The organism is uncultured Lacinutrix sp. (genome assembly GCF_947500325.1).
Taxonomy (GTDB): domain Bacteria; phylum Bacteroidota; class Bacteroidia; order Flavobacteriales; family Flavobacteriaceae; genus Lacinutrix.
Window position 1 is genome coordinate 1 of sequence record NZ_CANMRQ010000003.1, and the last position, 57,671, is coordinate 57,671.

General features: G+C 29.4%; 59 protein-coding genes and 1 other RNA gene. 26 read left to right on the forward strand and 34 right to left on the reverse strand.

Annotated elements, in window-relative coordinates:
• The 3 genes from Q0997_RS05140 to Q0997_RS05150 all read left to right on the forward strand — a co-directional run.
• Nucleotides 1–3,216 (forward strand): gliding motility-associated C-terminal domain-containing protein (locus Q0997_RS05140; RefSeq protein ID WP_299885536.1); only part of this gene is annotated, 3,216 nt, incomplete at its 5' end.
• A 7-nt stretch (nucleotides 3,217–3,223) separates the two neighbouring features.
• The gene (locus Q0997_RS05145) at nucleotides 3,224–4,168 is read left to right on the forward strand and encodes a type IX secretion system membrane protein PorP/SprF (protein WP_299885538.1); all 945 of its coding nucleotides are present in this window, start codon (nucleotides 3,224–3,226) and stop codon (nucleotides 4,166–4,168) included.
• Nucleotides 4,168–6,108, forward strand: a complete 1,941-nt coding sequence (locus Q0997_RS05150; protein WP_299885540.1) for an OmpA family protein — start codon at nucleotides 4,168–4,170, stop codon at nucleotides 6,106–6,108. Before Q0997_RS05145 ends, Q0997_RS05150 begins: the two co-directional genes overlap by 1 nt.
• Before the next feature lie 57 nt (nucleotides 6,109–6,165).
• Here Q0997_RS05150 and Q0997_RS05155 read toward each other — a convergent pair whose 3' ends face one another.
• Together Q0997_RS05155 and pdxH are read right to left on the reverse strand one after the other, a co-directional pair.
• The gene (locus Q0997_RS05155) at nucleotides 6,166–6,657 is read right to left on the reverse strand and encodes a CAP domain-containing protein (protein ID WP_299885542.1); all 492 of its coding nucleotides are present in this window, start codon (nucleotides 6,655–6,657) and stop codon (nucleotides 6,166–6,168) included.
• 184 nt (nucleotides 6,658–6,841) lie between these two features.
• Entirely contained in the window at nucleotides 6,842–7,489 is a 648-nt protein-coding gene (gene pdxH, locus Q0997_RS05160) for a pyridoxamine 5'-phosphate oxidase (protein WP_299885543.1), read from the reverse strand.
• 75 nt (nucleotides 7,490–7,564) lie between these two features.
• Here pdxH and Q0997_RS05165 point away from each other — a divergent pair, with 75 nt between their 5' ends.
• Nucleotides 7,565–7,996: an SRPBCC family protein gene (locus tag Q0997_RS05165; protein WP_299885546.1), complete on the forward strand. Its 432-nt coding sequence runs from the start codon at nucleotides 7,565–7,567 to the stop codon at nucleotides 7,994–7,996.
• 53 nt (nucleotides 7,997–8,049) lie between these two features.
• Here Q0997_RS05165 and Q0997_RS05170 read toward each other — a convergent pair whose 3' ends face one another.
• The 10 genes from Q0997_RS05170 to rpsA form a co-directional block, all read right to left on the reverse strand.
• Complete coding sequence (locus Q0997_RS05170; RefSeq protein ID WP_299885549.1) at nucleotides 8,050–8,187, reverse strand: hypothetical protein; 138 nt, start codon at nucleotides 8,185–8,187, stop codon at nucleotides 8,050–8,052.
• A gap of 148 nt (nucleotides 8,188–8,335) precedes the next feature.
• Entirely contained in the window at nucleotides 8,336–8,497 is a 162-nt protein-coding gene (locus Q0997_RS05175) for a hypothetical protein (protein ID WP_299885552.1), read from the reverse strand.
• A gap of 295 nt (nucleotides 8,498–8,792) precedes the next feature.
• Nucleotides 8,793–8,945 carry a hypothetical protein gene (locus Q0997_RS05180; protein WP_299885555.1) on the reverse strand — a complete coding sequence of 51 codons (153 nt, stop codon included), beginning with the start codon at nucleotides 8,943–8,945 and terminating at the stop codon, nucleotides 8,793–8,795.
• A 143-nt stretch (nucleotides 8,946–9,088) separates the two neighbouring features.
• Complete coding sequence (locus Q0997_RS05185; protein ID WP_299885558.1) at nucleotides 9,089–9,262, reverse strand: class I lanthipeptide; 174 nt, start codon at nucleotides 9,260–9,262, stop codon at nucleotides 9,089–9,091.
• Nucleotides 9,263–9,400: 138 nt separating this feature from the next.
• Nucleotides 9,401–11,110, reverse strand: a complete 1,710-nt coding sequence (locus tag Q0997_RS05190) for a tetratricopeptide repeat protein (protein ID WP_299885561.1) — start codon at nucleotides 11,108–11,110, stop codon at nucleotides 9,401–9,403.
• 13 nt (nucleotides 11,111–11,123) lie between these two features.
• Nucleotides 11,124–12,029, reverse strand: a complete 906-nt coding sequence (locus tag Q0997_RS05195; protein WP_299885564.1) for a ribonuclease Z — start codon at nucleotides 12,027–12,029, stop codon at nucleotides 11,124–11,126.
• A gap of 6 nt (nucleotides 12,030–12,035) precedes the next feature.
• A complete protein-coding gene (locus tag Q0997_RS05200; RefSeq protein ID WP_299885567.1) occupies nucleotides 12,036–12,368 on the reverse strand; it encodes a ribonuclease Z in 333 nt (110 codons plus the stop codon).
• Nucleotides 12,369–12,372: 4 nt separating this feature from the next.
• Nucleotides 12,373–13,302 carry an aspartate carbamoyltransferase catalytic subunit gene (locus tag Q0997_RS05205; protein WP_299885570.1) on the reverse strand — a complete coding sequence of 310 codons (930 nt, stop codon included), beginning with the start codon at nucleotides 13,300–13,302 and terminating at the stop codon, nucleotides 12,373–12,375.
• Nucleotides 13,303–13,323: 21 nt separating this feature from the next.
• Entirely contained in the window at nucleotides 13,324–13,863 is a 540-nt protein-coding gene (gene pyrR, locus Q0997_RS05210; protein WP_299885573.1) for a bifunctional pyr operon transcriptional regulator/uracil phosphoribosyltransferase PyrR, read from the reverse strand.
• A gap of 122 nt (nucleotides 13,864–13,985) precedes the next feature.
• Nucleotides 13,986–15,821, reverse strand: a complete 1,836-nt coding sequence (rpsA, locus tag Q0997_RS05215) for a 30S ribosomal protein S1 (protein ID WP_299885576.1) — start codon at nucleotides 15,819–15,821, stop codon at nucleotides 13,986–13,988.
• A gap of 383 nt (nucleotides 15,822–16,204) precedes the next feature.
• On the opposite strand from rpsA, the gene Q0997_RS05220 reads away from it, so the two are divergent.
• The gene (locus tag Q0997_RS05220; protein WP_299885579.1) at nucleotides 16,205–16,582 is read left to right on the forward strand and encodes a LysM peptidoglycan-binding domain-containing protein; all 378 of its coding nucleotides are present in this window, start codon (nucleotides 16,205–16,207) and stop codon (nucleotides 16,580–16,582) included.
• 117 nt (nucleotides 16,583–16,699) lie between these two features.
• Here the strand turns inward: Q0997_RS05220 and cmk are convergent, their stop codons facing one another.
• From cmk to lon, 8 genes are all read right to left on the reverse strand, one after another.
• On the reverse strand, nucleotides 16,700–17,395 hold the full coding sequence (gene cmk / locus Q0997_RS05225; RefSeq protein WP_299885582.1) for a (d)CMP kinase: 696 nt from the start codon (nucleotides 17,393–17,395) through the stop codon (nucleotides 16,700–16,702).
• A 136-nt stretch (nucleotides 17,396–17,531) separates the two neighbouring features.
• Nucleotides 17,532–18,677 carry a hypothetical protein gene (locus Q0997_RS05230; protein ID WP_299885585.1) on the reverse strand — a complete coding sequence of 382 codons (1,146 nt, stop codon included), beginning with the start codon at nucleotides 18,675–18,677 and terminating at the stop codon, nucleotides 17,532–17,534.
• Nucleotides 18,678–18,747: 70 nt separating this feature from the next.
• The gene (locus Q0997_RS05235; RefSeq protein WP_299885588.1) at nucleotides 18,748–18,873 is read right to left on the reverse strand and encodes a hypothetical protein; all 126 of its coding nucleotides are present in this window, start codon (nucleotides 18,871–18,873) and stop codon (nucleotides 18,748–18,750) included.
• Nucleotides 18,874–19,168: 295 nt separating this feature from the next.
• A complete protein-coding gene (locus Q0997_RS05240; RefSeq protein ID WP_299885591.1) occupies nucleotides 19,169–19,888 on the reverse strand; it encodes a YARHG domain-containing protein in 720 nt (239 codons plus the stop codon).
• Between the two features lie 134 nt (nucleotides 19,889–20,022).
• The gene (gene porQ / locus Q0997_RS05245; RefSeq protein WP_299885594.1) at nucleotides 20,023–21,042 is read right to left on the reverse strand and encodes a type IX secretion system protein PorQ; all 1,020 of its coding nucleotides are present in this window, start codon (nucleotides 21,040–21,042) and stop codon (nucleotides 20,023–20,025) included.
• A gap of 79 nt (nucleotides 21,043–21,121) precedes the next feature.
• The gene (locus Q0997_RS05250) at nucleotides 21,122–21,628 is read right to left on the reverse strand and encodes a LysM peptidoglycan-binding domain-containing protein (protein WP_299885597.1); all 507 of its coding nucleotides are present in this window, start codon (nucleotides 21,626–21,628) and stop codon (nucleotides 21,122–21,124) included.
• Between the two features lie 28 nt (nucleotides 21,629–21,656).
• Complete coding sequence (locus Q0997_RS05255) at nucleotides 21,657–22,814, reverse strand: LysM peptidoglycan-binding domain-containing protein (RefSeq protein ID WP_299885600.1); 1,158 nt, start codon at nucleotides 22,812–22,814, stop codon at nucleotides 21,657–21,659.
• Nucleotides 22,815–22,816: 2 nt separating this feature from the next.
• Nucleotides 22,817–25,264 carry an endopeptidase La gene (gene lon, locus Q0997_RS05260; protein WP_299885603.1) on the reverse strand — a complete coding sequence of 816 codons (2,448 nt, stop codon included), beginning with the start codon at nucleotides 25,262–25,264 and terminating at the stop codon, nucleotides 22,817–22,819.
• Nucleotides 25,265–25,527: 263 nt separating this feature from the next.
• On the opposite strand from lon, the gene Q0997_RS05265 reads away from it, so the two are divergent.
• The 9 genes from Q0997_RS05265 (at nucleotide 25,528) to Q0997_RS05305 (ending at nucleotide 32,600) form a co-directional block, all read left to right on the forward strand.
• Entirely contained in the window at nucleotides 25,528–26,085 is a 558-nt protein-coding gene (locus Q0997_RS05265; protein WP_299885606.1) for an RNA polymerase sigma factor, read from the forward strand.
• Between the two features lie 21 nt (nucleotides 26,086–26,106).
• Entirely contained in the window at nucleotides 26,107–26,667 is a 561-nt protein-coding gene (locus tag Q0997_RS05270; protein ID WP_299885609.1) for a hypothetical protein, read from the forward strand.
• Nucleotides 26,645–27,739, forward strand: coding sequence for a hypothetical protein (locus Q0997_RS05275; RefSeq protein ID WP_299885612.1), 1,095 nt, complete (start codon nucleotides 26,645–26,647; stop codon nucleotides 27,737–27,739). The genes Q0997_RS05270 and Q0997_RS05275 overlap by 23 nt, the downstream gene beginning before the upstream one ends.
• A 56-nt stretch (nucleotides 27,740–27,795) precedes the next feature.
• Nucleotides 27,796–28,527 (forward strand): head GIN domain-containing protein, encoded by a 732-nt coding sequence (locus Q0997_RS05280; RefSeq protein WP_299885615.1) that lies wholly within the window; start codon nucleotides 27,796–27,798, stop codon nucleotides 28,525–28,527.
• A gap of 117 nt (nucleotides 28,528–28,644) precedes the next feature.
• Entirely contained in the window at nucleotides 28,645–29,013 is a 369-nt protein-coding gene (gene speD / locus Q0997_RS05285) for an adenosylmethionine decarboxylase (RefSeq protein ID WP_299885618.1), read from the forward strand.
• Between the two features lie 2 nt (nucleotides 29,014–29,015).
• Entirely contained in the window at nucleotides 29,016–29,813 is a 798-nt protein-coding gene (locus Q0997_RS05290) for an ion transporter (protein WP_299885621.1), read from the forward strand.
• Nucleotide 29,814: 1 nt separating this feature from the next.
• Nucleotides 29,815–30,297, forward strand: a complete 483-nt coding sequence (locus tag Q0997_RS05295) for a DUF4178 domain-containing protein (protein WP_299885624.1) — start codon at nucleotides 29,815–29,817, stop codon at nucleotides 30,295–30,297.
• 1 nt (nucleotide 30,298) lies between these two features.
• Nucleotides 30,299–31,057: a hypothetical protein gene (locus Q0997_RS05300; protein WP_299885627.1), complete on the forward strand. Its 759-nt coding sequence runs from the start codon at nucleotides 30,299–30,301 to the stop codon at nucleotides 31,055–31,057.
• Nucleotides 31,014–32,600, forward strand: coding sequence for a polyamine aminopropyltransferase (locus Q0997_RS05305; protein WP_299885629.1), 1,587 nt, complete (start codon nucleotides 31,014–31,016; stop codon nucleotides 32,598–32,600). Before Q0997_RS05300 ends, Q0997_RS05305 begins: the two co-directional genes overlap by 44 nt.
• An 85-nt stretch (nucleotides 32,601–32,685) precedes the next feature.
• Here Q0997_RS05305 and Q0997_RS05310 read toward each other — a convergent pair whose 3' ends face one another.
• The 4 genes from Q0997_RS05310 to Q0997_RS05325 form a co-directional block, all read right to left on the reverse strand.
• Nucleotides 32,686–34,149, reverse strand: coding sequence for a hypothetical protein (locus Q0997_RS05310; RefSeq protein WP_299885632.1), 1,464 nt, complete (start codon nucleotides 34,147–34,149; stop codon nucleotides 32,686–32,688).
• 121 nt (nucleotides 34,150–34,270) lie between these two features.
• Complete coding sequence (locus tag Q0997_RS05315; RefSeq protein WP_299885633.1) at nucleotides 34,271–35,428, reverse strand: hypothetical protein; 1,158 nt, start codon at nucleotides 35,426–35,428, stop codon at nucleotides 34,271–34,273.
• A gap of 36 nt (nucleotides 35,429–35,464) precedes the next feature.
• Nucleotides 35,465–36,769: an MFS transporter gene (locus Q0997_RS05320; RefSeq protein WP_299885636.1), complete on the reverse strand. Its 1,305-nt coding sequence runs from the start codon at nucleotides 36,767–36,769 to the stop codon at nucleotides 35,465–35,467.
• 63 nt (nucleotides 36,770–36,832) lie between these two features.
• Entirely contained in the window at nucleotides 36,833–37,660 is an 828-nt protein-coding gene (locus Q0997_RS05325) for a M48 family metallopeptidase (protein WP_299885639.1), read from the reverse strand.
• Nucleotides 37,661–37,926: 266 nt separating this feature from the next.
• On the opposite strand from Q0997_RS05325, the gene msrB (Q0997_RS05330) reads away from it, so the two are divergent.
• From msrB (Q0997_RS05330) to lpdA, 4 genes are all read left to right on the forward strand, one after another.
• Entirely contained in the window at nucleotides 37,927–38,409 is a 483-nt protein-coding gene (msrB, locus tag Q0997_RS05330; protein ID WP_299885642.1) for a peptide-methionine (R)-S-oxide reductase MsrB, read from the forward strand.
• Nucleotides 38,409–38,810, forward strand: coding sequence for a peptide-methionine (R)-S-oxide reductase MsrB (gene msrB, locus Q0997_RS05335; protein WP_299885645.1), 402 nt, complete (start codon nucleotides 38,409–38,411; stop codon nucleotides 38,808–38,810). Before msrB (Q0997_RS05330) ends, msrB (Q0997_RS05335) begins: the two co-directional genes overlap by 1 nt.
• On the forward strand, nucleotides 38,803–39,354 hold the full coding sequence (locus tag Q0997_RS05340) for a DUF1572 family protein (RefSeq protein ID WP_299885648.1): 552 nt from the start codon (nucleotides 38,803–38,805) through the stop codon (nucleotides 39,352–39,354). The genes msrB (Q0997_RS05335) and Q0997_RS05340 overlap by 8 nt, the downstream gene beginning before the upstream one ends.
• A gap of 172 nt (nucleotides 39,355–39,526) precedes the next feature.
• Complete coding sequence (gene lpdA / locus Q0997_RS05345; protein WP_299885650.1) at nucleotides 39,527–40,903, forward strand: dihydrolipoyl dehydrogenase; 1,377 nt, start codon at nucleotides 39,527–39,529, stop codon at nucleotides 40,901–40,903.
• Between the two features lie 55 nt (nucleotides 40,904–40,958).
• Here the strand turns inward: lpdA and Q0997_RS05350 are convergent, their stop codons facing one another.
• The 6 genes from Q0997_RS05350 to Q0997_RS05375 form a co-directional block, all read right to left on the reverse strand.
• Nucleotides 40,959–41,444 (reverse strand): hypothetical protein, encoded by a 486-nt coding sequence (locus Q0997_RS05350; RefSeq protein ID WP_299885685.1) that lies wholly within the window; start codon nucleotides 41,442–41,444, stop codon nucleotides 40,959–40,961.
• A 153-nt stretch (nucleotides 41,445–41,597) separates the two neighbouring features.
• Entirely contained in the window at nucleotides 41,598–42,245 is a 648-nt protein-coding gene (locus Q0997_RS05355) for a porin family protein (protein ID WP_299885688.1), read from the reverse strand.
• A 302-nt stretch (nucleotides 42,246–42,547) separates the two neighbouring features.
• A complete protein-coding gene (locus tag Q0997_RS05360) occupies nucleotides 42,548–43,099 on the reverse strand; it encodes a porin family protein (protein WP_299885691.1) in 552 nt (183 codons plus the stop codon).
• Nucleotides 43,100–43,219: 120 nt separating this feature from the next.
• Entirely contained in the window at nucleotides 43,220–43,636 is a 417-nt protein-coding gene (aroQ, locus tag Q0997_RS05365; protein WP_299885692.1) for a type II 3-dehydroquinate dehydratase, read from the reverse strand.
• Nucleotides 43,637–44,434: 798 nt separating this feature from the next.
• Complete coding sequence (locus tag Q0997_RS05370; RefSeq protein ID WP_299885694.1) at nucleotides 44,435–45,049, reverse strand: outer membrane beta-barrel protein; 615 nt, start codon at nucleotides 45,047–45,049, stop codon at nucleotides 44,435–44,437.
• Between the two features lie 182 nt (nucleotides 45,050–45,231).
• Complete coding sequence (locus Q0997_RS05375) at nucleotides 45,232–45,876, reverse strand: porin family protein (protein ID WP_299885697.1); 645 nt, start codon at nucleotides 45,874–45,876, stop codon at nucleotides 45,232–45,234.
• Between the two features lie 189 nt (nucleotides 45,877–46,065).
• Here Q0997_RS05375 and xerD point away from each other — a divergent pair, with 189 nt between their 5' ends.
• Both xerD and Q0997_RS05385 read left to right on the forward strand, forming a co-directional pair.
• Nucleotides 46,066–46,962 carry a site-specific tyrosine recombinase XerD gene (gene xerD, locus Q0997_RS05380; RefSeq protein WP_299885700.1) on the forward strand — a complete coding sequence of 299 codons (897 nt, stop codon included), beginning with the start codon at nucleotides 46,066–46,068 and terminating at the stop codon, nucleotides 46,960–46,962.
• Between the two features lie 112 nt (nucleotides 46,963–47,074).
• The gene (locus Q0997_RS05385; protein ID WP_299885703.1) at nucleotides 47,075–48,283 is read left to right on the forward strand and encodes a PAS domain-containing sensor histidine kinase; all 1,209 of its coding nucleotides are present in this window, start codon (nucleotides 47,075–47,077) and stop codon (nucleotides 48,281–48,283) included.
• Nucleotides 48,284–48,314: 31 nt separating this feature from the next.
• On the opposite strand, the gene rny is transcribed toward Q0997_RS05385, so the two are convergent.
• From rny to Q0997_RS05405, 4 genes are all read right to left on the reverse strand, one after another.
• Nucleotides 48,315–49,889, reverse strand: coding sequence for a ribonuclease Y (rny, locus tag Q0997_RS05390; RefSeq protein ID WP_299885705.1), 1,575 nt, complete (start codon nucleotides 49,887–49,889; stop codon nucleotides 48,315–48,317).
• 77 nt (nucleotides 49,890–49,966) lie between these two features.
• Nucleotides 49,967–50,074, reverse strand: a non-coding RNA gene (gene ssrS / locus Q0997_RS05395) — 6S RNA.
• 64 nt (nucleotides 50,075–50,138) lie between these two features.
• A complete protein-coding gene (locus Q0997_RS05400; RefSeq protein WP_299885708.1) occupies nucleotides 50,139–50,432 on the reverse strand; it encodes a cell division protein ZapA in 294 nt (97 codons plus the stop codon).
• A gap of 18 nt (nucleotides 50,433–50,450) precedes the next feature.
• Nucleotides 50,451–50,741, reverse strand: coding sequence for a hypothetical protein (locus Q0997_RS05405; protein ID WP_299885710.1), 291 nt, complete (start codon nucleotides 50,739–50,741; stop codon nucleotides 50,451–50,453).
• A gap of 353 nt (nucleotides 50,742–51,094) precedes the next feature.
• Here Q0997_RS05405 and Q0997_RS05410 point away from each other — a divergent pair, with 353 nt between their 5' ends.
• The 6 genes from Q0997_RS05410 to Q0997_RS05435 all read left to right on the forward strand — a co-directional run bounded on the left by Q0997_RS05410 (nucleotide 51,095) and on the right by Q0997_RS05435 (nucleotide 57,506).
• Nucleotides 51,095–52,780, forward strand: a complete 1,686-nt coding sequence (locus Q0997_RS05410; RefSeq protein WP_299885713.1) for a M23 family metallopeptidase — start codon at nucleotides 51,095–51,097, stop codon at nucleotides 52,778–52,780.
• Nucleotides 52,734–55,253 carry a carboxypeptidase-like regulatory domain-containing protein gene (locus Q0997_RS05415; protein ID WP_299885716.1) on the forward strand — a complete coding sequence of 840 codons (2,520 nt, stop codon included), beginning with the start codon at nucleotides 52,734–52,736 and terminating at the stop codon, nucleotides 55,251–55,253. Before Q0997_RS05410 ends, Q0997_RS05415 begins: the two co-directional genes overlap by 47 nt.
• A gap of 157 nt (nucleotides 55,254–55,410) precedes the next feature.
• Nucleotides 55,411–55,854 carry a hypothetical protein gene (locus Q0997_RS05420; protein ID WP_299885719.1) on the forward strand — a complete coding sequence of 148 codons (444 nt, stop codon included), beginning with the start codon at nucleotides 55,411–55,413 and terminating at the stop codon, nucleotides 55,852–55,854.
• Between the two features lie 138 nt (nucleotides 55,855–55,992).
• Nucleotides 55,993–56,316, forward strand: a complete 324-nt coding sequence (locus tag Q0997_RS05425; RefSeq protein ID WP_299885722.1) for a helix-turn-helix transcriptional regulator — start codon at nucleotides 55,993–55,995, stop codon at nucleotides 56,314–56,316.
• Between the two features lie 18 nt (nucleotides 56,317–56,334).
• On the forward strand, nucleotides 56,335–56,775 hold the full coding sequence (locus tag Q0997_RS05430) for an SRPBCC domain-containing protein (RefSeq protein WP_299885724.1): 441 nt from the start codon (nucleotides 56,335–56,337) through the stop codon (nucleotides 56,773–56,775).
• A gap of 110 nt (nucleotides 56,776–56,885) precedes the next feature.
• Entirely contained in the window at nucleotides 56,886–57,506 is a 621-nt protein-coding gene (locus Q0997_RS05435) for an SGNH/GDSL hydrolase family protein (protein ID WP_299885727.1), read from the forward strand.
• Nucleotides 57,507–57,671 lie beyond the last annotated feature (165 nt).

Here is a 57,671-nt window from a genome sequence, read left to right on the forward strand (position 1 = left end):
TGCGGACCTTGTGGGAATATTACTGTAAACTATACTGTAACCGATGATTGTGGTAATAGCTCTACTGTTACTGCTACCCTATCTTTTGGAGATATCACTGGACCAGATTTATCTACTTGTAATGTAACTGACCAAACTCTAGAATGTGACGGTGATAATAACCAAACCATTGCTGACCAATGGAATGCTGATAACATTGCGGCTATTCAAGCTTGTGCTAATGATATTAATGTTACAGTTACTTCTAACTACGACTTTACAACGCTTACAACTACTTGTGGTGTTGGAGGAACTATTACGATAACATATACTGTGGCTGATGATTGTGGTAACACTACTGACTTAACGGCTACTCTTACTCTTGAAGATACTACTGGTCCTGATTTATCTAACTGTACAGTAACTGATCAATCTTTAGAATGTTCTGGTACAGATAACCAAACTATTGCTGACCAATGGAATGCTGATAATATAGCTGCTCTTGAAAACTGTGGTACTGATACTTGCGATGCTAATGCTACAAATACTGTAACTTCTAATTATGACTTTGCTAATCTAAGCAGCACTTGTGGTTTAGGTGGTACTATTGCGGTAACATATACTGTTGCTGATGATTGTGGTAACACTACTGACTTAACGGCTACTCTTACTCTTGAAGATACTACTGGTCCTGATTTATCTAACTGTACAGTAACTGATCAATCTTTAGAATGTTCTGGTACAGATAACCAAACTATTGCTGACCAATGGAATGCTGATAATATAGCTGCTCTTGAAAACTGTGGTACTGATGCTTGCGATGCTAATGCAGCAAATACTGTAACTTCTAATTATGACTTTGCTAATCTAAGTAGCACTTGTGGTGTTGGAGGAACTATTGCGGTAACATATACCGTTGCTGATGATTGTGGTAACACTACTGACTTAACGGCTACTCTTACTCTTGAAGATACTACTGGTCCTGATTTATCTAACTGTACAGTAACTGATCAATCTTTAGAATGTTCTGGTACAGATAACCAAACTATTGCTGACCAATGGAATGCTGATAATATAGCTGCTCTTGAAAACTGTGGTACTGATGCTTGCGATGCTAATGCTACAAATACTGTAACTTCTAATTATGACTTTGCTAATCTAAGTAGCACTTGTGGTGTTGGAGGAACTATTACGGTAACATATACTGTTGCTGATGATTGTGGTAACACTACTGACTTAACGGCTACTCTTACTCTTGAAGATACTACTGGTCCTGATTTATCTAACTGTACAGTAACTGATCAATCTTTAGAATGTTCTAGTACAGATAACCAAACTATTGCTGACCAATGGAATGCTGATAATATAGCTGCTCTTGAAAACTGTGGTACTGATACTTGCGATGCTAATGCTACAAATACTGTAACTTCTAATTATGACTTTGCTAATCTAAGTAGCACTTGTGGTGTTGGTGGAACTATTGCGGTAACATATACTGTTGCTGATGATTGTGGTAACACTACTGACTTAACGGCTACTCTTACTCTTGAAGATACTACTGGTCCTGATTTATCTAACTGTACAGTAACTGATCAATCTTTAGAATGTTCTGGTACAGATAACCAAACTATTGCTGACCAATGGAATGCTGATAATATAGCTGCTCTTGAAAACTGTGGTACTGATGCTTGTGATGCTAATGCAGCAAATACTGTAACTTCTAATTATGACTTTGCTAATCTAAGTAGCACTTGTGGTGTTGGTGGAACTATTACGGTAACATATACCGTTGCTGATGATTGTGGTAACACTACTGACTTAACGGCTACTCTTACTCTTGAAGATACTACTGGTCCTGATTTATCTAACTGTACAGTAACTGATCAATCTTTAGAATGTTCTGGTACAGATAACCAAACTATTGCTGACCAATGGAATGCTGATAATATAGCTGCTCTTGAAAACTGTGGTACTGATGCTTGTGATGCTAATGCTACAAATACTGTAACTTCTAATTATGACTTTGCTAATCTAAGTAGCACTTGTGGTGTTGGAGGAACTATTACGGTAACATATACTGTTGCTGATGATTGTGGTAACACTACTGACTTAACGGCTACTCTTACTCTTGAAGATACTACTGGTCCTGATTTATCTAACTGTACAGTAACTGATCAATCTTTAGAATGTTCTGGTACAGATAACCAAACTATTGCTGACCAATGGAATGCTGATAATATAGCTGCTCTTGAAAACTGTGGTACTGATGCTTGCGATGCTAATGCTACAAATACTGTAACTTCTAATTATGACTTTGCTAATTTCATATCTGATTGTGGATATACAGGTTCTATAATTGTTAACTATATAGTAGCGGATGATTGTGGTAATACAACAACTTTAATGTCTACTTTAACTTTAGAAGATACTATAGCTCCACAATTATTAACGCCTTTAGATACTAATATAAATGTAGTCTGTTCTGAAATTCCTGAAATTCCTACTGTAGAATTTAATGATGGATGCTCAGATACAGCAGATATTGTTATTGTATTTGAAGAAACAAATGGATTTAATGATGATGGTGAAGACTATGATATAATTAGAGAATGGACAGTTACAGATGCTTGTGGAAATACTGCTACATATACTCAAATAATAAATGTAAGTAATGAAGATACTGTAATAGAAGTAACTGATGAGCGTTGTACAGAAGATGGTCTTATTGATTTGTTTGATTACTTAAACTCTACTACAGATACTTCGGGTACTTGGGAAATAGTTTCTGGAGACACTACAATTGAAGATGGAATTTTCGATCCTTTAGAGGTTGAATTAGGAGATTATGTATTTAGCTATATGATTGGAGATGGTTCTTGTTTTACAACCACAGAAGTAACTATTACAGTTAACGATGATTGTGTTGTATTACCATGTGGTGTGGATGCATTTTCGATATCTAAAGCAGTAACTCCAAATGGAGATGGATTTAATGATTTCTTTGAAGTAAGTGGTGTTAGAAAATGTGGATTTGTTATAGAATTAAAAATCTTCAATAGATATGGTGGCATCATATTTGAGACAACAGATTATCAAAATGATTGGAATGGTTCTTCTATTAAAACTTCATTAGGAAGTGCTGATAAATTACCTAACGGAACATACTATTACGTAATAATAATTAAAGATAGTGGTTTAGACCCTATAACAGGCCCACTATATCTTGGAACGAAATAAATTTTTAATGAAAAATAAGACAGCATTAATATTTACACTTATATTTTTCAGTTTTGCGTTTTCTTTCGCTCAACAATTACCTCAATTCTCTCAATATATGTTTAATACTATATCTATAAATCCTGCTTATGCAGGTAGTAGAGAAACATTAAGCGTTGTGGGACTACATAGAAGTCAATGGGTTGGTTTAGATAGAGGCCCAAGTACACAAACGCTCTCTATTCATTCTCCAATGAAAAATGAAAAAGTAGGATTAGGTCTTTCTGTTATTAATGATCAATTAGGCTATGAAAATTTTGTTTTTGCATACGGAGATTTTTCATATACTATAAAAACTGGCGAAAATACAAAATTAGCTTTTGGTCTTAAAGCCGGTTTTACCCATTACAACTTAGATACTATAGGTTTTTTAGATGATGAAGCTGTGTATTCTGATCCTTTCTTTAGCGATATAAGTAGTCGATGGAATCCCAATGTTGGTGTTGGTTTATTTTGGCATACAAATAAATGGTATGTTGGATTATCTGCTCCAAGAATATTAAATACAGATTATAATTTAGCAAATAGAGTCGATGCTGTTGAATATGTTGCTTTAGAGCGTGTAGGCTATTATTTAACTGGAGGTTATGTGTTCAACTTAAGCGAAAACACAAAACTTAAGCCTGCAGTATTAGCTAAAGTAGTTAATGGAGCACCAATTTCATTTGATATAAATGCAAATTTACTCTTTTTCGAAAAGCTGTGGATTGGAGCTGGTTATCGCTACAATCAAGATACAACTACACTTGGAGGTTTAGTTGATTTTCAAGTACATAAACAACTACGTATAGGTTATACTTATGAATACTTTTTATCAGACTTAAGACCTTATACCAGTGGAACTCATGAAATTTTACTCATGTACGAATTATTTAAACCTAGTAAACGTATTAAATCACCAAGATACTTTTAATGAAAAAATTATTATTCATATTAACCTTTACTTCTTTCGCTTTTGTTCTAAACGCTCAAGTTAAAGTAGCTGATAACTTCTTTAAAGATTATGCTTACATTCAAGCAACTGAACTTTATTTAGAAGTATTAAAAAAAGGAGATACAACAGCTCATATTTTAACTAGAATTGGTGATTGTTATTATAATAATTCTAATGTAAAGTCTGCAAGTTTATGGTATAAGAAAGCTGTGAATAAATATGATGATATCAATCCTGAATATATCTATAAATATATTCAAACACTTAGAAGTTTAAATCAGTATACTGAAGCAAAAAAATGGACTGAAATTTTTAAAGAACGTAAAAAGAATGATAAACGTTTAAAAGAGGAAGATGTATTTGATATAGAAAAATTCGAAGCATTAGAATCTACTGACCGTGTTTATGTTAATTATAAAAACTTAGAGCTAAATACTGAATATTCAGATTTTGGAAGTTTTGAGAAAGATGGACTATTATATTTTGCATCTACAAGAGCAAAAGAAAATACTGAATTAGATGAGAAAAAGTTATATCAATGGAACAAAGAACCTTTCCTTAATATTTACCAAGCAAATGTAAAAATTGAAGAGTTAGAAAAAATAATTAGTGATACAGATCTAATTAATTCAAATTCTATCAATTCAGATTTTCATGAGGCCTCAGTTACTATTACAAATGATGGGAAAACAATATATTTTACTAGAGATAATCTTAGAAAAGGCAAAAAAGTAAATTATGATAAAGGTGGCACCTCAAATTTAAGAATATACAGAGCTAAATTAAATGATGGCACTTGGTCGGATCTTGAAGATTTACCATTTAATGGTGATGATTTTTCAAACGGTTCACCAGCCTTAAGTCCTGATAATAAAACTTTATATTTTGTTTCTGATAGAGAAGGCGGTATTGGACAAACAGATCTTTATAAAGTAAAAATTAAAAATGATGGTACATTTGGTTCTCCGCAAAATTTAGGAGATGAAATTAACACTGAGGGTCGTGAAAACTTTCCTTATGTTGCAAAAGATTCTACATTATATTTTTCTTCAGACGCCCACTTAAACTTAGGCTTATTAGATATTTTCGAAAGTAATATTTTAAAGAATGATACTTTAGATGTTTATATTAAAAACCTTGGCGCTCCATATAATAGCGGTTATGATGACTTTGCCTATTTTGTAGATTCTGATACAAATACTGGATACTTTTCTTCAAACAGAGAAGGCGGAAAAGGAGGAGATGATATTTATTCATTTGGTAAATATGAATGTAAACAAATAATTACAGGAATTACCAGAAATAAACTGTCTAATGATCCATTACCTAAAGTGGTTGTAAAACTAATGGATGAGAAAGGTAAGGTCTTAGAGATACAAACATCTGACAAAAATGGTTTTTATGAATTTAAAGATGTTCCTTGTGATTCAAAATTTATTGTCCTGGCAGAAAAAGTGATTTATAGGCCAGATCAAAGAGAAATTAATACATCTCAAGTAAATGGAGAAGAAACTCAGTTAGATTTATTTCTATCGCCTTTAATTATTGATAGTGAAATTGTAATTAACCCAATTTTCTTCGATTATAATAAATCTAATATTAGACCAGACGCAGCTTATGAGTTAGAAAATATTGTAGTTGTTATGCGTGAGCATCCAAATATGATAATACGAATTGAAGCACATACCGATAGTCGTGGACGCGACGCGTATAATATGAAACTTTCAGACAGAAGGGCTAAATCTACTAGAGATTACTTATTTTCTAGAGGTATTGCAACCAAAAGAATTGAAAGTGCTATTGGTTATGGAGAATCTCAATTATTAAATAATTGTACTAACCGTGTAAAATGTAGTGAAGCTGAACATCAAAAAAACAGGCGTTCCAAGTTTATAATAACTAAAGGTTACAGTAAATAATAAAAAAGAGCATCTAAAATTAGATGCTCTTTTTACTATCAATCAATATATAATTATTTATTTTTTAATAAATATATTAGTGTAATACCAATCACCTTCATCATTTTGCTCTGCAGATATTTCAAAATCTGTAAAATCACCTTCTATATTAGCTTTATGATCTTCACTGTTTAACCAAGCATTAACAACAGATTGTGCATTAGTAAAACCATAGGCAACATTTTCAGAAACAGATACAGCACCAGCATTATTAATTAAATACATTCTTCTGCTTGGAAAATTTGCGTGAGATACATTGTTTGTTTCAACCATATAATCTGAATGTGTGAAAGCTTGACCTTTAATAATATCTAAATCATCTAATGTATTTAATCCTTGACTAATACGATGGTTATTAATAAGTTCTAAAATTTCAATCTCTATAACCTTAGATTGTGGAATAACCATTTCATTATTTTCTAAACTTAACTCTTCAGTTGAGTCACTTGAACAAGACGTTGAAAATACTATTAAACAAGAGACTAAAAATAGGTTAAGTGCATTTTTCATAAGGGATATATTTACTTGGGCACTTTAAAGATAACTAAGCAAATTCTTATGAAATGTTAACAAAATGTTAAAATCGATAAAAAACATGTATTTTAACGGTATTTACTGTTTTTTATCGATGAAAAAGCCGAATTGAATGATTAGATATACATTTCGACGAAATAAAACAACCTTTAATCGTTAATTACGGAGATAGTCTAGTTTTAATCCATTCATTATCAGAGTTTAACTTAAAATCTATACGGTCATGTAATCGATTTGGTCTGCCTTGCCAAAACTCAATCTCTACTGGCTTAACAATATAACCTCCCCAAAAGCTAGGTCTTTCAATTGGTTTGTTTTTATAATGAACTTCTAAATCTTTTAATTTATCCTCTAAGAACTCTCTATTAACAATCACTTCACTTTGATTAGATACCAAAGCCCCTAATTGACTACCTCTAGGTCTTGATTCAAAATAACCATCACTTAGGTTTTTAGCTATTTTTTCTGCTTTACCTTTAATAATAATTTGTCTTTCTGCTCCAGGCCAGAAAAATGATAAACAAACATGAGGATTGTTTTCTATCGCTTTTCCTTTTTCACTATTATAATTAGTATAAAAAATAAACCCTTCGTGAGTATATTTTTTAAGAAGTACTACTCTACTCTTTGGATAACCATCAAGACCAATAGTAGCAATCGTCATAGCATTAGTTTCATCTTCTGGGAAATTAGTGTCAACTTCTAAAAACCAGTCTCTAAATAGCTCTATTGGATTGTTTGGAGTATTATTAAGCAATAATTCTCCTTTCTCATATGATTTACGATAATTTCCTAAGTCTTTTTCCATATTGCAATTTACAAGATTTAAAAATTATTATGCGAAGCAATTTTTATTAACTTTAAAAAATTAAAAACTACAATTATGAAATTCTCATGTTCAGTAGATATAGATAAAACGTTGAATAAAGTCGTTGATGTTTTTTTAAATCCCGACAACCTAAAACATTATCAAGATGGTTTTATAGAAAAAAGACTAATTAGTGGAAGTGCAGGAAAAAAAGGCTCTAAGTCAAAAATGATATATAAAAAATTAGAATTAATAGAAACTATTATTAATAATGATTTACCAGAAGAGTTTTATGCTTTATATGAACACAAGCATATGACGAATACCATGAAAGTTTCCTTTAAATCTTTAGATGAGAATAAAACGCGTTATATCTCTGAAATAGAATACACAAAATTTAATGGCTTATTTATAAAAATGATGGCTAAGTTGTTTCCTGGATTATTTAAAAAACAAGTTCAAAAATGGTTGAATCAATTTAAGAGCTTTGTTGAAACTATAGAATAGAAAGAGCTTAAATAGTATAGCTATTTAAGCTCTTTTATTTTAGTTTATAGCACTTACTTTAAATCACATTGATCTATACAACCTGTTTTATGATCTACAGTTTGTAAGCCTTTTCCTGTAAGTTTTTTTTGATCGAAGTTTGAAATCACTTTTTTGTTTAAGATCAAATTTTTTAAATCTTGTTTTTTCATAATTTTTAATTTATAATGCCTACACTTTATAAGGTTTTCGACTATACCTATCTATCGATTGACACTACCAAACTATAAAGTATTATTATAGATAAAAAAACAACTTAACACAAATTAGATGATTTAAGTTGTTAAAAAAGAAGTTTATTTAATTCATTGCATAACAAACACCATCTTCATCTGGTGCTTTAGTCATAGCAGGTGGAGAAATAGGATCTGTTCCGCCTTTAATTTTTTGCAGTGCAGATAATTGAATTTTTGCAATTACACTCTTAGATAGTTTTAAATTTTTAATTGTTTTTTTCTTCATAATTTTAAATTTTAAATTGTTAATCAATAATTTTATAACTATTTAAAACTAAATATTTTATTTTGATAACCATTAATTTAAAGCCTTAAATCATCTAATTTATGCTTTTATAATGAAGTGTTTTGTGCTAAAAAAGAAGGTAATAAGAGTTTTTTTAGCATGAAAAGATAAAATCTCTTTTAGAAGTCTTGAATAAAGATTTTAAATAAAAAACAAATTTATTACATTGAAGGTAGAGAAAACATTTTATATAATAAAGAGACAACTTTAGTTGTCTCTTTATTATTAGCTATAATTAATAGCATTGCTGATTACCGCACATAGAATATAAAGCGGTTTGTGTACATGTTGGTGTACAAGTATGATGGATGCCTCCTTTAACAGCTTCTTTATCTAACTTAGAAATAGTCTTTTTGTTTAAACTTAATTTAATTTTAGATTTCTTCATAATTAAAAATTTTAATGCCTACAATTTATAAAGGTTTTCAGCTATACCTGTCTATCGATTGACACCACCAAACTATAAAGTATTTTAGAAGATAAAAAGATTACTTAACCTAAATTGGATGATTTAGGGAATCAATTTTATGTTTAATAACATATTTCCATTCCACATTGAGATGCATGAGCAGAAACACCAAATTCTGGAGGAATAGGAGGCGAAATAGGATCTGTTCCTCCCTTAATTTTTTCCACTGTAGATAATTGAATTTTTGCAATTACAGTCTTAGATAAGCTTAGGTTTTTAATTAGTTTTTTTTTCATGATTTAATGTTTTGAATTGTTTCTATACTATATTATTCAATACTTTAAAATTATTGCTTTTATTTTTAAAAGCAATTTTTATTAAACATAAATCATCTAATTTAGGGTTTGTAAAAGACAACTAAAAAATCTAAATTATTATGTGTTAAGTTTTTCTAATTCTTTTATATAATACGAAGGATTAATTCCAGTTGCCTTTTTAAAATGCTTTGTAAATGACTCAGGACTTTTATAACCTACTTCTTTTGCTATATGCATGATTGCATACTTCCTAAATTGTGTATTCGTTTTTAAACGATTAATAGCATAATTTATCCTTAATTCGTTTATATACTCATAGAAAGTTTTTCCTTTTTGTTCTTTTAATATTTTAGTTAAATATGTACCATTAGTTCTAACCTTCTTTGCCATATTAGCTAAAGAACAAGTAACTTCCAAATAATATTCTTGCTGTTCTACTTTTTCAAGTTTTTGCAATATTTCTTCAACTTTAGCATCTGTTATCTTAACTTTAGATGGTCTCTTTTCTGGTTTTATTTCCTGACTTTTAATCAGTTTTTCAAAGCGTTCTTTATTCTTTTTTGCTTCTTTTTTATAATGTAGTATGAAGTATAAAGATGCTATACAAAATATAACGATGAATATTATAATCCATTTATTATAGACTACTCTTTTTGCATCAGCGACATGCATTTTTTTTATAAATTCTTCTGTTACTATTCGCAAATCACTTTCATGCAAAGTGGCTTTTATTTCATTGTTTTCTTTATTAGTAGTAAAAGATAGTTTATCACGTTTAGTTTCATACATGATAGATTTATTAATATTATCTATAGCTAAATAAGATTTTGATAAAAAATCATAAGTGTTTTCTAAAAAAAGAGGTTCAAACTTTTTGTTATTTAACTTTTCTGATTTGTTTACTATAGATAGTACATTTTCAAAGTAATTAATTGCTTCCTTATACTCTTGCTTTTTGTAATAACAACTACCTTTATAAAAAAGCGTTTCTGATAAGCGCTTATTATTATTTATCGCTTTTAAATATTTTTCAGCTTTACTTAAATTATCTAATGATTGATTATAATCTTCTTTTAAAAAATAGGCAATTCCAAAATCATTAAAAAAGTAACTTTCTCCAACTTTATCGTTTATTAATTTACTAATCTCAAATCCTTTGCGACTATAATATAATGCGGAATCAGGTTCCTGCAATTTTAAATAAGTTCCTCCTATTCCCATTAATACCCTTGCGGTATTATATTCGGATACTTCTATTTGCTTAGTTTGTTTATAGGCTGTTTTGTATTTTTCTAAAGCCTCTTCATATTTTCCTGCATTTCGCCTAATTTTAGCAATATTTACAGAAGATTTAAATAAATGTTCTACATTATTTTTTCTTTTTGCATCTTCATAAACTGGCAAATAATATTGGAGTGCTATATAGTTTTTCTCATCCAAGACATAATTATTACCTATCCTTAAAAGAAATAAGTTTTTTAATGGTAAGTTTTTGTAGTTTTTAATAATTTCTACACCTTTTTTAAGTGTATCGATACTATTTTTATATTCTTCCTTAATTGTTAACACAAAACCTTTTCTTAAATAGGCTTCAGCAAGAAGTAATGCGTTTTTATTAATATTTGCTTTATTTATTAATGAATCTATATGCGCATCTGCTATTTTAAAATCTGTTTTTATATAATTATCAATTAAATTAAGAGCCTGCTTGTCTCTTTCAGATATTTCTTTTAAGGTTTCATTTTTTGTACAATTAAAAAAACAAAAAAGTACAATAATTACAATAGCTATTCTAAGAAGTCTATTTCTAATATGCACTAAGATCATAATTTATTATTAATTAAAATTCAAATACTTTTCCATCATCTGCTAACTCAACATTTTCGAAATATTCACTAGCTTCTTCTTTAAAAACATTTAAATCGCCGTAGCGAGTAGAATAATGTCCCAATACTAATGTTCCTACATTAGCTTTTTTAGCAATGCTTGCAGCTTCTTTTGCAGTACTATGTTTTGTTTTTGGGGCTAATTTTGCATGTTGCTCTAGAAAAGTAGATTCGTGATACAAAACATCTACTCTATCTATTATTGGAATAATATCTTCTTTGTAGGCTGTATCACTACAAAAAGCATAGCTTTTTGGTTTATTTGGAGCTTTAGTTACTGTTTTGTTTTTTATAATGTCTCCATCATTATTTTCAACATCGAAACCTTGTTTTAATTTTCTATAATATGCTACATCAATATTTGCATTTAATACAGCATTCATATCTAATTTACGATCTCCTTCTTTCTCTTTAAAAAGAAATCCATTAGTGTAGACGCGGTGATCTAAAGGAATCGTATACACTTCTACTTTTTCATCTTCAAAGATAAGTTCTGATTCTTTGCTAGTTAATTCATGAAAAATTAGTTTATAATCTGTCCAAGAATTGGCTAACTTCATTTGAAGTGTAATCACTTCTTTTAAACCTTTTGGAGCATATATATGTAAATCTGCTTCACGAGTTAATAGGCGCATTGTAGAAATTAAACCTACCAAACCAAAACAATGGTCTCCATGCAAATGTGAGATAAAAATATGCTTAATGCGATTAAATTTAATCTTTTGTTTGCGTAATTGTACTTGCGTGCCTTCGCCACAATCAATCAAGAATTGATGGTTGTTAATTTCTAAAACCTGAGCTGTTGGATTTGTAAATTTACGTGGTGTTGCACTGTAGCAACCTAGAATATTTAGTTTCATTAATTTTTAAAATCCTAAATCACGCTCCATTTCTTCCATTTCAATAATATCACGCGCTTCTTGCATTGTAGGTACTACAACTATTTCTTCTGGCGTTTCATTTGTATTAATTGAGTTTGTAACAACTACAAAAGATTGTTTTGCTTCACGGTGTCTATTTGAAATTCTTAAAAACTCAATAACATCTTGAACGCTAATTTTTCCTAAAGAAGATAATTGAATAATAATATTATGCTTCTCAAATTTTGGATATAATGCTTCTATTTTTTTTACTAGTTCAACAATAGTAGCCTTTTCCTGAGTGATGATGGAAATGTTTCCGTCTTGATCTATAATCATAATTCTACTGTTTTATTTTTGAAGCTAATAAATAAATCACTGCCATCCTAACTGCAACACCATTTTGTACTTGATCTAAAATAATGGCTTGCTTAGAATCTGCAACATCACTAGTAATCTCAACACCTCTATTTATTGGTCCTGGATGCATGATTGTTATTTCTTTATCTAAAGAATCTAATAATTCTTTATTAACTCCAAACTGTTGTGTATATTCTCTTGTTGATGGAAAGTAGCTAATATCCATGCGTTCATTTTGAACACGTAACATATTGGCTACATCACACCATTGTAATGCTTTACGTAAATTAGTTTCTACTTTTACCCCTAATTTATCTATATATTTTGGTAATAATGTTTTTGGCCCGCAAACCATAACATTCGCGCCTTGTAATTTTAAAGCAAAAATATTAGACAAAGCAACGCGACTGTGTAAAATATCTCCAACAATTACTACATTTTTTCCTGCTACATCGCCAAGTCTTTCTCTTATAGAATAAGAATCTAAAAGTGCTTGTGTTGGATGTTCGTGTGCACCATCTCCTGCATTTATAATATTTGCTTTTACATGCTTAGATAAAAATACACCAGCTCCAGGATTAGGATGACGCATAACTACCATATCTACTTTCATAGATAGAATATTATTTACTGTATCTATTAAGGTTTCACCTTTTTTTACAGATGATTGCCCTGCAGAAAAATTAATAACATCTGCAGATAATCTTTTTTCTGCTAATTCAAATGATAATTTTGTTCTAGTAGAATTTTCAAAAAACAAATTAGCAATAGTAATATCACGAAGAGAAGGCACTTTTTTTATTGGTCTATTTATGACTTCTTTAAAATGATCTGCTGTTTCAAAAATAAGTTGAATATCTTTTTCTTGAAGGTATTTAATTCCTAATAAGTGATTGACACTTAATTCGCTCATGTTATTTACTATTATTTATCTTTAATCATTTATTAAATAGACAGTATCTTCTCCTTCATTCTCTTTCCAATTCACTTTTACCTTTTCTTCATTAATGGCATCTACTTGCCTACCACGATAATTGGGTTGTATTGGTAAATGTCTGCTAAATCGTCTATCTATAAGTGTCAACAATTCTATTTCGTTTGGTCTACCAAACGATTGAATTGCTGTTAATGCTGCACGAATACTTCTTCCTGTATATAATACATCATCTATAAAGACTACTTTCTTGTCTTCAACTACAAAGTTAATTTCTGTAGTATTAGCTTCATGTATTTTATCTCCTCTACGAAAATCGTCGCGATAGAATGTAATATCTAAATGACCTAATTGTAAGTTTTTAATTTTATATTCTGTTGTAAGCATATTAGCTAAACGGTTAGCTAAATACTTTCCTCTTGGTTGTATGCCTATTAAAACGGTATTAGAAAAGTCGTTGTGATTTTCAATTAATTGGCAAGCCAAACGATGAAGAATGATGTTTACGGCTGTTGCATTAAGTAGCACTTTTTGACTCATATACTCTGAAAGGGTATTTGAAGAACAAAGGTAAGGCAAAATTTTAGAAGTTGAAACATAAAATTATAAACAAAAAAAGCCTCTAGAAAACTAGAGGCTTTTAATATTATAATGGTTAGAAATTATATCTTTCCGTCCATTTTATCTTTAAGAGCTTGTAAAGCATCGTTAGCATCACCTAAAGTTGGTTTTGCTTCGGCAGCTTGAGCAGCTTGCTTAGCAGCAGCAGCTTTAACATTTGCCATTTCTTCAGCTTTAAAGATTGCAGTATGCGAAGCAACTACTCTCTTAAACTCTTTATTAAATTCAATAATTTTGAATTCTGCAGAATCACCTTTCTTTAATTTCTTACCGTCTTCTTGTTCTAAGTGACGAGAAGGAACGAAAGCTACGATATCTTCATTGAATTCAATAGTTGCACCTTTATCTACAACTTCAGCAATTTCTGCTGTATGCGTAGTGTCTAATGCGAACTCAGTTTCATACTTATCCCAAGGATTATCTGTTGTTTGTTTGTGACCTAAAGATAATTTACGTCCTTCAACATCTAATTCAAGTACTACTACTTCTAATTTATCACCAACTGCACAGAACTCAGATGGGTGCTTAATTTTCTTAGTCCAAGATAAATCTGAGATGTAAATTAATCCATCAATACCTTCTTCTAATTCAACAAAAACACCAAAGTTTGTAAAGTTACGTACAATACCTGTGTGCTTAGAACCTACAGGGTATTTAGTTGTAATATCTGTCCATGGATCTTGCGATAATTGCTTGATACCTAATGACATTTTACGATCTTCTCTATCTAAAGTTAAGATTTGAGCTTCGATTTCATCTCCAACATTTACAAAGTCGTTTGCAGAACGTAAGTGAGTAGACCAAGACATTTCAGAAACGTGAACTAAACCTTCAACACCTTCTGCAACTTCAATAAATGCACCGTAATCTGCGATTACAACTACTTTACCTTTTACTTTATCTCCAACATTTACTTCTTCACCTAAAGCATCCCATGGGTGCTTAGATAATTGCTTAAGACCTAATTGGATTCTTGATTTGTTTTCATCAAAATCAAGGATTACAACATTTAATTTCTGATCTAACTCAACAATCTCATTTGGATGGTTAATTCTAGACCAAGATAAATCTGTAATATGTACTAATCCGTCAACGCCACCAAGATCGATGAATACACCGTAAGAAGTAATGTTTTTAACAACACCTTCTAATACTTGACCTTTTTCTAATTGACCAATAATTTCTTTCTTTTGCTCTTCAATATCAGCTTCAATTAAAGCTTTATGAGATACTACTACGTTTTTGAATTCGTGGTTGATTTTCACAACTTTAAATTCCATAGTTTTATTTACGTATTGATCGTAATCTCTAATTGGCTTAACATCAATTTGAGAACCTGGTAAGAATGCTTCGATACCGAAAACATCTACAATCATACCACCTTTAGTTCTACATTTAACGAAACCATTAACGATTTCACCAGTATCGTGAGCATTGTTTACACGATCCCATGCTTTGATTACACGTGCTTTTCTGTGAGATAATACTAATTGACCAGTTGCATCTTCACGAACATCAATTAATACTTCTACTTTATCACCAACTTTTAAATCTGGATTGTAACGAAATTCGTTAAGAGAAATTACACCTTCAGATTTTGCGTTAATGTCAATAATTGCATCACGATCTGAAATATGCACTACTTCTCCTTCTACTACTTCATCATCTAAAGTATCAACAAAATTTTCTGATACTAATTTTTCAAATTCTTTTAATTGAGAATCTTCAACTTCATCAATACCTTCTTGGTAGTTATGCCAGTTAAACTCTTTTAAGAATTTTTCAGGGTTTGCTTGAGCTTCAGATACTACTGGAGCTTCTTTTGTTGCTGTTGCAGCTTCAGCTACAACCTCTGCTTGTTTTGCTTTTTCAGCCATTGCAGATAATAATTTGTATTCTGTATGCTTGGAAGAGTTTAAAGCGTTAACACACAGAAGTGTTATAAATAATTTTGTTTTAATTCCTTTTCATCTTTCCTATAAATCGCTAAAAAGGAGTGCAAAAATACTACATTTTAACCATATTGCCTAATGTTAAACAAAAAAGATTAAGTACTCTGTTTTATAGTAGATTAGAGTATAAATACTGTACTATTATATGTGTTAAACATACGTAATAGAAAACATGTGTTTTATCGGATAAATTAATCGTTTCATCTAATAAGTTGAAGAATAAATTTTAATAGAATTCTTCAAATTTTAATTTATATGATAAATTACTATCTTTAGTACATAAGATTAATATTAAAAACAAAACAATTATGGTAAGAGCAAAATATCAAGGTGTACTTGATTTAGGCGAGAAATTAAATATTCAGAATGGAGACGTTACTGAAGCTAATGGTGTATTAACAGTTAAAGGTACTGCTGGAACACAATATGAGAAAAATTTACTTTGGGATGAAATAAAAGCTGCTGGTGGAGAAAACCCAAGTGATATCGTTGCAGATATTGATGTAGCAGATACTACTGTTTATGCAAGACATACAGTAAAAAGCGGAGAGACATTAGGAGCAATCGCAAAGCAATATTATGGAAGCGCAGGAAAATACAATGCTATTTTTCAAGCGAACACTGACATCTTAAAAAATCCAGATGTTATTCACCCAGATCAAGAATTAGTAATCCCGAACTTGTAGGGATTAATAGCGAATTTCTTTTGAAAGCGAGTTGACTTAGGTTAGCTCGCTTTTGTTTTTACTCACATATTATATAAGTTTTGCTTAGTTATGCATAGAGAAACAAATACTTTAAAACTATTCTATATCTTCTAAAGTCATTTCTACTAATTGTAATACTTTTTCAAATTGTTCTTCTAAGGTTAAATCAGAATTATCAATTTCGATTGCATCGTCTGCTTTTCTTAAAGGGGAATCTTCTCTATGAGAATCTATATAGTCACGTTCTTGAACATTTCTTAATACATCTTCATAAATTACATTATCTCCTCTATTTATTAACTCGTCATAACGTCTTGTCGCTCTTTTCTCTGCTGAAGCAATCATAAATAATTTAAGTTCGGCATAAGGGAATACAACTGTACCAATATCTCTACCGTCCATTACAACTCCTTTATCTTTACCCATTTGCTGTTGTTCTTTTACCAGTTGGTAACGCACTTCAGGTATTGCCGCCACTTTACTTACATAACTAGACACTTCCAGTGTTCTAATTTCCTTTTCTATATTTTCACCATTTAAATATACTTCTGCAAAGCCTAATGCTTTATTAAATTTAAAAGTAATATTTATCTCTCTTAATCTTTCTACTAAGGCATTAACATCAAAATTTTCTTTAGTAATAAAACCATTACGCATTGTAAATAATGTTACTGCACGATACATCGCACCAGTATCTACATATATGTAACCTAAATGTTTTGCTATTTGTTTAGCAACAGTACTCTTGCCTGTTGATGAAAAACCGTCTATGGCTATGGTTATGTTTTGCATAGTATAAATTATAATGCGAAAATAATATAATTAATCTATTATGGGTTTTAATAATTAATGCTATGAATAAAATTTATTAGCAAAAAAAAGTGAAACATAAAGTTTCACTTTTTAATTTGTTTAAGAAATAAATTAATTATTTACAACTATTAGAGATTTCGACTTTAGCTATATAATAGCTTTTACTAAAGGTTTTTATACATTCATCGGTTTTACTGTTATACCATAATTTATATGTTACATTACCCTCTTGAAATGTTTTCGTATTTCCAAAGCCATTTTGCGCTAAACTTGTATATGCAGCTTTAGATTTCATGCCTTTATACTGCTTATTATATTTATTATCTGTACTACTATTATTGCTTTTACATTTAGTTGACTTTTCTATTTTAATTATATAATAATTTCGGCTATATGTTTTAACACATTCTCCAGTTTTACTATTATACCAAAGTTTATAAGTTACATTACCTTCTTGAAAAGTTTTACTATTACCAAAATCATTTTGCGCTAAAGTTGTATAAGCAGCCTTAGACTTCATACCTTTTAATTTATTAATTGTAAACTTAGTATCACTACTACTAGTATTAGTGTTTACTGTTGTAGTATTTGTATTGTTTGAGGTATTAGCAGTATTAGTATTTACCGTTGTACTGGTATTATTAGTTGTATTAATAGTAGTATTTGTATTACTAGTAGTATTAGTATTTACTGTTGTATTATTAGTACTAGAAGTATTAATAATAGCTGTATTTTTTCCTTTACAGTTATTAGAATTCTCAACCTTTACTATATAGTAATTTCTACTAAACGTTTTTACACATTGCTCTGTTTTACTATTATACCATAATTTATACGTAACATCACCTTCTTGGAATGTTTTACTATTACCAAAGTTATTTTGTTCTAAAGTAGTATATGCAGCTTTAGACTTCATTCTTTTTAGTTTATTTATATCAAAAGCATTATTACTGTTATTACTACTAGCATTACCTTTACAACTACTAGAATTTTCAACTCTTGCTATATAATAGTTTTTACTAAAAGTTTTTATACATTGTCCAGTCTTACTGTTATACCACAATTTATATGTTACATCATCTTCTTGAAATGTCTTTGTGTTTCCAAATTCTTTTTGATCTAAAGTGATATACGCCGCTTTAGATTTCATTCCCTTTAATTTATTAACATCATATTGTGCTGTATTAGTTTGCGACTGTACTGAATATGTTATCGCTAGTACAATGGTTAAAAAGACAGTCTTTATTTTTAGATTTTTCATGCTATTATAATATATATTTTATACAAAAATACTTATATTTTTTTTAAACAAACATTACAAGTTACTTAGCTCAAAACTTCTCAACCCTTTTTTTAATTTCATTAGGCATAATACCTTGAATTTTCCACCATTGAAACTGATCTATCATTCTAATATCTGGTGTTCCTTTAGGTTCTATATATAATTCTATTCTCATTTTCACTCATTGATTCTATTTAGCAGAGAAATATTATTTTTTTCTTTAAAAGCTAACATAATCTATAACATATTTAGATTCAAAAAAATGAAGATAATAGTTTTGAAATCGATATAATTTGACCTGCATTATTTATAAGAATTTAGTCTTTTAATTTTTTAAGATAGTTCCTTTTACCGTTATTATTCGACCATTCTCAATAATTCCATAAGTGTTGCTTATTTCTATAAGCATTGAGTCTAAATTTTATACAGGAATAACACATTATAGTTTTACTCTTATTTAAGCTTTATTATTATTTAACCTCTAATTGCATAATTAGGTCAGTATTATATCGTTCAATTTCACTTAAATCATCTAATAGAATTTTACCCTTCTTTTCTAATATATTGTACCAGTCTTGTTTTTTAAAATAGCGATCCATTTGTTTTCCTTTATAAAAAACATGCCCTCTTCTTGCGAAAATTTCATTTCGCATAATTTTTAAATCTATTTTAGAAAATGCCTTAATATCATTCATCGTTAATTTTACAAAACTTGCTTCAGGAAATCTTCCAGAAAATGATAGATTAGACTGGTAATTAAATTGAGTGTTATTATCGGTTTTAGAAATTAAACCAACATCTCCTTTTTCTAACATTTTATTTTTATTTTTTACAAAACGATATAGCTTGTAAAAAGTTTTATTAATCTGAATACTATCTACAAAATATCTTATACGTTCCCTAAATACTTTATTTACTCTTTTATCATTTTCCCAATCACTATAAGTACTTCTAGCATACAACTTACCATTACTACATAAAACCTCTAAATTAGGCACATCTTCTGACTCACCTAAATGATAATACCCTTGAAATTGTATCATTTTTGGTAAGTTTATTTTTTGTATAAAAGCAGAATCTATTTCGTAACTACTCTTGCCTATGTATGCTTTGATTGCTTGATTATTTGATTGAGAAAAAGAAGTAATGTAAAATGGTAATGTAAATATTAATAAGTATTTAAATTTCATCTTTGCTTATTGTTTGATTGACAATTTTCAAGCTTGAAATTAGTAATTATTTTTGATACTATACACTAAATTAATTAAAGAATTTTCAATATCAATAATTTTAGATTAATGTTATAAAAAACAAGCTATAATTCTTATCTCAAATCAATCTGCAAACCAAAGAAATTTGAATTAGCCGCTGTAGTATATTTAGCATGTGTATAACTAAAACGCAATTTGTTAAGCTTAATAGAAAAGCCTGCGGAAATTCCAGAAAAATTACGTTGATCTACAATACGTAATTCTTCACCACGTCTAAAACTGTACCCCAATCTAATATTAAATCCTTTATTTGGAAATAATTCAGCTCCTACAATAGTATGACGAATTAATTGCGATAAAAAACCAACTTTTTCTTGAGTTTGGTTGCCTTCTAAATCTGTAGTAGCTCTAGCTGGATTTTCTATACCTATTGGCCATTGTTGCAAATTCTCGAACGTTAAATGCCAACGTAATGGTACGTTTTCTAATGTTTGTGATAAGCCTACATCTATTTCAAGTGGTAAAGACTCTCTTCTTCCTGCATAAGTTGTTATTTGTGTCCCGAGATTTCTTACTACTAAAGTACCTTGAAACTCCAAACGTTCATCTATATATAACAAACCTAAATCTGCAGCTACACCAAATGAGCTATATTGTTCTAAAGTAGAAGTTATTAATTTTACATTAGCACCTGCATAAAAGTCACTATACCCTATTTGCTTAGCATAACCTACAGATAAAGCTGCTTCAGATCCAGAAAATGTTCCAGTTTCTAATCCACTTTCATCATAACCAATAAAATCACCATAATTAACGTAAGTCATCCCTGCGTGAATAGTTTGTGTGCGTCTATCCCATGTATAAGCATATGCAGCAGTACCATAAGAAATACCTCCTAAATAACTAGTGTAATTTAATGCAAATTGATTATCCATTTCTACATTAATTGTAGATGGATTATACAATGCTTGAGTAACATCATAATCAACATTAGTTAATACTTTTCCTCCTAAAGCTGCTTGTCTAGGTGAGTTTACTAAATTTAAAAATTGGTATGTAGATTGTCCTCCTAATTGCGCAAAGCAAAAAGAACTAAATAATAGATAGCAAAAAGGGACAATTTTTTTAAGCATAAAGCTGCAAAAGTAACTAAATCTATTTTAGAACGCCTAGATGTCTGTTTTATTTTTAATATGATAGAATTTAAAGCAATTATTTAAGTTTTAACACTTGTCCTATGCTAATTAAATTACTACTAAGACCATTAAGTGTTTTAAGCTGGGTAACTGAGATATTATTATGCTTTGAAATACTATATAACGTATCGCCTTTAGCTACTGTATAACTTGCACTAGTAGAGAGTATTCTTGTATTAGAATATCCAATGGTTAATTCTTGACCAATTTTTAAAAGATTAGTGGACAAATTATTAACACTTTTAATTTGTGCCATACTAACACCATATTGTTTTGAAATAGCATATAGTGTTTCTCCCTTTTTAACGACATGTATATCTGTACTTGAATCTCCAAGATTATCTATAACGTTGTTTTCAATAGTTGTTTTTGAAGGTTTTATTTTCTTACCAGTAAATTTGTATTCGCCAGTAGCCATATTCATTTTTGCTGGTCTATCATCAATGGTGACATCTACCATATTATTTTGAGAAATAACAGTCATTGACAATAGACAAAAAACTGTAATTGTAATAGTTTTCATGCGTAATATTAGTATAATTTGAAGTGTACTACTTATTTAATTTTGGAAGGACTTTTAATTTTTGGCCAATATCTAAGTTATTATTCTTAAGATTATTGAGTTTTTTTAAAGCATTAACAGTCATGTTATGCTTCTTTGCAATACTCCATAAGGAATTTCCTTTTTTTACAGTATAGAAAATCTCTTTTTCTTTTTTCTTTTCAGAATCTGAAGTTACAGTTTTTGATGGTTTCTTAGTTTCTTTAACTTGCTTAACAATTCGTGAAGCCTTAGCAGCAAGAGACTCTTCTTCTATTTCAACTTTATCGAAAATTTCTTCTTTAGAGTCTTCTTTATGTTTTTCAGTTATAATTTTTACTTCTTCAGTAGTTTTAACATTTTTCTCTTCTTTCTGTTCCTTCTTTAGCTTTTCTTTTTTTTCAGATTTACTATGATCGTGACCATCGTGAGCATCGTGAGCGTTTTTTTCAACAGTTTGTTTTGGTTCTGCTTCTAACTCTGCTTCTAATGCTTTCATTTCTGCCTTAAGCCGTTTTAGTTTTTCTTTTTTAGATTCTTTAACAGGCTCTTCGATAGTTTGATTTGTTATTTCTTCTACTTTATTATCACCTAGCCCCAAAACAGGGTTTTTAATATCATTTTCTACTTTATATGTTGCTTTTATGGGTTGAGCTCTGGTTTTTTCTGTTTTGATTAATTTCTTTTCAATCACTTCCATTGGTGGCGGTGGCGCCAAAGCCCCAGGAGATTCTCCCGGACGTAGACGCGCAATAATACGCTCTTCACCAGAAGTCCCTTTTACAGGACTACTTGATTTAACTAATGTTTTCTTAACAATTTTAACCTTAGCTCCAACTTTTAAATTTGAACTTGATAATTTATTATACCTTTTTATTTCTTCAATTGTAACATTGTTTTTTTTAGCTATAGAAGATAACGTTTCTCCTTTTTTAATAATGTGAGTAGAAATATCTGTATATACAACACCACTTGAGGTTGTCTTTAGCTGCGTTTCATCTGTCTCGCTATGTTTTAGATATGTATATTCACCTGTTTTAGTAGACATATAAGCTTCTCTTCCTTCTACTTCAATAGGAATAAACTCTTCTTCCAAGATTGCTGCGTCATCTTGTGCAAATACAGCAAAGGATAATAAACTAAATAGACTAAAGACTAACGTTTTCATTATTATAATTTTTTAGCGTTTTTAACTTTTTGATTTGTTAGGGCTAATTTTAATACATCTTTCATATCGCTAACATAATGAAAAGTTAAACCTTTTAAATAATCTTGTTTAATCTCTTCAATATCTCGACGGTTATCTTCGCAAAGTAATATTTCTTTTATTTTTGCTCGTTTTGCAGCAAGAATTTTTTCTTTAATTCCGCCAACAGGTAAAACTTTCCCACGAAGTGTAATCTCGCCAGTCATTGCTAGACTCTTTTTAACTTTCTTTTGCGTAAATAAAGATACTAAAGACGTTAACATTGTTACACCAGCACTTGGCCCATCTTTAGGCGTTGCTCCTTCTGGAACATGTATATGTACATTATACTTATCGAAAATATCAGGATTAATTTCAAATTCATCTGCATTCGCTTTAATAAACTCCATAGCAATAGTAGCAGATTCTTTCATGACTTTACCTAAATTACCAGTAATAGTCATTGTTCCTTTTCCTTTAGATAAAATAGATTCAATAAATAAAATATCGCCTCCTACTCTAGTCCATGCTAATCCAGTTACAACACCCGCAACATTATTATTCTCATATTTATCACGTTCTAATTTTGGTCCTCCTAAAACATCAACAATAGTTTCATTTGTAACTTTAAGATCGTACGTTTCTTCCATAGCAATGTTCATTGCGCCATAACGTACCATTTTAGCAATTTGCTTTTCTAAACCACGCACACCAGATTCTCTAGTATATCCTTCTACTATCTTTTCTAATTGCGGTTTGCCAATTTTTAAATGCGAATCATCTAAACCATGCTCTTTCAATTGCTTAGGCAATAAGTGACGTTTTGCTATTTCAACTTTTTCTTCAATAGTATACCCAGTAACATTAATGATTTCCATTCTATCGCGTAAAGCTGGTTGAATATTACCTAGACTATTAGAAGTAGCAATAAACATAACTTTAGAAAGGTCGTAACCCATTTCAAGAAAATTATCATGAAATTCACTATTCTGTTCAGGATCTAAGACTTCAAGTAAAGCAGATGATGGATCTCCTTGATTAGAGTTCGTTAATTTGTCTATCTCATCTAAAACAAATACTGGATTTGATGTCCCTGCCTTTTTTAAAGACTGGATAATACGTCCAGGCATAGCACCTATATAAGTTTTTCTATGTCCCCGAATTTCTGCTTCATCACGTAATCCACCTAAAGACATACGAACATACTCTCTACCTAAAGCTTCTGCTATCGATTTTCCTAATGATGTTTTACCTACTCCTGGTGGTCCATAAAGACATAAAATTGGAGATTTCATATCATTACGTAGCTTTAAAACTGCTAAATGTTCTATAATTCGTTTTTTAACATCATCTAATCCATAATGATCTCTATCAAGGATTTTCTTAGCTCTTTTTAAATCGAATTTATCTTCACTAAACTCATTCCAAGGTAAGTCTAGAAACAAATCTAAATAGTTACGTTGTATAGAATACTCTGCAACTTGAGGATTCATGCGCTGCATTTTTGATAGTTCTTTATCAAAATGTTTTGCAACTTTCTCGTTCCATTTCTTAGCTTTAGCACGAAGTTTCATTTCTTCCAGCTCTTCTGCATTACCACCACCTAATTCTTCTTGAATGGTTTTCATTTGCTGGTTTAAAAAATACTCTCGTTGTTGTTGATTCATATCCGTTTGTACCTTAGACTGGATATCGTTTTTCAACTCAAGTTTTTGAAGTTCTATATTCATAAACTTCAATGTTTCTAATGCTCTTTCTTTTAAATCATGCTTTTCTAAAAGTGATTGTTTATCTTTTACAGGTAAATTCATGTTTGAAGACACGAAATTGATTAAAAAAGAATCACTTTCTATATTTTGAATTGCAAAAGACGCTTCGCTAGGAATATTTGGAGAGTCTTTAATTATTTGCAGTGCTAAGTCTTTTATAGAATCTATAATTGCTTGAAACTCCTTATTCTTTTTTGCAGGTTTAGCTTCTGAAACTTCACGTACAGTAGCATTAATGTATGGTTCTTCCGTTATAACTTCAGCTAAACCAAAACGTTTTTTACCTTGAATTATAACAGTAGTATTACCATCTGGCATTTTAAGCACCTTAAGTATACGTGCTACTGTACCTATTTCATGTAAATCTCCAGCTTTAGGATCTTCTACAGCTTCATCTTTTTGAGATACTACTCCAATTACCTTATTACCTTTATTCGCATCATTAATAAGCTTTATAGACTTATCTCTTCCTGCTGTAATTGGAATTACAACACCAGGAAATAACACTGTATTTCTTAAAGACAATATAGGCAATGTCTTAGGTAACTCTTCATTATTTATTTTTTCTTCATCTTCGGGTGTCATTAACGGAATTAACTCTGAATTTTCATCAAAGTCTTGTAATGACAAACTGTCTAAACTAATAAAATTAGATTTTTTCATATTTATATATACGTCATTATGTCATTGATTTCTTAATCACATAATGTACCATTTGTAAAATTAAACTGTTTTATTTTTAAAATTTGCTGATTATCAAAACATTATCAACAAATAAACTGTCTTTATTGTTAGTAAAAAATCAATTAATATGCCATTCTTAATTTTAAGAAGAAGAATTAAAATTAATGATTTAGAAAAAATTTTAGTCAAACTGTAACAAATTAATTTTACTACTATCTTTATTACAACAAACCATCAAAAAATTGATATTAACCAATCACAATACAGAAGAGCTCATCAAGCTTTGTATCTCAAAAAACCAATCGGCACAATTGGAAATATATAATAGATACTATAAAGCAATGTATAATACGGCTTATCGTATAGTGAAAGATAGATATGAGGCAGAAGACGTTATGCAAGATGCTTTTTTACAAGCATTTACAAAATTAGAAACATTAAAGGATATTAAAACGTTTGGAGCTTGGTTAAAACGAATAGTAATTAATAAAAGTATTTATCATTATAATAAGAGTACAAAGTTTGATGAAGTCCCTCTTAATGATGTTTTATACAAAGTTGAAGACAATAATGGTATTGAATCAAGTCATGAATACAACAATGCAAAAGCGAAACAAGTATTAGAAACAATGTCTCTTTTAAAAGATAATTATAGAGTTGTACTTACACTTCATTTAATTGAAGGTTATGATTATGAAGAAATAAGTGAAATCATGGTTATTTCAAACTCAAATTGTCGCACAATGATTTCAAGAGCAAAAGATAGTCTAAGACAAAAAATGCTTGCTCAAGTATGTTAAAAATAATTAAGTGTAATGAAAATGAAAAATGACAACATAAATAATCTATTTGAAAGACTACAAGGTGATTTTGATATTGAATCTCCAAGTCGTTCTCATCAAGAAAATTTTCTTAAAAAGTTAAAAACCATTGATACAGAAAAACAAATAGTAAGCAACAAGCGTAATTTATGGAAACCTTTTATAGGTATAGCTGCTTCTGTTTTACTTATGTTAACATTAGTTTTTAATTTTAATAAAGAACCTGAGATTAAAGATTTAGCAAATGTATCGCAAGAAATGGCAGATACTCAAAGTTTTTTTACCTCAGTAATAACAGAAGAGTTAGAAAAAATAAAAAATAATCGTACACCAGAAACCGAATTATTAATAAAGGATGCATTAAACCAAGTAGATATACTTGAAAAAGAGTATCAACAATTAAAATTAGATTTAACAGAAAGTGGTAATGATAAGCGCGTAATTCATGCCATGATTAACAACTTTATGAATAGAGTTGACTTATTGAAATCTGTTTTAAAAAACATAGAAGAAACTAAAAACTTAAAAGAAAAAAACGATGAAAATATTATTACGATATAAAGTATGTCTTATATTATTTGTACTACCATTTGTTATGGTTGCAAATACTAATGGAAAAGGCAAATACAAAAAAGAAAAAACTGTTAAACAAGAATATAGCGTTAGTAAGAATGCAACTCTTAAAATTAATAATAGCTATGGCAATCTAGATATTGTTACTTGGAATGAAAACAGAATTGTTTTCGAAATAAAAATTAAAACTAGTGGTAATAATGAAGAGAAAGTCCAGAAAAAATTGGATGAAATTACTATAGACTTTGCCAAAGAAGGTGATATGGTTTCTGCTAAAACACGTTTTAATAAAAACAAAGAAAAATCATGGTGGAGCAGTTGGTCTAGTGGTAATAGTAATGTGAATATGGAAATTAATTACATTGTAAAAATGCCTATCTCTGGACAAGTAGATTTAAATAATGATTATGGCAGTATAAACCTTGGAACACTAGAAGGAAAAGCTATTATAAATTGTGACTATGGTAAAATTACTACTAAAGAACTTTTAGCAGATGATAACTCTATTACTTTTGATTATTCTAATAACTGCTATTTTGAATACATAAAAAGTGGAAAAATAAATGCAGATTATAGTGATTATGTCGTTTCAAAAACAAAAGATTTAAACATAATTGCTGACTATACTAAATCTAGAGTTGAAATTGCAGAAAATATAAAATACAATTGTAATTATGGTGGAATAACAATAGATAAAACAAATAATTTAAAAGGAATTGGAGACTATCTAACTTTAAGGTTAGGTGATATCTATAAAAATGCTAATATAAATGCAGACTATGGTTCTATAAAAATAGACAAGCTCCATAAAAGTTTAAATAATCTTACAATTGATTCAGATTATGTAGGTATAAAAATTGGATACGATCCTGCATTAGCCTTTGATTTTGATATTAATTTAGATTATGCGTCTCTAAAGGATGAAGATGCGTTTGAATTTATTAAAAAAAGAGTACAATCTTCAAGTAGATATTATTTAGGATACCACAATACAGAAAACTCAGGAAATACTATAAAAATTAATAGCGATTATGGTAGTGTTTCTTTTTATAAAAATTAAATCAATCAATTATTAATCAATTACAACGCAATCGCGGAAAAATTAAAACGAAAATTATGAATACATTAAAAACAACTTTAGTAATAGCTCTAGTAATGTGCAGCTTCTCTTGTGTAAATGCGCAATGGAAAAGTAAGAAAATTAAAGGCAATGGAAATGTCACTACAATAAAAAGGTCTACATCAGATTATGATGCCGTTAAATGTGCCGGATGGATGGATTTTGTCTTAGTAAATGGAGATGAAGGCGATATTACTATTGAAGGAGAAGAAAACCTTTTAGATTATATTATTACAGAAGTAGACGGTAATACCTTAAAAATTAAAACCAAGAATGGTATTAACCTAAAACCTAGTTATAACAAATCTGTTAAAATTACTATTCCTTTTCAGGATATTAATGAAGTAAGCTTATCTGGATCTGGAGATGTAATGAATTTAGATAGAATTGAAGCATCAAACTTTAAAACTAAAATGTCTGGTTCTGGAGACATTGTTCTAAATATAAAAGCAAATTATTCTGAAGCTTATGTAACTGGCTCTGGAGATCTGACTTTAAAAGGGCAAACAGATAACTTAAAAGCTAGCGTAACTGGTTCTGGTGATTTTCATGGGTTTAATTTAGAGTCAAATGATGTAGAGGCAAAAGTTACTGGTTCTGGAAATATTGAAACTGTTTGTAATGGAGAACTTAAAGCTAGAGTTACTGGTTCAGGTGATATAGAATACAAAGGGAATCCAAAGCGGGAAGATACCAAAGTGACTGGCTCTGGTAGCATTGGGAAATAAAATTCATTAGAACAAATAAAAAACTCTATTCTGTAACGAATAGAGTTTTTTTTTGTCTTATAATTTTGTAACAAATACTACACTAGAATTAAAGTCTAAATAACATATATTTGAAGAATGAAAAAAAGTAGCTTAGGCCACCAAACTACAATAGACTATTATGATTGTGATCCAACAATTATAAATACTGCAGATTCTATAAAAAAAATTTTAGAAAAGGCTGCCAATATTATGAATTTAACTATTGTAAACACTACTATTCATGAATTTTCACCTATAGGTGTTAGTGGTGTAATTGTAATAAAAGAAAGCCATATAGCTATACATACTTGGCCAGAGCATAAATATGTTGCTTTAGATTTTTTTACTTGTAATCATTCTTCAGATTTAAAAGAAGGAATTTTATGGATAAAAGAGCAGTTTAAAGCTGAAAGAATAGAAAAAAACACATCACATAGAGGCTTTTTAGCAAAAATGAAATCATAATTATGAGCCTAAAGAAAAAAGTGTTTTTATATTTTGACGATGAAAAAGGAAATACATTTGGAGACGTATTTATAGAACATTTTATATCTACATTAATTATTATAAATGTAATAGCTATTATATTGGAATCGTATAATAGTATTTATATAGAATACAAATCCTTTTTTACATATTTAGAAATTTTTTCTATTATATTTTTTACTATAGAATATGTAATTAGAATTTGGGTAGCAGATTTAATTTATTCAGAATTATCAAAGACAAAGGCTAGATTAAAATATATAACTTCATTTATTGGGGTTATTGATTTAGTTTCAATTCTACCATTTTATCTTCCTTTCATTATAAAAATCGATCTACGAATTGTTAGGGTATTACGACTTTTCCGTTTATTACGAATCTTAAAATTAAATAGGCATTTTAAATCTTTAAGAATTATACGTTCTGTAATTACAAAAACTAAAAATGAAATTATTGTTACGGCTTTTTTAGTTTTTATTCTTCTCATTTTAGCTTCTACATTAATGTATAATATAGAGAATAGAGCACAACCAGATGCTTTTCAAAATATAGGAGAAGCACTTTGGTGGGCAGTTGCAACATTAACTACAGTTGGTTATGGAGATATATATCCAATTACAGGTTTAGGAAAAATAATGAGTGCTATAATAGCTCTTTTAGGTATTGGTTTTGTAGCATTACCAACAGGTATAATTAGCTCAGCATATATTGACGAAGTTAGAAAATCTAAAGCTCAAGAGAAATGCATTTGCCCCCATTGTAATAAAGAAATAATATAATATGTTTGGAAATAGTAAAGAAGAATTCCCATTGAACAAATTAAAGTTAGATTACACTTTAAAATTATTTGATACAGATTGGACAATTGTAGAAGTTGGAGAATATGATTGGAATATGGATAACTCAAGTATAGAATATACAATACAATCTTTAAATAAGATAGCATATATTGAAGTAGAGCTTATAAAAGGTAAATACGAAGTGATTTACAGTGAAAATATAGATATCGAAGAATCATTTCTAATTGATGCAATACAAGAAAGGACTATTTATTTTGAAGATAATCCATATGTATTAGATGAAACCTACTCTGGAAACTACAAAAACCCTAATACATATACTAGAAGAGAGTCGTTAGATTCTTACATGTTTTATTACAAAGATTCAATTCTTACTATAGAAAAATGGGATGATGGAAGTTATGAAGCGTTTCTTGGTAAAGAAATAAAAGCAAAAAAAATTAAAAACATAAAAAATAATTAGAATGATTAAAAGACTAATACTTATAGTTATACCTTTTATAATACTAGCCTGTGGGAATAAGGAAAAAAGGTCAAAGCAAGTTTCTATAGAACCATCTGAAGAAATTATAAATAGTATCTCTAAAAATGATTTTTCTATCATTTTAGACGATATGAAAATAACAGAAGAAGACAACGTTATTAATCACCAACATAAATACAAAGTATTAGAAATGAAAGGAGATTCATTATACAGTACTTCTAAACAATGGAAATCTGTTAATAAGAGTTTCTTTTTAAAACATGAAAATGATTTAGGTATGGAAATTATTTCTAAACATGATAATAAAATATCTAGAGTTGCTAAACCTGTAGGTTTTGGTTGGGCCATTGGAAATGAATCTCATGGAGAATGGGAAGAACAAAAACAAGATTCTACTAAAACTACATCTTCAACAAATAGAAGATGGAGAACACATTCAACAAGTCCATTTTTTTGGTATTGGTTAGGAACTAGACGTAGTGTATATAGAAACGATTATAATAGTTATAGAACTTATAACAATAGCAGTAAAAGCTATTATGGTAATAAAACTTCTTCAAATAAATATAACTATGGAACAAGAAGTGATTATCAGAAAAAAAGACGTTCTTCATTTTTTACCAGAAAAAGTAAAAATAGTAGTCGTTGGAATACTTTAAGAAATAAGTCTAAAAGAAATTCATCTAGATACAATAATGGCTCTTCAACTCGATCAAGGTCTGGAGGAACTGGAAAATAACACATTGAAATACTCTATAAAACAAAAATCATTTGCGCTTAAAGTTGCTTTATTTGCGACTGGTATAAGTGGCATTGTTGCTGAATATATTTTATCAACATTAGCGTCTTATTTTATTGGAAATGCAATTTTACAATTTACACTTATAGTCTCAATTATGTTGTTTGCTATGGGACTTGGTAGTCGTTTTAGCAAACTAATAAATAAGAATATTATACTATACTTTGTAGTAACAGAACTCGTCCTTTCTTTATTGGTGTCATTTTCAGCTATTATATCTTATCTTATTTATGGTTTTACAGATATATCATGGTTGGTAATATATATATTATCAATTTTAATTGGTTTATTAATTGGTTTAGAAATACCACTAGCAACAAGAATAAACAATCAATATGAAGAATTACGGTTAAATATTTCTAACATACTAGAAAAAGACTATTTTGGAAGTTTAATAGGTGGATTGTTTTTTGCATTTATTGGCCTTCCTTATTTAGGTTTAACCTATACTCCTTTTATTTTAGGATTATTAAACTTAACTGTATCTTTTTGGTTATTCATTGTTTTAAAAGATGCTATTAATAAAAAAAGTCAAAAAGTATTAAGCTTTGTATATATAATAACAACTATAATTATTTTCTGTGGTTTGTTTTTTGCTGAACCTATAGTAACATACGGAGAACAAGCTAAATACAAAGATAAAATCGTATATAATAAACAAACAAAGTATCAAAAAATTGTAATTACTAAATGGAAAAAGAATCATTCTTTATACATTAATGGAAATCAACAACTTTCTACTTTTGATGAATTTATGTACCATGAACCAATGGTACACTTACCTATGCAATTAAGCGCTGAAAATAAAAATATTTTAATTTTAGGTGGCGGAGACGGATGTATCGCTAGAGAAGTTTTTAAATATAATGAAGTTGAAAAAATAACTTTAGTTGACCTCGATAAGGAAATGATTAATCTTGGGAAATCTCATGAAGTTTTTACTAAGCTTAATAAAAATGCAATGAATAATCCTAAATTAAAAACCATAACACAAGATGCTTTTACATTTTTAGAAAAAACTAAAGAAACTTATGATGTAATATTTATAGATTTACCCGATCCTAATAACGTAGATTTAAACAAATTATATTCAAAAGAATTTTATAGATTATGTAAAAACAGGCTTGCTCAAAAAGGAATACTAATTACCCAATCTGGAAGCCCTTATTATGCAACTAAAGCATTTTATTGTATACAAAAAACATTAAAAGCAGCTAATTTCGAAACCATGCCAATACACAATCAAGTTTTAACGTTAGGAGAATGGGGATGGACAATAGCTAGTAATAATGAAATTACTAAAGAACAATTAGAAAATATTAATTTCTCTAATTTAAAATTAAAATGGCTTACAAAAAATGCTATAAACCAAATAACATCCTTTGGAAAACCATTGGTTGACACAACTGGTATAGAGGTAAATACAATTTTTTCTCCTAAGCTTTATACATATTACAAGAAGGGAAACTGGGATTTATATTAAGATTTAAATCATGATATATCATAGAATAAGTATGTAAAAAGCCGCTTTTTCTATATATAGAAAAGCGGCTTTTTTACAAAATATATTAATAATATATAAATTCAATTGTACTATCAAAAGCCCCATCAAAATTATATGTTGAAGTAACAGGGTAATTATCTGAATTATATGTATACGTATGCTCTTCATGAATATTTGAAACTCCATTTTCAGTTTCTAAGAGCTCTAATAAATTATTATTACCGCCATCTATATAACCAGAAAAATCAATATTAATAAGATTCAATGTTTTAAGATTAGAAATATTTTTATAAATGCCATTTTTGTTATCATAGCTATATGTAGCTTCCAATCCATCAACATCATCTTCAAATGTAATTTGATTATTTTGCATTGAAATTGTTTCGTCCTCAATCAATGTTGTTTGTGAATCATGGTCTCCAGAGTATTCCTTAATATTAATCGTATCATCACTGTTGTAAGTAAGATCAAATCTCAACCCTTCATTAGGAGTTATATAAACCGTATAAGAAATCAATTCGTTACTCGAGTTATATTCCGTAATTACATAATCGCCTAAACCTCCTAAATCATTATAATTATCTATCCTTGTTAAAATATCATTATCATAGGTGAAATTTGTAGCAGAACCATCAGAATAGGTAATAGAAATTAATTTATTGCCATCATAGTTATAAGTTTCGGTTTCCATACTACCGTCTGCATAAGTAAAAATTTTATTTTTTAAAAAAAGTAAATTCCCAGAACCTGTTCCATTACAATCATCCAAACCATCAATTATAGCTTGTATTTCACCTGTACTATCTCCACATACATTAATTTGGTTTTGAAGTGCTGCTCTATAAGCATCACATAAATCTGCATTAGTAGTATCATTATTATATGCTGTTTCTGCAGAAGATGCAAAATTTGAAGCAACATTACAGCTATTATTTGTATTATTAGTTTTAGTCCAAACTGATGTTGCGTTAACTATAGAGGTAGTAGTTGAGCCACCTGAGCTATTTGTTTCGGTTGTATTTTGAGTAAATGTTAATGTTTGTCCATCTGCAGATATAGCAAAATTTACAGTTTGCTCACCGCCTAATTCAGAAAGATCCATCCCTTGAAAAGTAAACTCAAAAAAAGATCCATCTACTGTCATTTCATTACCATTAGTTGAATATACTCCAGCTCCAGTTACATTATCTAATGTATAACTATCTGTAGTAGCTTGCCCATTCACTGTCACAATTGTATTATAACTATAGCTACCATTTGTTGTAAAAGTATTTGTCGCAAACGTTAAATTATAGTTAGGATTAAAACCGTCAATCTCAACATTAGATTCTATTGACATACCGCCTACATCACTTGTATTATTTACTGTAACATCAAAATCTGACAAAGCCCATGTACCTATTAAACTATTTGTAAATGGGTTACCATCATTAGAATCAAAACCTACTAATGGTTCATTCTCACATGAAGACATTATTAAAAAGAATAGTGAAACAAATAAAACTGAAATCTTACTGTGTTTTTTCATATTTAATTTTTTTTAGCAAACATATTTAATATTCTACGCAAGGTATCATATTCCCTATAAATAAAAATGGCTTTTCTATAATATTATAGAAAAGCCATTTTTATTTATAATATTATTTTCTTTAGTACATTATATTAATAACACCTTGAGATAGGCTTAAATCACCTCCAGTAGAATTAGTAACTATACCTCCAAAAGAACCAACTAAGGTTCCTGTAGCATTTTCAGTAATTGTTGAAGTAAAATCATCTACTCCTGCAGTGTTAGGAAAATAATCTGGATCTGTAGTAGATAATGTTAATACAAAAGCACTATTTATAATTTCCATACCAGTAGCTCCTTCTTCAACTTCAAAGTATATCATATATGGGTTTGAAGCTGAAGTTTCTCCAGTAATTTTTAATGTTGTTCCATCTACAACAACATCTACCATATCAAATTCGATATTTAAAGTTCCTGTAGTTACGCTTATTTCTACAGATGTTGGCTGTGTATTATCTTGACAATCTCCTAATCCATCTATTATAGTTTGTATTTCACCTGTACTATCTCCACATGCATTAATTTGATTTTGAAGTGTAGATTTATATGCATTACATAAATCAACATTAGAAGTATCATTATTGTATGCTGTCTCTGCCTGACTTACTAATGTAGTAGCATCAGCACATGCCGTATTAGTATTATTGTTTACTTTAGTCCATACTGAAGTGCTAATGTTTGTACTAGTGGTAGAAACTCCACCAGTATTATTCGTTTGTGTTTCATTTTGCGAAAACGTTAGCGTTTGCCCATTATTAGAAATCACAAAAGTAACCGTTTGCTCTCCTTCAAAAATAGAACTATCTACACCTTGAAAGTTAAATTCAAAAAAAGAACCATCTACTGTCATTTGGTTTCCATTAGTAGAATACACTCCAGCTCCAGAAACATTATCAAGAGAATAATTATTAGACATTGTAGGTTGACCTGTAATATCTATATCCACAGAATATTCATAATCTCCAGAAGTTGAAAATGTATTTTGGGCAAACGTAATATTATAATTGGGGTTAAAACCATTTATTGCAATATCAGATTCGATTGGCATGCCATTAACGACTGTTGAAGTATTAACAGAACTAGTAAAATCATCAAGTGTCCAAGTCCCTATTAAACTATTTGTAAATGGATTACCATCATTTGAGTCAAAACCTTCTAACGCTTCATTCTCACATGAAGATAGAACCAAAACAAATAATGATAAAAATAAAACTGAAAGCTTACTATATTTTTTCATATTCAAAAAATTTTAGCAAACATAAGAAATTTAGTACTAATCTTCAAGACTTTGCCTTGGTACTCGAAATAATAATATTATGCCTAGAATAAAGAAAATAACTAAAAATAGAATTGCATTTCTCATACTACCAGTTATTTGATCAATGGTAGCAAAAATAACCATACCAATAACTATCCCTATCTTTTCTGCAACATCATAAAAACTAAAATAAGAAGTTGTATCTTCTGTTTCTGGTAAAAATTTAGAATATGTAGAACGTGCAAGACTTTGAATACCACCCATAACTAACCCAACTAAACTAGCAGCTATATAAAACTGAACTGGTGTTTTCATAAAATAAGCATAAAAACATAAACACATCCAAAAGGCATTTACAACTATAAGTGTTTTTATATTTCCATATTTAGCAGAAGCCCTTGAAGTTAAAATAGCTCCAATAATAGCTACTAATTGAATTACTAGAATACTAGTTATTAATCCCATTGTTTTATTAGCATCACTTCCCCAAGCTATCTCTTCTTCTCCAAAATAAACAGCAACTAACATTATTGTTTGTACAGCCATACTAAACACAAAAAAAGCAATTAAATAACGTTTAAGTCTTAAGTTTTTATTTAATTCTCGCCAAACTAATTTTAATTCTTTAAAGCCATTAAAAACAACAGCTTTTGTTACTTTATGTCCATTAGATACTCCTTTGGGTAAAACCCAAAATGTATATTGACTAAATAGCATCCACCATAAACCAACAGTTATAAATGAATATCTCATCATTTGCATTTTTTGATCATCCTCTACTCCCATTACCATCAAAAGATTAATAACAAGTAATAATACACTGCCAATATATCCCATAGAAAACCCTTTAGCACTAATACTGTCTTGTTGTTCTGGATACGCTATATCTGGCAAATACGAATTATAGAATACTAAACTTCCCCAATAACCAATTAAACCCATAAAATAAAACAGTAAACTGTAATAAATTTCACTTTCATCTATACCAAAAAAATATAAACCTATACAACCTGTTCCTCCAACATAACAAAAAAACTTCATAAAGCTTTTCTTATTACCTACATAATCTGCAATACCAGATAATATTGGAGATGTAGCAGCTACAACTAAAAATGTAAATGCAGTAACAAATGTTATAAGCGCTGTGCTCTTAAATTCAAATCCAAAAGCATTAACTACTTTTATTTTATCTATAAATAGTGCTGAATAAAATATTGGAAAAATAGAAGATGCAATAGTTAAAGTATATACAGAATTTGCCCAATCATAAAACGCCCAGGCATTAAGCAATTTTTTACTCCCTTTTTGTATTTTCGACATAATAAAAAAGCCACTTGTTAGGTTAAGTGGCTTCGAAAATAAGAATTTATTGTTAACTAAACATTAAAACTTAGTTATTGGTCTAAAAGATTGCACTCCAAATTTCTTAGCTTCAGATTTAGCTGTTGGCGCTAAAGCTTCTAAATTAGCTATACGAGTAGTTGTTGCTGGATGCGTACTTAAAAACTCTGGTGGTGCTTGTCCTCCACTTGCTTTTCCCATACGTCTCCATAAATTAGCGGCTTCATCTGGATTGTAACCAGCTAGAGCTGTTAATATTAAACCTATTCTATCTGCTTCGGTTTCGTGACTTCTACTAAAAGGTAACATTACGCCTACCGTTGAACCTATTCCATAATATTGGTTAAATAAGTTTCTATCTTTTTCATTTAATGCTATATTTCCAGCTAAAGCAAAACCTTGTTGTAACATTCCTGCACTCATACGTTGTTGTCCGTGATTAGCTAAAGCATGAGCAACTTCATGCCCCATAATTGCAGCAATTGCAGCTTCGTTTTCTGCTACAGGAAGAATACCTGTGTAAAATACTATTTTACCACCTGGCATACACCAAGCATTAATAGCTTTGTCTTCCACTAAATTGTATTCCCATTTATAATCATTTAAATATCCCTGATTTCCATTTGCATTTAACCAACGCTCTGCTGCAACAGAAATACGCTGTCCAACTCTTGTAATCATATCTGCTTGAGTAGTTCCTGTAATAACTTTATTCTCCCCTAAAAATTGATTGTATTGTGCAAAAGCTGTAGGGAACAATTGCGAATTTGGTACTAAAGCTAAAGTACTTTTTCCTGTAAAAGGATTTGTTGAACATGACAAAAACATGATTAGTGTTAATGTCATAATAATGCTCGATTTGTATTTCATTTTGTTAATGGTTTTATTAATCTGTGTTTAAATTTACAAAAAGTTGAACTAAAAAGCTGTAACAGCAAACCTAAATGTTTAGTGTTTATTCGATAAACTGTATACATAAACCTATAAAGTGCATTTTTAGCTAGTAATACATAAATTATTCCAAATGTTAGTTTTTATTTAAAAAAACGACTTTAATTTGAACAAATAGGTATTTAAATTTATCTTTATATCATTAATTATGATTTCCATTTTATTGGAGAAAAACATAACCCTCTATGAAAAAAATAGCATTATTAAGTTTTGCGCTTATTTTATTTAATTGTAATAGCAACAATGCGCAAGAAACGAAAAAAGAAGAAAAAGTATTTGAGATTACAAAAACTGAAGAACAATGGAAACAAGCTTTAACAGAAAAACAATTTTATGTTTTAAGACGAGCAGGAACAGAAAGACCTTTTTCAAGTAAATTAAATAAAGAATATAGAAAAGGTACTTATACCTGTGCCGCATGTAATACTCCATTATTTAAAAGTGATCATAAATTTGATTCAGGAACTGGATGGCCAAGTTTCGATAGAGAAATAAAAGGAAATGTTGCCTATTCTGTAGATTATAATTTAGGTCACGCACGCACTGAAGAGCATTGTGCTACATGTGGCGGGCATTTAGGACATGTTTTTAATGATGGCCCTAGTGACACTACAGGAAAAAGACATTGTATAAATGGAATCTCTTTAAACTTCATTCCTGAAAAATAATGAGTGACTTTAGCATAAAAAAGACTGAAGAAGAATGGCGTAATCAACTCACAGATGAAGAATATCGTATTCTAAGACAAAAAGGAACAGAAAGACCACATACAGGAAAATATAATCTTCATTTTGAAGAAGGCACTTATAAATGTGCAGGTTGTAATCAGCAATTATTTGAAAGCTCAAGTAAATTTGATGCGCATTGTGGTTGGCCTAGTTTTGATGAATCTATAAAAGGCACTGTTAAATATGTTTTAGATAAAACACATGGTATGGTTCGTACAGAAATAGTATGCTCAAATTGTGGAGGACATTTAGGGCATGTTTTTAATGATGGTCCAACAGAAACAGGTACGCGCTATTGTGTTAATTCTATTAGTGTAAAATTTGATAAACCAAATGGATAGCTATCTACATAGTATTGTAAAACAATTTGAATACTATAAGAGCTTAGGAGACAAAACGTTTTCACAATTAACATTTAAGGAGTTACAATATACACCAAACTCTTACTCTAATTCAATTAGTATAATTACAAAACATATTGCTGGCAATATGCTATCAAGATGGACCAACTTTTTAACCGAAGATGGTGAAAAAGAATGGAGACATCGTGATCAAGAATTTGAAAGTACATTTGCGTCTAAAGAAGAATTAATAAAGACTTGGGAAAACGGCTGGATTTGTTTACTTGAAGCTATTAAATCTTTAACTCTAAGTGATTTAGAACGTATTGTTTACATTCGAAATCAAGGTCACACAGTTATTGAAGCTATAAACAGACAGTTAGCCCACTACTCTTATCATGTTGGACAAATTGTATTTGTTGGTACTCTAATTAAAAAAGGAGATTGGCAATCTTTATCTATACCAAAAGGAAGCTCTTCAACATATAATAAAAACAAATTTAGTAAGCCCAAAACGATAAAACATTTTACCGATGATTTATAATTTAGTTAAAATTTGCGTGAAGGATTGAGGCTTTGTTGAAGCTCCTCGCAGAGAGCGACTGCCAAAAGCCTGACCTTGTAGGACACGCACAAATAAAAATGAAACTTCAATTTATTATTTCGGCTATGTTTCGTAAATTCGTAGCTTCTTAAAAACGACTAAAAATTACATAATGAGTAAATACGATATTATTGTTCTTGGAAGTGGTCCTGGTGGCTACGTAACAGCAATTAGAGCATCGCAATTAGGTTTTAAAACTGCAATTGTTGAAAAGGAAAGTCTTGGTGGTGTTTGTCTTAATTGGGGCTGTATTCCTACTAAAGCATTATTAAAATCGGCACAAGTTTTTGAATACCTTAAACATGCTAATGATTACGGTTTAATAGTTAAAGATTATGATAAAGATTTTGATGCTGTTGTCAATCGTAGTCGTAGCGTAGCTGAAGGCATGAGTAAAGGTGTTCAGTTTTTAATGAAAAAGAATAAGATTGACGTTATAAATGGTTTTGGCAAATTAAAACCAGGCAAAAAAGTAGATGTTGATGGTAAAGAATATTCTGCAGATCATATAGTTGTTGCAACTGGAGCGCGTTCACGTGAATTACCTAGTTTACCACAAGATGGAGAAAAAGTAATAGGTTACCGTCAAGCCATGACATTAAAAAAACAACCTAAAAAAATGATAGTGGTTGGATCTGGTGCTATTGGAGTAGAGTTTGCATATTTCTATAATGCCATGGGAACAGATGTTACTGTTGTTGAATATTTACCAAATATTGTACCTGTTGAAGATATTGATGTATCTAAACAGATGGAAAAATCATTCAAGAAAAGCGGTATTAAAGTAATGACTAGTGCTGAAGTCACTAGTGTAGATACTTCTGGAACTGGTGTTAAAGCGACTGTAAAAACTAAAAAAGGTGAAGAAGTTTTAGAAGCTGATTTAGTTTTAAGTGCTGTAGGTATTAAAACTAACATTGAAGGTATAGGTCTTGAAGATGTTGGTATTGCAGTTGATAGAGATAAAATTTTAGTAAACGATTACTACCAAACAAACATCCCTGGCTATTATGCTATTGGAGATGTAACTCCTGGACAAGCTTTAGCACACGTTGCTTCTGCTGAAGGTATTTTATGTGTTGAAAAAATTGCTGGACAACATGTTGAAGCCTTAGACTACGGAAACATCCCTGGTTGTACTTATGCTTCTCCTGAAATTGCTAGTGTTGGTTTAACTGAAAAGCAAGCCAAAGAGCAAGGCCTAGATATTAAGGTTGGAAAATTTCCTTTCTCTGCTTCTGGTAAAGCTAGTGCTTCTGGAGCAAAAGATGGTTTTGTAAAGGTGATTTTTGATGCTAAATATGGTGAATGGTTAGGTTGCCATATGATTGGAGCTGGAGTTACAGATATGATTGCAGAAGCCGTTTTAGGACGTAAACTAGAAACGACAGGGCATGAAGTGTTAAAAGCTGTGCATCCACATCCAACAATGAGTGAAGCTGTTATGGAAGCTGTAGCAGATGCTTATGATGAAGTGATACATTTATAAGCTTTTGCTTTATAGAAATATAAAAAATGCGATTCAATATTGAATCGCATTTTTTTTAGAATTTAAATCTACTACCTAAATTTAAAGTATTCCTAGATCCTGTCGAATAATGATTTTGAATAGGTAATTCATTATTATTAATACGGTAATTAAAACGAGCATCGAGCTGAATATTTTTTGTTGCATCATATTGCAATCCAAATACACCTTCAAAAGTCGTATGCTCAATATTACCATCCTTTTCTTTCAGTAAGTTTATTTCAGGACCAATTATAATATTAAGCTTATTATTAATATTGTGTTTAAATAAAAAAGGAAGCTCAAAAAGAGTTTTTCCTTCTACACTTTGCTGAATCATCTCTACTCTAAGATTCCAATTATCATTGAGTTTGTATTCTGAAAATCTTTTAGCATAAAAATTAGGAGCGTTTTCAATTTCCACTTCATCATTAACTCCAAAACTATCTGTCTTATTTTTTTCTTGAGCGTTAAGATTAAAGACTAAAAACACAGTGATACATAAAAGTAATTTATTTTCCATATGAACATAAAATCATTAAATAAAAAAGAATAACTACAATAAACTAAAACTCATTATTTTTTTAGAAAACCAAGCTTGCTGCTTTATATAAATTATTAGTAAATTAAATTTAGATTAACTAATTAAATAGTAATATTATAAGAAATATTACATCTAAAATGAATAACCTATAGAAGCTTGAAAAACACTATTCTTAAGTTTTCCAGGTTTAGGCTGTGTAACTGCTGGTGAATTTACCACTTTACTTAACCCCAAATTATAACGAACACCAACATTTAAATGTTTTGATAATTTATAACCAAGACCAAAGTTTAATCCAAAATCAATTCTTTCAACATCCTTTGTGATATTATTTAAAGAAGACAAATTAGAAGAAGACATAATATCATAATCCCGTTCTGCATTTAATAAATATCCTATTTGAGGTCCTACTTCTACATTAAACTTTTCTGTTATAAAATATTTAACCATGATTGGTATATTAATATACTCATAAGTATCACTAACAGTGAAGTTGCCCAATGCGGTAGTTTTTATGTTAACTTCTGCTCCTTGAATAGAATATTGCAACTCTGGCTGTATTGCGAATTTATCCGACAGTATTATCTCTGCAAATGCACCTAAATGGAAACTTAATTTAGATTCAGTATTATCTGTTAGATAGCCGTTTGGTGTCGATAAATTTAAACCTCCTTTTAACCCGTAAGTGATTTTTTTAGAATTTGATTTTTCTTCTTGTTGGGCATAAACACTTAACATAGTTAAGAAAAAAAGTAATACAGTAATTGATGATTTTTTCATAATTGATTTAATTTAATTGATTATTATAAAGCAAATCTATCTCAAGTACTTCTTAAAAGTCTCACAAAAGAATTATAAATAAAACAAAAAAGGAAGTTAATGTTTTACAAAAAACCTCAAATGCAAAAGGGGAAAATCTTATAAAAACCCTACATCGTTATACAAACCAATGTCTTTAACAATAATAGAGATTAAACTCAATAAAAAGTAATTTATTTTCCATATGAACATAAAATCAATAAATAAAAAAGAATAACTAAAACTCATTATTTTTTTAGAAGCTAAGAATCGTCTTTTTATGCTTAAAATTTATAGCCAATACCAATACTTACTCTATTATCTCGAAAGTTATTGGTAGATTTTCTTTTTTCAAAACCATGCCTAAAACGCCCATCGAAAAACACACTTTTAGTCAAATTATATTGTAGCCCAAATATAGAATTCCATTTTTTAAATCCAGAAATATGGTTTACTAAAGATGCAGATAAGACTTGTGTACCAGCATAGAAATTAAGCTTATTAAAAGCTTTGTATTTTAATAATACAGGTACAGTTAAATAGAGCTCATCAACATTAGCCCTAAAGCCATTATTAAAAAGCTCTTCTCTTTTCTCAGACCTTAAATTTAATTCTAGCAATAAGCCCCATTTTTCATTAAGTCTAATGTCGGTAAATGCGCCTACGTATGGCAAATTAAGTTTATAGTTTAAATTACTGTTGTTAACTTGAAATTCATAACCTGTACGTATACCAAAGGTTACTTTTTTATCCTTTGGTTTTTCAGTGGCTATTTGAGCATGCATAGAAAATACTGAGATAATAATGCATGCAATTAATAAAGTAGTTTTTTGCATAATATGTTGATTAATATAATTATGCTACAAAACTATCTTCGAAAGCTGTTAATAAATCACAAAGCTATCATAAACAAATTATAAGAATGCGTTAATACTCTATTAAAAAACTTAAAGATATTATAAAAAACTCTGTATCGCTAACTCATAACTTTGCAAGCCAAAACCCAAAATTACTCCTTTAGCATTTGGAGAAATAAATGATTGATGTCTAAATTCCTCTCTGGAAAATGTATTAGAAATATGTACTTCAATAACTGGAGTTTCTATTGCTTTTACAGCGTCTCCAATGCCAACAGATGTATGAGTGTAAGCTGCTGCATTTAAAACAATACCATCACTATTAAAACCAAATTCTTGCAATTTATCAATAAGTTCTCCTTCTATATTAGATTGAAAATAGGATAATTCTACCTCAGGATATTTTTCTTTAACAGTATCAAAAAACTCTGTAAAAGAAAGGCTTCCATAAATATTAGGTTCTCTTTTTCCTAATAAATTTAAATTTGGTCCGTTAATAATGATAATTTTTTTCATAGGTATAAAAATACGAAAGTTATAACATAAAAAAACCGAATCTTGCAGTTTGAAAAAAGTTATTTATAACATTAATATCTGCATTAAACTCACTCACTGTTTGTTCTTCTATGGTTTCAAATTCAGTTATCGCTCTTTCTTCATAAGTTAAGGTTCTATAATTTGCTAAATCTGATAATGTAAATGAAATAGCTAAATTCTCTTTTACAAAATAGTTAATACCTAATCTATACCAAATTCAAACCCACTAGCATTAACTGGTCCTTCTATACCTTCTTCATATTTTAATATGAAGCTCCTAATTCTGTATACACTTTAAATCGTTCTCCTAAAGGCAAAAAATAGTATCAACCAAAGACTCCATCATTAATATTTGTTATATCATCTGTATCTGCTCCTGCTGATGCCTCATTTGTTTGAGAATAAGATAAATCAATACCAACAGCAAAGTCATGTGCTACAAAATAACCTACTTTTGAATTTACATAATATGCAGTTGTTTTAATATCTCTTTGTTGATCATTTACAGAATTATAACCTAAGTTTCCTTCTAAAAATAATTTTCCTTCAAAAAGAAAATAACCTAAACCATCATCCTCTTGAGAATAAACATTCGTTATTGTAAATAGTGTAATTGTAATAATTGAAAAAAAAATTCATGTTAAAATAGGATTGAATTAATTAAATAAGTTGCAAAAATAAATTACTTTCAAAACTAGGCCAATAAAATTATAAAACGATAAAATAAAAAGGGCCGAAACAAATGTTTCGGCCCTTTAATATTAATAATTAGTTTAATTAAAACTTGTATATAATACCAAAGTTGATGTCTGATAAATTAACACCAAAGTTAAAGTTGTTACGAGCTTCTGCACCGTCAAAATCAGCTTTATCACTAGAGTAACCTAAAACACCAAAAGAAGCTTCTAAAGCAATGTTATTAGACACGAAATAGCTAATACCTGGAGCTATACCAATATTAAATCCATTAGATTTAGCATCAACATCTACACCCGTTTGTTCATTCTTAGTACTTGAGATACCTGCTGCTAATTCTCCAAATATAGAAAACTGGCTGTCTGGAGTAAAATAGTAACGTCCAAAAACACCAGCACCAAATGTAGTATCTTTATCTTCTATTGTAGTATCTGCAACTTTAGTTTCATCAGTAAAAGAACCGTAGCTTAATTGTGCACCTACTGCAATGTTTTCAGATACAAAAAATCCAACTCTTGGAGCAATTGTAAAACCGTTAGTTTTATCATCTGCCTGAGATTCACTTCCAAAACCAACAGATCCAGAAATAAAAACATCACCTTTTTCAAAACCTCCTTTAGAAGAAGAATCTTCTTGAGCATTAACACTTGTAAACCCTAATACAGCAATAGCAGCTGTAAATAATAATTTTTTCATAATTGATTAACTTTTAAATAATTTAAGGGCGCAAAAGTAATTTCAATAAGGACTTAAAACAAGTAAAAAAAGCAATATTTTACATTATATATCACAAATAATTGATATTTAAGTTTTTACAAAACAAAAACAAAAAACCGAAGCATATGCTTCGGTTTTAAAAATATATTTAAGTCTATTTTTTAGAACATATATCCTACAGATACTTGTAATGTTCTATTTTTTGGTTCAAAAATATCATCAACATTATCAACATCATCAGCATCATCTACATCTATTAAACCAAAATTATAACGTGCAGAAAATAAGATTCCATTATCTAATTTATATCCTACACCTAAGTTAAGTGCAAAATCAATAGATTTAACATCATCTTTAATATCAATACCATCTTCATTAGCATCACCATCAGAATCCGTATAATCTTCTTTAGCAGAAATTAAAAAACCAACTTGAGGTCCTGCTTCAATGCTGAAACCTTCAAAAGGCATAAATTTAGCCATAATTGGCACATTAACATAATCTAACTTAAGAATAGATTCAGAATTAAAATTCCCATCTACTTCTGATATCTTTGAACCTTGAGAAGAATATAAAAGTTCTGGTTGCAAAGCAAATTTATCTGATAACATAATCTCTGCAAGACCTCCAACGTGAAATGATGTTCTATATTCGTAGTCTATAGACCCAAAATCAATAACTCCAGGTAAACTTCCACCGAATTTAGAAACATTTACTCCAGCTTTAACTCCAAACTTAATCTCTTGCGCTTGTGTTGTAGCGAATGATAAAACAGCAATAGCAGCTGTTAAAAATACTTTTTTCATAATTTAATTGTTTTAATTTTAATTGATTAACTCGTCCAAAGTATAAATTATCCGATTATCTACCAAACTTATAGGAGCAAAACTCACAAGCAATCAATACAACAACTTGACAAACAGGTGTTTAACAAATTAATCAATTATTGAATAAAAGATCACAAATAAAAAAATGCTTTTCAATATATTTATACCATGAAATGGAAAAATGCTTTAAAAGATTACGAACTTTATCTTAAAATTGAACGCGGACTTTCTCAAAACTCTATTAATAATTATAGTTTTGATGTTAAAAAGCTAATTCATTATTTAGACTCAAATAATATTACTGTTTCACCTACAGTAATTTCAAAAGAAACCATACAACAGTTTATATATACTATAGCCAAAACTGTTAATGCTAGATCTCAATCAAGAATTATCTCTGGACTTAAAGGTTTTTTTAATTATTTAGTATTTGAAGATTATAGAGAAACAAATCCTTTAGACACTATAGATTCACCAAAAATTGGAAGAAAACTACCCGATACATTAAGTGAAACTGAAATAAATGAGCTTATTGCAGCAATAGATTTAAGTAAACCACAAGGTGAGCGTAATAGAGCAATTCTAGAAGTTTTGTATGGTTGTGGTTTACGTGTTAGTGAATTAACGAATTTAAAAATTTCAGATCTTTTTTTTGATGAAGGCTTTATTAAAGTAACAGGAAAAGGAGATAAACAACGTTTTGTACCAATTATACCAGCAACTCAAAAATTCATTAATATCTACAGAAATGACATCAGGAATCATCAACCTGTAGTTAAGGAATATAATGACACTCTATTTTTAAACCGAAGAGGCAAACAACTAACTAGAGCTATGATATTTACAATTATTAAAGATTTAGCTATAAAAATTAATTTAAAAAAATCTATTTCTCCACATACTTTTCGTCATTCTTTTGCCACTCATTTACTGGAGAATGGGGCAGATTTAAGAGCTATACAACTTATGCTAGGTCATGAAAGTATTACTACTACCGAAATATATATGCATGTTGACAATAGTCATTTAAAAGATGTTATGCAAAGTTTTCACCCAAGAAAATAGCACTTAATCGATATTTAAAGCTTTTTATCGGCATTTAACTATATTTAACGGTAATATGAGTCTTTAATCTTACTATATTAATATATTTGATAGACCCAGATTAAATGTTGTTATGAAGAAACTTGTTGATAAAGCTTCTATACTAAATAAAAATCAAACCAATATTGACCATTTTGAAACATTAAAATGGCAATTTGCTCTTGAGAACTTTAACGTTGGTGTTTGGCATTGGGACAACACCACCAATGAAGATATAGTCTCATACTCTAAAGAGTCTAAGTTAATTCTTGGCTATATTGACGATGATAAAAACTTTGGTACAAATTCACAAGATTGGAATGATAGAGTACATCCTGAAGATAAAGAAAAATATTTTCAAGACTTTCAAGATCATTTAAATGGATTATGCCCTATTTATCAAAATCAACATCGTGTATTATGTAATGATGGAACTTATAAGTGGATTCTTGATAAAGGTAAAATAATTGAGAGAGATTCTAATGGGGTTCCCGTTAGAGTTATTGGCACGCATACAGATATTACTGAACGTGTTGAAAATGAAATTAGAATTAACAATACATTAAGCTTAATTACTAAACAGAATAGTAAACTTAAAAACTTTGCGCATATTGTTACGCACAACCTTAAAGAACATTCTGGGAATTTTAAAAGCTTATTAAAATTTTATCAAGATACTGATGATATTTCTGAAAAAGAGGAGATTATAACTTATTTAGGTACTCTATCTCAATCTTTAAGTAAAACTATTTTAAACTTAAATGAAATTGTTTCTGTAGAATATAATGAAAAGATTACTACAGAAAATATTTCTCTAAAAACCTATCTAAAACAAGCCATAAATTTATTAGAAATAGATATTAATGAGCACCAAGTAACCATTAATAATAATATTGAAGATAATTTATCAATAAACTTTAACCCTGCTTATTTAGAAAGCATTATACAAAACCTATTATCTAACGCTATCAAATATAGACATCCTAATAGGAAGCCTATTATAAATCTAACATCTAGAACAACCGATGCATATAATATTCTAAAAATAGAAGATAATGGATTAGGTATAGATTTAGAAAAATATGGAAAAGACATTTTTGGTCTTTATAGAACTTTTCATAATAATGAAAATGCAGAAGGCGTTGGATTATACCTTACTAAAAGTCAAATAGAAGCATTTGGAGGTAAAATAGAAGTTTCTAGTATAGTTAATGTGAGTACAACATTTACGCTTTTCTTTTCAAAAGAAATGACTTCAACAGCAACTGTTGAAAAACAAAAAAGCCCAACTTTAACAAGTTGAGCTATATTTGGTTTTATAATTTTATTTTTATTTACTTCGCAATATTAACAGCTCTTGTTTCCCTAATTACAGTTACCTTAACTTGACCAGGATATGTCATATCTGTTTGAATTTTCTGTGAGATATTAAATGACAAATCTGCAGCATTTTGGTCATTTACCTTTTCACTCTCAACAATAACACGTAATTCACGTCCAGCTTGAATAGCATACGCTTTTTTCACTCCTTGAAAACCAAAAGCAACATCTTCTAAATCCTTTAAACGTTGAATATAAGAATCTAATACTTGTCGTCTTGCTCCAGGTCTTGCTCCAGAAATAGCATCACAAACTTGAACAATTGGTGATAATAAAGAGGTCATTTCAATTTCATCATGGTGTGCTCCAATAGCATTACAAACTTGTGCTTTTTCACCATACTTTTCAGCCCATTGCATACCTAAAATAGCATGAGGTGTTTCCATATCTGCTTCAGCATCTGGTACCTTACCAATATCGTGTAACAAACCTGCTCTTTTTGCTAATTTAGGGTTTAAACCTAATTCTGCTGCCATAACTCCACACAACTTAGCTACTTCTCGTGAGTGTTGTAATAAGTTTTGGCCATAAGACGAACGGTATTTCATTCTACCAACCATTTTTATTAATTCAGGGTTTAAACCATGAATTCCTAAATCTATAACAGTACGCTTACCTACTTCTATTATTTCTTGCTCAATTTGTTTTTGAGTCTTTTTTACAATCTCTTCAATCCTTGCAGGATGTATTCTACCATCAGTCACTAATTTATGAAGTGATAAACGTGCAATTTCACGCCTTACAGAATCAAAACATGATAAAATAATAGCCTCAGGCGTATCATCTACAATAATCTCAACTCCAGTTGCAGCTTCAATGGCACGAATGTTTCTACCTTCTCGTCCAATAATTCTTCCCTTTACATCATCACTTTCTATATTAAAAACAGAAACACAATTATCTACTGCTTCTTCTGTTCCTATACGCTGTATTGTATTAATTATAATCTTCTTTGCATCTTGTTGGGCTGTTAACTTAGCCTCTTCCATCTTATCTTGAATATAAGCCATAGCATCGCTCTTAGCTTCTCCTTTTAAAGATTCTACTAATTGAGATTTAGCTTCTTCAGCAGATAAGCTTGAAATAACTTCCAATTGCTCAATTTGACTTTTATGAAGTCTATCGATCTCTTTTTGTTTTTTTCCTAGAATATCTAATCTATGATTGTAATCTTTATCTTTAGCTTCAATTTCTAGATTTAATTTTTTATTCTTAGATAACTCATTAGAGATTTGAGATTCTTTATCACGAGTACGCTTTTCTGCCTCAGCCATTTTTTTATCCCTAGATAAAATAACTTTTTCGTGTTCAGATTTTAGTTCAATAAATTTTTCTTTTGCCTGTAATATTTTATCTTTTTTTATGCTTTCTCCTTCATTCTTTGCATCTCTTAAGATACTTGAAGCAGATTTTTTTGCATCTGTTATAAGTTTTGAGGCATTGTTTTTTTCTAGCATTTTTGCCACAATAAATCCAATTATGGCACCAATAGCAACACCTGCTACAATTAATAAAATTGTATTATCCATGTTAGTTAGTTTTGATTATATATTTATATCGGTTACTTATTTCAAAAAAAAAGCCTACACTAATTTTGGTTTTGTATAAACTCCTTAAAAACAAGTTTAGGGCTAACAAGCTGATCAAGTATCTGCTCTAAGACAGCACGCTTTTACAACTTAAACTCACCCTTTTTAAAGAATTAACGTTGAGTTTATCAAAAAAATAATTAATGTAGGCAGTAACCTAATGTTATTTATAAGAACGTTTATATTTTTTTAAGAACTTAAATGTATCTCTAGCACTTCGTTTAAAGCTTTAAGCTTATCCTCTACGTGCTCGTTTACATGTTCTTTATCTAAAGTTTTCTGTTCTACTTGAGCTGCAAATTGTAAAGCACACATTGCTAAAACATCTTGTTTATCTCTAACAGAATAACTTTGCTCAAATTGCTTAATCATGGCATCAATTTTCTTAGCTGCTTTTCGCAATCCTTCTTCCTGACTTGGTGGAATGGTTAAAGGATAAACCCTATTAGCTACAGAAAGCTTTATTTTAAGCATTTCAGCCATATTATTGCTATGTTACGTTTATTCAGAGAGTTGTCCAATACAATGATCAATTTCTCTTATTAACGCGTTTATTTTGAGTTTTGTTTCTCTTTTATCGTTGTCACTGCCAAGTATTGTATTGGCCATTTTGAGTGTTTCGTACTTTTCTTGCCAAGCAGCTATTGCTAATTCTTGGTTTTGAATAGTATTTTGAGATTGTTCTAATTCTTGTGATAATTTTAAATTAGTTTGCTTTAAAACACTTTGTTTATGTAAGACTTTACTAATTTTATTCTCAAGAGCATCTACAATTGCTTCAATATTACTCATTTACAAATATCAATACTTATCTTACAAAGTTAACAGAATGCGACCTATTTTACAATTGTTTTTCAATAAAATTTAAAATATAAAAAGCTAGCTTATTATATTAAATTTTGTTGCCTTATAATCAATACTATGGCTTGGTCTTTGATTTACTTTTATAAATAAGTACTAAATAAGCATATAAATACTTCATTAACATTATTTCTTTTTTTGGCAAATTTTAATATAAAATGTACCTCTAAGAATATTTACATTTTAGTTTAACTAAAAAAATAATAAAAAATTGATCTATAGCATTTATAAATTCATTTAGTATAATTGTAATCAAATGTATATTTTAGCACTAATACTTTTTTATGCGCATATTTCTATTATTTTTTTTACTTAGTTGTTCTGTTTTTTCTCAGAACCCATATCCTCAAGATTATTTTAGATCTCCTTTAGATATTCCAATAATTTTGGCAGGAACATTTGCTGAATTACGTTCTAATCACTTTCATTCTGGTATAGATATAAAGACTAAACGTGTAGAAGGATTAAAAGTTTACGGTATAGCTGATGGTTATGTAAGTCGAATAAAAATAGCTCATTTTGGATATGGTAAAGCATTATATGTTACACATCCAAATGGTTATACAAGTGTATATGCACACTTACAAAAGTTTAGTCCTGAAATTGAAGCCTATGTAAAGCAAAAACAATACAAAAAGGAATCTTTTGAAATTGAATTATTCCCAACATCTGATGCTTTAAAAATTAAAAAAGGAGATGTTATTGCTTATTCTGGTAATACTGGTAGCTCTTCTGGTCCGCACTTACATTTTGAAATTCGTGATAATGCGGAAAGGCCTATAAATCCTATGTTATTTGGTGTTGATGTCAAAGACACAACAAAACCTATAATATCTAATGTTTATGCCTATCCTATTGGTAAAAACTCTCATGTTAATGGGTCTAATAAAAAACAAAAACTGCGACTAATCCCACAAACAAATGGCAATTATAAGATTGAAGATATAAATGCCTATGGCACCATTGGTTTTGCAATACAAACAATAGATAGGCAAGATTTAGCGGCTAATAAAAATGGAGTTTATAATATTAAAACATATTATAATGGCATTGAAAATTTTGAAATTGACTTTAAACGTTTCTCTTTTGCCGAAACGAAACACCTTAACCGTTTAATAGATTACGAGCATTTTAAAACTAAAAAACAAAGACTACAAAAATTGTTTTTGGAAACAAATAATCCATTAAGCTTATATAATAATATAATAGATGATGGCTATATTACTATTAATGATAATACAGCTTCAGTTTATAAAGCAAAAATTAGTGATTTTAAAGGCAATGAAACCGTTTTAGATTTAACTATTAATGGTCTAAATAAGCTTCCAAGTGATATAGAACCAGAAGTTGTTATGCAAAATTATGTGCAATGTGATCAAGTCTGTAATTTAAATGAAGGAAACATAAGTGTAACTTTTCCTAAAAACACTTTTTATGATAGTTTTTTTATAGATTTTTCTGTAAAAAACGATACACTTACTTTACATAAACCAATACTTCCTGTAAAAAAGAACTTTACTATTAGTTTCGATATTAGTCAATATAAAAATGAAAATATTGATCAATTATATATTGCTGAATTAGTTGGTTGGAAAAATTACCCAAGTTATTCTTCTACAAAAAGAAAAGGAAATATTTTAACTACACGTACTAAAGATTTAGGTACATACGTTCTAGCTAGAGATACAATTGCTCCTACAATAAAACCTGTTAGATTTAAAAACGGTTCATGGATGAGTAAATATCGCTTTTTAAAAGTGAAGATTGATGACAAAATAACTGGTATCTCAAGTTATCGCGCCACTATTAATGGCAAATGGATATTAATGGAATATAGCCATAAAAAGAAAACATTAACATACGATTTTAATGATGGTATAAGTACTGACACTAAAAATAATTTAAAAGTAATAGTTACAGATAATGTTGGAAATAGTACTACATTTGAAACTACTTTTTATAGAAAATAAATTAAAGATCTTGACTACAAAAACTAACCTATTACAAATTTTAGCCTTTCTCCTGCCCTTTTTTGCTTTGGCTCAAACTGCAACAATAACTGGTGTTCTTTTAGATGAAAATAATGTACCCATTGAAGCAGTAAGTATAACTTCTAGAACAGATAAAGGAACAACAACTAATGCAAATGGATTTTACGAACTAAAAGTCCCAGCTAATACAGACCTTACAATAGAATACACCCATTTATCGCATAAAAAAGTATCTATTAAAGTTAATTTAAAAAATGGAGAAACATTTGAGTTTAACCCAGTAATGAAAATTGATATAGCTCAAATATCTACAGTTGTTGTAAACGGAAGAAAACGAAAAGATGTTGAAGGTGTTACTACTATAGAACCAGCTGTTATAAGAAAAATACCTGGCGCACAAGCAGGTGTAGAGAATATTTTAAAAACATTACCAGGTGTTAGTAGTAATAATGAATTGAGTACACAATACTCTGTGCGTGGTGGTAATTTTGATGAGAATTTAGTTTATGTAAACGGTATAGAAGTATATAGACCATTCTTAGTACGCTCTGGTCAGCAAGAAGGTTTAAGTTTTGTTAATAGTGACTTGGTACAAAACGTTGATTTTTCAGCCGGAGGTTTTCAAGCAAAATACGGAGACAAACTATCGTCAGTTTTAGATATTACCTACAAAAAACCTGTTGATTTTGCTGTAGCAGCAGATTTAAGCTTACTTGGTGGTAGTGTTGCTGTAGAATCTGCAAGCAAAGATTCAAAATTTTCTTCTATTACTGGAGTTCGTTATCGTGATAATAGTTTACTTGTAGAAGCTAAAGAAACAGAAACTAATTATGATCCAACATTTATAGATGGACAGACTTATTTAACATATACCTTTTCAGATAAATTTGAGCTAAGCTTTTTAGGTAACGCTTCTCTAAACAGATATAACTATCAACCACAAGCTAGGCAAACAAATTTTGGAACCTTAGATAATCCTTTAGCATTATTAGTTATTTATGAAGGTCAAGAACGCGATAGTTATCAAACACTTTTTGGTGCTTTACAAGGTAGTTATGATTTAAATGACAATGTAAACTTAAGTCTAGTAGCATCAACATACCATACCACTGAAGAAGAACATTTTGATATTTTAGCGCAATACCGTTTAGGAGAAGTTAATAGTAATATTGGAAGTGAAGACTTAGGTGAAGTGGAGTTTTCTGAAGGTATTGGTAGTCAGCTTAATCATGGTAGAAATGATTTAGATGCCTTAATAACAACTATAGAACACAAAGGAACTGCAGATATTAATGATAATGAAATTAAATGGTCTGTAAAATATACAAATGAAGACATTCGTGATCGTTTAATAGAATGGGAAGTTATTGACTCTGCTGGTTTTTCTATTAATACACCAGGTACCGGTTTTAGTGATCAGCCGTATGCTCCAGATGAATTCCCTATAACTGCTTTTAATAATGTACAAGCAAGAAATAATACACAAATAAATAGATTACAAGTTTATGGTCAATGGAGCAAACGAAGTACAATTGGTGATGCAGATGTATGGTATAATATTGGGGCTCGTTCACACTCCTGGACTGTAAAAGATTCTAATATATCTGGTAAATCTCAAACAGTAATAAGCCCAAGAGCTCAATTTGCAATTAAACCCAATTGGGAAAAAGACGTGTTATTTCGTATTAGTGGTGGTTTATATTATCAACCTCCATTTTATAGAGAATTACGTGATGCTAATGGAGATGTGCAACCAAATGTAAAAGCTCAACGTTCTGTGCATTTAGTATTAGGAAACGATTACAGTTTTAAAATGTGGGATAGACCTTTTAAACTAACAACAGAAGCCTATTATAAAAACCTTACAGATGTAAACCCATATACTGTGGAAAATGTTCGTATTCGTTATAGTGCAAATAATACAGCAAAAGCCTATGCTTATGGTTTAGACATGCGCTTAAATGGAGAATTTGTACCTGGTACAGAAAGCTGGTTTAGCTTTGGATATTTAAAAACTGAACAAAATATTAACAATCGTGGTTATATTGCTAGACCTACAGATCAGCGTTTAAAATTTGCAGCTTTATTTCAAGATTATGTGCCTAATTTACCTAACTTTAAAATGTATTTAAATTTAGTGTATAATACTGGTTTACCAGGTGGATCACCTAGCTATGCAGATCCCTATGACTACCAATTACGTTTACCAGACTATAAACGTGCAGATATTGGTTTTCAATTTGTATTAGTCGATGAAAAAAAACAATATGATAGTGGTTGGAAAAAACCATTTAAGGCACTGTCTTTAGGATTTGAAATTTTTAATGTATTTAATGTTCAGAATTCTATTACTAATACATGGGTAAGAGATGTATATAGTAAAAGACAATATGCTATACCAAATTACTTAACACCTCGTGTTTTTAATGTAAGAACTACAATGCGTTTTTAAAATATTATAGAAACTAATATTGATAAGTATTAAAAATAATTTCTTATTGAAATTTACTAACTTGTTGTATTAATAGTAAAGTATTTCTTTCTACATGAAAGATATAAACTAATACTTTATAACTAAAATCAATGTTTCTTAAATAAAAAAATCACTTATGAAGTCTCTCTTTGTATTTATATCGTTTTTATTGTTATTAGGCTGTAAGGGAAATGAAGAAAAGTTAAACATTTCTAATCTAAAAACTGAAACAGATTGTATTAAAGAAATCTTTAAAAAGGACAGCATTTATGGAGAAATTAGAAATCATGCTTCAAAAAACATCTCTATAAGTGAAACCATAACTATCTATACAAAAAATTTAAAATCTCTGGATTATTCAAATTGTCCAGATGAATTTAAATCAGCATTTTATAAACATATTCAAGCTTGGTTAGATTTTAGAAAAGTATCTGATAAACATCCATCACTTCGTGGAGAATTACACGATACCTTTACTAAATTAGAGAAAAGTGAAGATTCTATAGAATTTAAATCGCGTTTAAAACAAATTTTTGATACATGGGAATTTGTGAAAAAAATTCAAATCCATAAAAACTAGAAACCGTTAGAGCGTCTCGGTAATTAACATTACACATACTCATACATTTTATAGGTCTTTATTTATTAAAAAAATTGCGCAAGTGAATACTTTCATTTATATTAGCAAGCAATTACTTGCGTATTAATTTAAGAAACCATGAAAAGAGATATATTTAATGCTATAGCAGATCCCACAAGAAGGGATATACTAATATCATTGACGAGTGAATCTCAAAATATTAATGCCTTAGCGGACAAGTTTGACATGACCAGGCAAGCTGTATCATTACACATTAAATACTTGCAAGAATGCGGTGTAATTACCATTAAAAAAGAAGGTCGAGAACGCTATTGTAATCTAGAAGTTAAAAAACTAACAGAAGTAGCAGATTGGTTAGAGCCTTTTAGAATAATGTGGACTGAGAAATTAAATCTACTTGACAATTTATTAAACGAATTACAGTCTGAACCTAAAAAATGACAATAAACACTATTTAAGATGGATAATAAACTATTAATAATAGAACAAGAATTCAATGCTCCATTAGAACTTGTTTGGCGTTCAATTACAGAAAAAGAGTTAATGAAAAGGTGGTATTTTGATATCGCTGACTTTAAACCTGAAGTAGGTTGTAAATTTCAATTTGAAGGCGGCCAAGAAAAGAAACGTTATATACACTTATGCGAGGTTTTAGAAGTAATTCCTTATAAAAAACTAAGATACTCATGGAAATATGAGGGATATACTGGGATTTCTTTTGTTACTTTTGAATTATTATCTTTTGGAGATAAAACCAAAGTAAAACTAATACATGAGGGACTTGAAACTTTTACAAATCCAGATTTTAAAAGAGATAATTTCATTGGTGGATGGAAGTACTTGATTCACGAATCTTTAAAAGAACACCTGGAGAATGGTAAAGCACTTAGATATTGGTAGTAAAAATTGCTAGTAATAATATAAATGAGACTATAGAAAATACTACGAGTTACAAAATGGTATTTAAAAAACATATTAGCGTACAATTGGAACAAAAAAAACTCAAAAATATGCAGAAATTATTTTTTTTATTTTTCGCGTCATTAATTACTTTTTCTAATGTATATAGTCAACAAGAAATAGATGATAATAAAAGCTATAATATATTATTTATTGGTAACAGTCTTACTTACACAAATAATTTACCAAAGCTTGTAAAAAAACATGCAAAGCAAAAAGGCATAAAAGTTAATACTAAAATGATTGCTTTTCCTAATTATGCTATTGTAGATCATTGGAATAATGGGCAAGTTCAAAAATTGATTTCAAGTAAAAAATATAACTATGTTATTATACAACAAGGACCATCATCACAAAGTGATGGTAGAAAAATGTTAATTGATTACGGAGAAAAGTATAGTAATTTATGTAAATTAAATGGTGCAAAACTATGTTACTTTATGGTTTGGCCGTCTTTAAACTATTACTATACATTTGATGATGTTATAAAAAACCATAAAGATGCGGCAAAAATTAACAATTCAATTTTACTACCCGTAGGTGAAATATGGAAAAAACACATTGATTTTTCAAAAGAGAAAAATTACTACAGTTCTGATGGTTTTCATCCTTCTATAGAAGGCAGTGAAATTGCTGCAAAAACAATAGTTAAACACTTATTTCAGCAATAGAATACTTATCTGAATACCAGACAAATAAAGCAATCCAATAAAGCTTAATATTTTTTATTCAAAAAATAAATTTAAGGCTATTTAATATTTTTCTTATATATTTACACTATTGAAATAAAGTAACTATTAAGTTACACTCTTATTTTTTAGCTTTAAGGAAGACTA

Bases quoted from the DNA above. Each gene is read 5' to 3' on its own strand.
- Q0997_RS05355 (WP_299885688.1), bottom strand. From the start codon at position 42,245: ATGAAAAAATCATCAATTACTGTATTACTTTTTTTCTTAACTATGTTA.
- xerD (WP_299885700.1), top strand. From the start codon at position 46,066: ATGAAATGGAAAAATGCTTTAAAAGATTACGAACTTTATCTTAAAATT.
- Q0997_RS05320 (WP_299885636.1), bottom strand. From the start codon at position 36,769: ATGTCGAAAATACAAAAAGGGAGTAAAAAATTGCTTAATGCCTGGGCG.
- Q0997_RS05295 (WP_299885624.1), top strand. From the start codon at position 29,815: ATGTTTGGAAATAGTAAAGAAGAATTCCCATTGAACAAATTAAAGTTA.
- aroQ (WP_299885692.1), bottom strand. From the start codon at position 43,636: ATGAAAAAAATTATCATTATTAACGGACCAAATTTAAATTTATTAGGA.
- Q0997_RS05310 (WP_299885632.1), bottom strand. From the start codon at position 34,149: ATGAAAAAACACAGTAAGATTTCAGTTTTATTTGTTTCACTATTCTTT.
- Q0997_RS05375 (WP_299885697.1), bottom strand. From the start codon at position 45,876: ATGAAAAAAGTATTTTTAACAGCTGCTATTGCTGTTTTATCATTCGCT.
- Q0997_RS05305 (WP_299885629.1), top strand. From the start codon at position 31,014: ATGGCTCTTCAACTCGATCAAGGTCTGGAGGAACTGGAAAATAACACA.
- msrB (WP_299885642.1), top strand. From the start codon at position 37,927: ATGAAAAAAATAGCATTATTAAGTTTTGCGCTTATTTTATTTAATTGT.
- Q0997_RS05350 (WP_299885685.1), bottom strand. From the start codon at position 41,444: ATGGAAAATAAATTACTTTTATGTATCACTGTGTTTTTAGTCTTTAAT.
- Q0997_RS05420 (WP_299885719.1), top strand. From the start codon at position 55,411: ATGAAGTCTCTCTTTGTATTTATATCGTTTTTATTGTTATTAGGCTGT.
- Q0997_RS05400 (WP_299885708.1), bottom strand. From the start codon at position 50,432: ATGGCTGAAATGCTTAAAATAAAGCTTTCTGTAGCTAATAGGGTTTAT.
- Q0997_RS05155 (WP_299885542.1), bottom strand. From the start codon at position 6,657: ATGAAAAATGCACTTAACCTATTTTTAGTCTCTTGTTTAATAGTATTT.
- Q0997_RS05240 (WP_299885591.1), bottom strand. From the start codon at position 19,888: ATGAAATTTAAATACTTATTAATATTTACATTACCATTTTACATTACT.
- Q0997_RS05145 (WP_299885538.1), top strand. From the start codon at position 3,224: ATGAAAAATAAGACAGCATTAATATTTACACTTATATTTTTCAGTTTT.
- rny (WP_299885705.1), bottom strand. From the start codon at position 49,889: ATGGATAATACAATTTTATTAATTGTAGCAGGTGTTGCTATTGGTGCC.
- Q0997_RS05300 (WP_299885627.1), top strand. From the start codon at position 30,299: ATGATTAAAAGACTAATACTTATAGTTATACCTTTTATAATACTAGCC.
- Q0997_RS05385 (WP_299885703.1), top strand. From the start codon at position 47,075: ATGAAGAAACTTGTTGATAAAGCTTCTATACTAAATAAAAATCAAACC.
- Q0997_RS05185 (WP_299885558.1), bottom strand. From the start codon at position 9,262: ATGAAAAAAAAACTAATTAAAAACCTAAGCTTATCTAAGACTGTAATT.
- msrB (WP_299885645.1), top strand. From the start codon at position 38,409: ATGAGTGACTTTAGCATAAAAAAGACTGAAGAAGAATGGCGTAATCAA.
- pdxH (WP_299885543.1), bottom strand. From the start codon at position 7,489: ATGGAAAAAGACTTAGGAAATTATCGTAAATCATATGAGAAAGGAGAA.
- speD (WP_299885618.1), top strand. From the start codon at position 28,645: ATGAAAAAAAGTAGCTTAGGCCACCAAACTACAATAGACTATTATGAT.
- lon (WP_299885603.1), bottom strand. From the start codon at position 25,264: ATGAAAAAATCTAATTTTATTAGTTTAGACAGTTTGTCATTACAAGAC.
- Q0997_RS05235 (WP_299885588.1), bottom strand. From the start codon at position 18,873: ATGAGAATAGAATTATATATAGAACCTAAAGGAACACCAGATATTAGA.
- cmk (WP_299885582.1), bottom strand. From the start codon at position 17,395: ATGCAAAACATAACCATAGCCATAGACGGTTTTTCATCAACAGGCAAG.
- Q0997_RS05230 (WP_299885585.1), bottom strand. From the start codon at position 18,677: ATGAAAAATCTAAAAATAAAGACTGTCTTTTTAACCATTGTACTAGCG.
- Q0997_RS05425 (WP_299885722.1), top strand. From the start codon at position 55,993: ATGAAAAGAGATATATTTAATGCTATAGCAGATCCCACAAGAAGGGAT.
- Q0997_RS05270 (WP_299885609.1), top strand. From the start codon at position 26,107: ATGAAAAATGACAACATAAATAATCTATTTGAAAGACTACAAGGTGAT.
- Q0997_RS05325 (WP_299885639.1), bottom strand. From the start codon at position 37,660: ATGAAATACAAATCGAGCATTATTATGACATTAACACTAATCATGTTT.
- Q0997_RS05195 (WP_299885564.1), bottom strand. From the start codon at position 12,029: ATGAAACTAAATATTCTAGGTTGCTACAGTGCAACACCACGTAAATTT.
- Q0997_RS05250 (WP_299885597.1), bottom strand. From the start codon at position 21,628: ATGAAAACTATTACAATTACAGTTTTTTGTCTATTGTCAATGACTGTT.
- porQ (WP_299885594.1), bottom strand. From the start codon at position 21,042: ATGCTTAAAAAAATTGTCCCTTTTTGCTATCTATTATTTAGTTCTTTT.
- Q0997_RS05175 (WP_299885552.1), bottom strand. From the start codon at position 8,497: ATGAAGAAAAAAACAATTAAAAATTTAAAACTATCTAAGAGTGTAATT.
- pyrR (WP_299885573.1), bottom strand. From the start codon at position 13,863: ATGAGTCAAAAAGTGCTACTTAATGCAACAGCCGTAAACATCATTCTT.
- Q0997_RS05220 (WP_299885579.1), top strand. From the start codon at position 16,205: ATGGTAAGAGCAAAATATCAAGGTGTACTTGATTTAGGCGAGAAATTA.
- Q0997_RS05275 (WP_299885612.1), top strand. From the start codon at position 26,645: ATGAAAATATTATTACGATATAAAGTATGTCTTATATTATTTGTACTA.
- Q0997_RS05170 (WP_299885549.1), bottom strand. From the start codon at position 8,187: ATGAAAAAACAAGATTTAAAAAATTTGATCTTAAACAAAAAAGTGATT.
- Q0997_RS05200 (WP_299885567.1), bottom strand. From the start codon at position 12,368: ATGATTATAGATCAAGACGGAAACATTTCCATCATCACTCAGGAAAAG.
- Q0997_RS05290 (WP_299885621.1), top strand. From the start codon at position 29,016: ATGAGCCTAAAGAAAAAAGTGTTTTTATATTTTGACGATGAAAAAGGA.
- Q0997_RS05430 (WP_299885724.1), top strand. From the start codon at position 56,335: ATGGATAATAAACTATTAATAATAGAACAAGAATTCAATGCTCCATTA.
- Q0997_RS05190 (WP_299885561.1), bottom strand. From the start codon at position 11,110: ATGATCTTAGTGCATATTAGAAATAGACTTCTTAGAATAGCTATTGTA.
- Q0997_RS05165 (WP_299885546.1), top strand. From the start codon at position 7,565: ATGAAATTCTCATGTTCAGTAGATATAGATAAAACGTTGAATAAAGTC.
- Q0997_RS05340 (WP_299885648.1), top strand. From the start codon at position 38,803: ATGGATAGCTATCTACATAGTATTGTAAAACAATTTGAATACTATAAG.
- Q0997_RS05315 (WP_299885633.1), bottom strand. From the start codon at position 35,428: ATGAAAAAATATAGTAAGCTTTCAGTTTTATTTTTATCATTATTTGTT.
- lpdA (WP_299885650.1), top strand. From the start codon at position 39,527: ATGAGTAAATACGATATTATTGTTCTTGGAAGTGGTCCTGGTGGCTAC.
- Q0997_RS05205 (WP_299885570.1), bottom strand. From the start codon at position 13,302: ATGAGCGAATTAAGTGTCAATCACTTATTAGGAATTAAATACCTTCAA.
- Q0997_RS05405 (WP_299885710.1), bottom strand. From the start codon at position 50,741: ATGAGTAATATTGAAGCAATTGTAGATGCTCTTGAGAATAAAATTAGT.
- Q0997_RS05150 (WP_299885540.1), top strand. From the start codon at position 4,168: ATGAAAAAATTATTATTCATATTAACCTTTACTTCTTTCGCTTTTGTT.
- Q0997_RS05180 (WP_299885555.1), bottom strand. From the start codon at position 8,945: ATGAAGAAATCTAAAATTAAATTAAGTTTAAACAAAAAGACTATTTCT.
- Q0997_RS05280 (WP_299885615.1), top strand. From the start codon at position 27,796: ATGAATACATTAAAAACAACTTTAGTAATAGCTCTAGTAATGTGCAGC.
- rpsA (WP_299885576.1), bottom strand. From the start codon at position 15,821: ATGGCTGAAAAAGCAAAACAAGCAGAGGTTGTAGCTGAAGCTGCAACA.
- Q0997_RS05255 (WP_299885600.1), bottom strand. From the start codon at position 22,814: ATGAAAACGTTAGTCTTTAGTCTATTTAGTTTATTATCCTTTGCTGTA.
- Q0997_RS05415 (WP_299885716.1), top strand. From the start codon at position 52,734: ATGTTGGAAATAGTACTACATTTGAAACTACTTTTTATAGAAAATAAA.
- Q0997_RS05410 (WP_299885713.1), top strand. From the start codon at position 51,095: ATGCGCATATTTCTATTATTTTTTTTACTTAGTTGTTCTGTTTTTTCT.
- Q0997_RS05435 (WP_299885727.1), top strand. From the start codon at position 56,886: ATGCAGAAATTATTTTTTTTATTTTTCGCGTCATTAATTACTTTTTCT.
- Q0997_RS05370 (WP_299885694.1), bottom strand. From the start codon at position 45,049: ATGAAAAAATTATTATTTACAGCTGCTATTGCTGTATTAGGGTTTACA.
- Q0997_RS05360 (WP_299885691.1), bottom strand. From the start codon at position 43,099: ATGCAAAAAACTACTTTATTAATTGCATGCATTATTATCTCAGTATTT.